This is a genomic window from Caballeronia sp. (assembly GCF_028292365.1).
GTDB lineage: Bacteria > Pseudomonadota > Gammaproteobacteria > Burkholderiales > Burkholderiaceae > Caballeronia.
The window spans coordinates 1-43,002 of sequence record NZ_JAQGMM010000141.1; the positions used below are offsets into that span (position 1 = coordinate 1).

The following is a 43,002-nucleotide window of genomic DNA, read 5'->3' on the forward strand; positions in this document are numbered from 1 at the left end:
CGGGTCATCGGCGTCTCCATTAAGATTGATGGAGACTTTAGGCAGTACAGCGATGCACGTAAATTTCAAACTGTGAATCGATTGATACGGGTTTTGGATTTGTTGGGGGTTTTGCGGATGGGTGCGCACGTCAGGTGAACTTCGGAACCGTCGAGTCTGGTGGTGGCCGGCGCGAGTCGGTCTTACAGACTATTTACTGTATTTGGCATTTACAGCCTATTTATTGTAATTGGCAAAAACAGCATATAGCTTGACGTGAGCCAACGCGGGAATCTCTGCTTTCGCCGCTGGATAGCTGCGCAGTTGTTCGGTCACGATCAGGATTCTTCAAATGATTGCACGTGGCGACGCTGTTCAGCCACAACGGCGGGTGCGCCATGCCACGTGCCAACCAGCACTATCCGGCCGCGACCTGCGGCTTCGCGATACGCACCGGGACCGATTTGTATGACGGTGTGCCGCTTTCCGGATCGAAGAAATCGATCGGAATCAGCACGTTGGCCTCCGGATAGTACGCACCGATTGAACCGCGCGCGATCTTGTAGGCGATCACTGTGAACCCCAGCAGGCGCAGCGGACCGTGTTGCGCCAGCGCTGTCTCGATGTCGACCACATCGCCGTGCTCCAGACGATGCTCGGCCATGTCATCCTGGTTCATAAAGATCACGTCGCGGCGCCCGAACACGCCTCGATAGCGATCGTCGAGTCCGTAGATGGTTGTGTTGTATTGATCGTGACTACGTAGCGTCGTAAGCGTCAGCACATCGCCCGACGTGGTCAGCGGATCTTCGTTGACGCCAGCGAACGGAATGAATTGCGCTCGCCCGGTCGGCGTCGGCCAGATACGCTCGGTGGGCGGCAGCGGCAGCCGGAATCCGCCGGGCTTGCGAATGCGTTCGTTGAAACGCTCGAATTCCGGAAACACCGCTTCGATGCTATCGCGAATCCTGTCGTAATCATCGATCCATTCCTGCCACGGCAGCTTGCTGTCCGGCAGCGTCGCACGCGCGATACCCGCGACGATCGCCGGTTCGGAGCGCAGCAACGCCGACGCGGGCGCGAGCTTGCCCCGCGACGCGTGAACCATGGACATCGAATCCTCCACCGTCACCGCCTGCAGACCATTGGTCTGCTCATCGAGCTCGGTGCGCCCGAGACAGGGCAGGATGATCGACTCCTTGCCGACCAGCAGATGATTGCGGTTGAGCTTCGTATTGATGTGCACCGCGAGATCGAGTTTGCGCATCGCCGCAAAGCAGGTACCCGAATCCGGAAGCGCAACGGAAAAATTTCCACCAAGACACACCAGAACCTTCGATCTTCCGTCCGCGATCGCCTGGATCGCTCGCACAGCGTCGTGACCGTGCCCTTTCGGCGGCACGAAGCCGAACGTCTGCTCAATGCGTTCGAGCATTCCGGCCGGTGGTTTCTCCGTGATACCGACCGTGCGGTTGCCTTGCACGTTCGAGTGGCCTCGCAGCGGGCAAATGCCCGCGCCAGCCTTGCCGAAATTGCCGCGCAGAAGCAGCAGATTGGCAATCTGCTGAACGTTCGCGGTTCCCTTGCTGTGTTGCGTGAGACCCATCCCGTAGGTCACGATCGTCGCGTTCGACGCGACATAGGCTCTCGCAACTGTTGTCAACGCGTCGCGCGACAGTCCGCACGACGCCTCGATGTCAGCCCACGACGTCGCATCGAGATCGTCGACGAGGGCTGCGTAGCCGTTCGTATGCATGGCGACGAAGTCGTGGGCGATCACCGAACCGTCGGCGCCTGCGGCTGCGTCGAGCGCGAGAATCGCCTTCTGGATGCCCTTCAATGCCGCGGCGTCGCCGCCCACTTTCACCTGATAGTACGAGGACGCGATATCAGTCGAACTGAACGTCACCATTTCCATCGCGTTCTGGGGGTCGGCGAAGCGTTCCAACGCGCGCTCCCGCAGCGGATTGAACACGATGATCGGCACGCCCCGGCGCGACAATTCATGCAACGTACCCATCATCCTTGGATGATTGGTGCCAGGATTGTGTCCCATCGCGATCAGCAGTTCGCAATGGTCGAAATCGTCGAGCGACACGGTGCCCTTTCCGATGCCGATCGATTGAGGCAACCCGACGCTGGTGGCCTCGTGGCACATGTTCGAGCAATCCGGGAAATTATTGGTGCCGAACTCGCGCGCGAACAACTGGTAGATGAACGCGGCCTCGTTCGACGCGCGGCCGGAGGTGTAAAACTCCGCCTGATCGGCGTGTGAGAGCGACCGCAACACGTGGCCGATGCGCGCGAACGCTGCATCCCACCCGATCGGCTCGTATTTGTCCGTGGCTGCGTTGTACGTCATTGGTTGCGTGAGACGGCCTTCATCTTCCAGTTGATGGTCGTTCCATTCGAGCAACGACGTGACCGTGTGCGCGGCGAAGAACTCGGGCGTCACGCGTTTCTTCGTGGCTTCCCACGTCACCGCTTTCGCGCCGTTCTCGCAGAACTGGAAGGTCGAGCGATGTTCCTTGTCGGGCCACGCGCAACCCGGGCAGTCGAAGCCATCGGGCTGATTCGTGCGCAACAACGTGATCGGCGCGACCATGGCATCCATCTGCTCGCGCACCGCTCTTGCCGTCGCGTTCAAGGCCCCCCATCCGCCGGCCGGGCTGTCGTAACGTTTAATCCCTTGGACCTCGCGCTGCTCGGCCATTTTCGCTCTCCCCAGTGAGTTGGAAACCAGCATGGAACCGTCGATAAGCGTCGTCTTTCACAATAGACGTGAAATATCGGGAACGCACGAAAAACTTTCCGCCCAGCCAATCCATGCAACGGACTCCAATGCCTTTCGAAGCGAGCGGCGCGCCGGTCAGGTTGAAGATGAAAGCCTGGAACAGGTTATGCCTGTCCAGATGACTTTCGGCGTCATGGGCGGTCATTACAGAAACCCCGCGCGAGCATGCTGATCGGTGCCTGACGCCTCGTGCTTATGGGGCGAGAGAAACGGTGTCAACGTCAGCATTCCGAACGAAACTATAAACAGAAGCCAGACAGGAGCCTGAAAAGCCCCGGTTATATCTCGCAGTAAGCCAACAAGCAAAGGTCCGGCCGCCGCGATCAGGTAACCGACAGTCATGGCAAATGCATTCCACGTGTTGGCTTCGTCCGCGTTATGTACGCTGTCGAGTGGCAAGGTCATCCCGAGAGTGAAGCCACCGCCCAAACCGAACGCAGCAACAGCGATCCAGACGTGGGGCATGAGTAACGGCTTCAACGCCAACCCGAGCGTCCCCGCCACTGCGAGCGCCCCACAAACCGCGAGCCACCCGCGACGGTCATGCGCCCGGCTTAACGATCCAAACACGGGAATCCCAACCGTGAACGCCATTGTGTACGTTGCAAGCACGATACCTGCCGACGCCGTGGACAATCCGTGCTCCAGATACATCGGTGCAGTCCAGGACAGCAACGCGAAGAACAAGAAATTGTCACAGGCGAAAAACAACGCGACCAGCCACGCTGTCCGGTTCGTCAGCGGTAATCGTGCAGCGGGTGGGGCCTTGACGGCGACAACCACGGTCCCCCTCCTTTCCCGTATAAGGATTGCGAGTCCCGCGAAATCCGCAATCAGCGCGACAGGCGTCCAGATACCTGTTCCAAGCCGCCATCCGTTTGCGCCAGCCCACGCGGCGATCGGGCCCGTAGCCGCAGCGGAGACCATGCTACTGAACGCAAGCGCGACCGCATAGATGCTCATCATCATCGCCACTCTCGTTGGGAACCGGGATTTGATCAGTCCTGCGAATAGTGTTCCCGCTATCGCGATCCCGGCTCCAACGCCTGCTGTAGTCAGCAAAAGGAACGGGACATTCGATGCGAACGTGCGCGCCGCCATTGAGACAAACAGCAACACCAGGGACGCAAGCAGTACGCTATTTCTTCCAAATCGCCGCGCCAACCACGGGCTCGGCAGCGCCAGCAGACCCATCAGCAGAATCGGGATGGTCGTCAACAACGACGCCATCGCGTGGGAGAGTGAAAACTCCTGACTGATGAGTGGCAATACCGGGCCAATTGAAGCGATGCCAGGCCGAAGCGCCATTGCGATGACGACCATGGCAACAACGAGCAATACCGCTTCTTTCGCATCAGCCGATCTCTCGTGGACAATCTCTATACGAAGCTCTTTCCCGTCATCCTTTCGCGCGATGGCGTTGTGGCCGCTGCGGGGTCCCATTGGTGGCGCTGCGGTATCTTTCATGGCAATACTCCTTCGAAGCATCGAAGCGTTCGGATCGTTCAGAGTGCGAGTCACCATGACACGATTCGTACTCCCTATAAATACTTTGAGAGCCGCGCAACCAGAGACAGCCCCCAAGTTTCCTCAGAAAGGCTTGGTCGGCAGATATTTTCCGTTGAGCGTGATAACAGCGCGCTTGCCGCCATCGGGATCGTCGATGGCCTGAATGTCGAGCTTGAAGTTGATTGCGCTAATGATGCCGTCGCCGAGCTTTTCATGGACCAGCGCTTTCAGCGTCGAACCGTAGATCTGCACCATTTCATAGAAACGGTAGATCGTTGGATCGGTTGGTACACCGCCCGGAATGCTGCCACGCACCGGGATGGTTTGCAGCAGGCGAACCGCGTGTTCGTCCAGCTCCAGCTTTTCAGCCACGACCTTCGCGGCGTCGGCGGGCAGCGGATGCTGGCCGAGCAACGCGGCGGTGACAAAGGCGATGCTCAAGCCCGTGCCTTCGTTGATCTGCTCGAATGTCAGATTCTTGCGGATCTTCGCGTCGATGATCGCGTCGGTCAGCGCCTGACGAGGGGCTTGGCTATGTTGAGATTGCGTCATGATGAGGCTCCTTGAGATGCAGTGAGGTTGAAAAGCAGTTGATCAGGCGGCGAGGTTGAGTCGAGCCGGTGTGGCACAAGCCCGCGGATGGTCCGCGAGGGAAACGAAACTGTTCGTCGCGCCGTCGAGCGTGTCGATCGAGCCTGTTTCGATGTCGTACACCCAGCCGTGCAAAGCCAGATGTCCTTGTTCAAGCGCAAGACGTACCGAGGGATGAGTCTTGATGTTGGCGAGTTGGGCGATGACGTTTTCGCGGACCATCGAGTCGACCCGGTCGCGTTCGCTGTGATGCTCGCGCGCCTCGTTGACGACTTTCGCGGAATCCGCATAATGCAGCCAGTTGCGCACGGCCGGCATATGGTCCAGGCACTGGCAGGTGGCGATGGCCGTCATCGCGCCGCAATCGGAATGACCGCAGATCACCACATCGGTGACGCCGAGTGCCGCGACCGCGTATTCGACCGTGGCGGTCACGCCGCCTGGTTCCGGGCCGTACGACGGTACAATGTTGCCTGCATTGCGGATGACAAACAGATCGCCCGGTTCGCGCTGCGTGACGAGTTCCGGCACAAGCCGGCTATCCGAACACGAGATGAACAAAGTACGCGGGTGCTGGTTCGTGGCCAATCGTTTGAAAAGCTCAGAGCGCTGCGGAAACGCGTCGCGTTGGAACTTCAGGAAGCCGTCAATGATGTCTCGCATGTTTCGCTCCATCCGGGTTGTGTGTTGGGAACCGATGGATGAAGAATGCGCGGATCAAGCTATAGCGTCCAAGACCCGTTTCTTATTGTGACTATAGGCAGCGCCAATAGTTTGGAGACGCCCCATGTTGCTCCGGCACATCCGCTACTTCCTGGCGGTCGCGGAATACCGCAATTTCACGCGCGCGGCCGAGGCGCTGCACGTGTCACAGCCGACGCTCTCGCAACAGATCAGGCAGCTCGAGGAAACCCTTCGCGTGCAATTGATTGACCGGTCCGGCCGGGCTATCCAGCTGACCGACGCCGGCGCGGCCTATTTGCGCTATGCGCAGCGCGCGCTGCAAGACCTGGAGGCAGGCAAGCGGGCGATCCACGACGTGGAGGAATTGAGTCGCGGCACGCTGCGCCTCGCCATGACGCCGACGTTCACCTCATACCTTATCGGTCCGCTGCTTGAGAAGTACCACGGCCGCTATCCGAACATCATGCTGAACATCGTCGAAATGCCGCAGGACCGGATGGAGGCCTTGTTGAACGAAGATGCGCTCGATGTCGGCATCGCATTCAACGAGACGCACTCCGCCGACATCGAAATCCAGGTGTTATTCGTCGAAGCTCTGGCGATGGTGGTCGGAAAGTCGCATCGGCACGCGAAGAAGCGCGCCGCGTTGACGCTTCACGAGTTCGAGAGCGAAACGCTCGTGCTGCTCAACGAAGAGTTTGCTACGCGCCGCTATATCGATCGATATTGCCAGCAGCATGGCGTTACACCGCGCATTGCAATGGAGGCCAATTCGATCAGTGCGATCATCGAGATCGTGCAGCGCAGCACGCTCGCAACACTGCTGCCGGCAGCGATCACTCGTGAGCATAACGAACTACATCTGGTGAATCTGAAGCCGGCGCTGCCGCAGCGAACCGCTGCGTTGCTACTGCGCAAAGGGGCTTTTCGAAGCGCTGCAACGCGGGCATTCATTGCGCTTGCGCTTGAGGAAAGCGCAGCTATTGGGACTTCCAGCACTCGTGACATTACTAGAGCGTAGCCCCAACGTGCTTCACAGAATGGCCGCCTGGAATCCCTCATTAAGAGGAAGCGCGGGCGTGTGCGATCGGCGCTCTCCGCGAACGGAGCTGCCTTCTTCACGATTTTCCCTGCCCACTCTTTGCACTCTCTCAGGAAGGCCGCGCTGGTAACGGATCGCAACCGTTTCGGGCCTCGCCGTAACGCGGACCATGACATGTGGAACTATACTACCGGCTGACCAACCGGCCGTTTTCCCGATATCGGCGCTCGCGCTATCGTTTTGAAAGAAACTGTATAGCCGCGTGTAAGTTACGCATGCACGGGGATCTGAAGCCATTGGCGATGCCGACGTTGCACATAAGCCAACCTTCCCTCCGGACGCGAGAGAAAGCCAATGACGCAGCAATCTGGAAGTGCTCCTGGCGGCCCCGATGACAAGGGACACATATCCAAGACACCCGCCGTTCAGCATGCCCTCGTGCAGGAGAAAGAACGATCACGCGGCATTTTCCTGCACACCGGCTGGAGAAGCGCGGGAACCTGGGTGTGGTCTCGCTTTCGGGCATTGCAGACCGTAACGGCGTTCTATGAGCCCCTTCATCCGATACTCGGCGATATAAGAGCGGCCGATATCCCAGCCTTGGAGCCGACCTGGACCTCCGGTCACCCGACGCTTACGGCGCCTTACTTCACCGAATATCGGCCATTCATCCAGGACAACTTGCACGGTGTGGCCGGGTATCGGAAGAGCTTTAGTACGGATCGCTTCGGGCTCGTGCCCGACGCTGGGTTTCCAGCATTGCAGGCGTACTTGAAAAACCTCTGTGACCAATCGAATCAGGACAAAACACCCGTCTTCAAATTTTGCCGTTCCCTCGGCCGGTTAACGTGGTTCAAGAGTGCGTTTCCTCAGGTAATGCATGCGGTCGTCCTGCGAAATCCCGCATCGCAGTTCGCCTCCGGATGGTTGCTCCATCAACAGTGGAGCAACCCATTTTTCGTTGCTGCTCCGTTTCGCGTGTTGGGCCTCAATCAGGCCGAGCCCATCGTCAAGGAGGTCATTGAGGCGTGCGGCGTTCGCTTGGTCCCTACTCGTGTTACCACGATCGATGAGTATGCGGCGGCCTGCGAGCAGTATGTGCGCACGGTCGAGGGCGAGATTGCCTATCGGGCATTTATAGCGCTGTGGATTCTCGGCGTATTGCGCTCGGCCGGCGACGCGGATCTGCTGGTCGATGTCGATCGGCTGGGACAGTCCCCCGAATACGCCTCGGCGTTGCGCGCGCAAGTTCGATCGCAGGTCGATATCACGCCGGGCTTTAACGGTGCGAGAGATCTTGTGGCGGAGACGAGGCGCAATGCCACGCGAATGAAGGGAATCGACGGGCGCTTGATTCGGCCTATTAACGCCTCTGCATTGAATTTCATGGTGTCGCAGAACGGTTCGATGGGATCGAGGACGGACGTCACCGAGATCATTAAAGAGAAGCTCGCGCTTGCCAGCGAGCTATCGGAACAGTGGCGCTACTAAAGTGCATGTCATGTGTAACGGCGCACATCGGCACGGAGGTTGATTGGACCTGTCAACCGATAAGCCAGCTCGCGCTTTGCAATCGGGACGAATGTACTGAGGGCGGAGGAATCAAAAATGTACTGCTGCCCAGCGAAAATGCTGGTGTCCAAAAATACTGCCGTTGGAATTGTCATCCACACTCCGATGCTGGTAGAAGAGTCAAGCTGACTTGGCCTCAATCCGCGGAGGGCTGGCGACCTTTCCCCACACTTGCGATAACGTTGGTTTGTGATTCAATCGCGCTCAGTCTACGGTGAACGGCTATCGCACATTACGCGGCTCAGCGCCTCGTCCGTTTTGACTCCATGCAACCCACGTCGACGATGCACGGCGAAATCACGAAGAAACACTTAAATGCCGGTTTTTAGGTTAACGGGTTCGTTCGAATGTCGAGCTTCCCATTCGTGACGCGCTTTTGCGAGTTCCTCTGCGAGCAGCTTCTCATCCGGCAAAACTGTGTGATATTCGGCGGCGAGCACCTTGTTTGGAAGTCCCTCCAGCGCGTACCGCGCGACGGCTGCATTCGTGCGAGCGCACAAGATCAATCCAACGGGCGGATTCTCGCCAGGTAAGGTCCAGTGCTCGCGTGCGTAGTTGCAGTACATGTGCATTTGTCCCACGTCAGCGTGATTCAGTTCGGTCAATTTCAGATCAATGATGACCAGGCATCGAAGGCGCCGGTGAAAAAATAATAGATCGACCCGAAACCAACTCTCACCGATGCGCAAGCGTCGCTGACGTCCAACGAACGCAAAGTCGCCGCCCAGCTCAAGCAGGAAATCTTCTAGCCGATGAACGAGCGCGTCCTCCAATTGGGACTCGGAGTATTCGTCCTTCAGATCAAGAAACTCCAGAACGTAGGGGTCCTTGATCGCTTCCTCTGGCGTGACGAAGTCACCCGGCTGTGCCTTGCTCCCTCTTTCCAGCATTGTCCGCTTGTTCTTGGACAGCATGGCTCGGGTGTGAAACTGGGAACTGATTTGCCGGTCGAGTTGGCGCACGCTCCATCCACCTCGAAGCGCTTCGGTCTCATAGAACGTGCGCTCGTCAGTCGAGCGAGTGCGACGCATCAGGTGTACGTAGTGCGTCCACGAGAGGGGGAAAACCGTCGCCAATTGCTCGAGGTCAAATTTCCGAATCACCAATTCGGAATTCGGAGGTGCGCCCGCATTTGCAGATTTCCGAATCAGTGATTCGGAAAATCGCCGCAGGTGGATACGTCTGGTAAAACAGCCGCATCAGTTCAAGGTTGTCTACCCCGAAACCGCGGCCGAACCGCCTGGTCAGATCGCCAGATAGTCGAACCAGCAGCGCTTGACCGTAAGCTGCCCGGCTCCCTCCGTCTTGTTCGAACTCCACGACACGCCGGCCGACTTCCCAATAAGTCGCGGTCATCAGCGCGTTTACGCTGCGGGCAGCAGCTCGGCGGCTACTCTCCAGGATGACGACGATATCGCCGTGAATGCCCTTGTAGTCCGTGCTGCTTAAAAAGATGTCAGTCATTGCTTGTCACGGAACGATATAAGAAGGATGTGTTGCAGCCCGCCCAGAGGAGCTCCTGGACACAAGCTTAGCTGATCCGGCGCAGTAACGACGCGCTACAGGCTCGAAGGCGTTACTTACTTGATCGCATCAGCTCATACCACGTGCATGATGGTCTAACTCCGAATCGTACGTCGCCAGCGCGGAATCTGCCCCAACAAACTCAGGCTTTGCGCGTCCACGGCGATTTATCCCCGGACCCAATGCTTGTTCGCGAGCCGGCTATCGCCGTCGAGGTTGAGCCCTTTCTTTTGCCGCTCGCCTTCGCCAGTGACAATGTCAGTTCCGCAAACAAGTGAGCCAGTGCCTCGGGCTCGGACTCCGGCTGCGACCTATTCGTGAGTGGTCCCGTGGCCTTGTCGAACGCCTTGCGCATAAGGCTGGTGCCAATGTCGGTAGACGCGAGGCCTTCTGCGTCCCTGACCGCCACCTCGACAGCCTTAAGGCTGCAAATACCACCTCGTCACGGTCGTCGCGTGCCAGACTCAACCAAACCCTATCGGCGAAGGCAGGATGCAGCAGCCCCTTCGGGAAAGCGATTGCTGCGCGGAACGTGTCGAACGCCTGGCAATCTCCCAACGCCTCTGCGCGTCGGCTAGCGACGAACCGGCCGCTGCGGCCGTTCGGCTCGCTAGCCTGCAAGATCAATTTGGTCACCTGCAGCCAGTTTCACGCCACTATTGCGCCGGAGTCCATGACGAGGAGACGGGTGGAATCGTCGTCGAAAACGAACGCCACCTGCCCACGAAGAGGATCAAATGCGACGACTCGCTCCGCATATGGCCTTCTTAACACCTCAACTCCGGACGGCCATGGCGGTTCGCCCTGAGCCGCCTTGCCCGCCGGGATTGAGCTGGCTAATTTTGCGAGGACCAATTAGACCCGACAAAGCAAGGCACTGAGCATCCGGGGCTTTTCGTACCGCGCCCCGCGAGCGCCTTGATCTGCGTTTCCTGTGAATGCCGGTTGCGCAAAGCGTTCCAATTTGAAACAGGTGATGCGGCCCGTGTTTGACAGTGTGACCGATTTTGCGACAGTGGAAAGCGTCCATCAGTGGACGATATGCGTTCGATACCTGACGTGACCTTAAGCGCCATACCGTTACAGTCCGGTGCGCAAAACGTTCAGCGACTGGCGCATAAGTTGCTTGATATGTCGCCGTAAAGAACACTAAGTAGCCTCAGCCCTGCACCATCCGGGCTCTGATCCAACACGAACCGAAAGTACCAGCACACCGCGCATCTGATGACGACGCCCGCTGCAAGGTGTTAGCGATTATTCGTTTTCCTCATCGCGCGTTTCTGCGCGACCGACATATGAACCTGACAAGTTCCTGCTGTTTCGACCGTACCGATCTCGCCAGGGCGTCGACCGTGGGCCACGACGCCACTCGGTTGCCTCAGTATGGTCTGGCTACGCCGGTGTGCAGAGTCCTTTGCTGGACGTCGTACGCAGCGCCAAGCCGCCCTCCCAGCCGGGCGATCCTGTGCTCGAAATCATCGGTTGCGGAACTGAAGCGGCCGCTCACGTTCACCGGCGTACGCATAAGAAGAGGAAGAGATTGTCTTCAAGCCCCGGTCTTCCGACTGACCGGGCCACAGCAAGGTTGCATTGCTACCTCGATGGCGTACTTGCGAAATCGCCACGCGGCCCGTTTGCGTATCAACCCTCTATAAATGGAAAATGCCATGCCCTCCATGATGAAAGCAGCTGTGTTCGTCGCACCTGGCCGTATCGAAGTTGCTGAAAAGCCGATTCCCGACGTCGGCCCCAACGACGCATTGATGCGCATCACCACCACCACCATCTGTGGCACCGATGTCCACATCCTCAAGGGCGAATATCCCGTCGCCAAGGGGCTCACGATTGGTCACGAACCAGTTGGCATTATCGAAAAGCTCGGAAGCGCAGTGGTCGGCTACCAGGAGGGCCAGCGCGTGATCGCCGGCGCGATCTGCCCCAACTTCAACTCCTACGCCGCGATGGACGGCTATCCGTCACAAGACGGCAGCTACCTCATCGCCAGCGGCTTGTGCGGATGCCACGGCTACAAGGCGACGGCAGGCTGGCGTTTCGGCAACCTTATCGATGGTACGCAGGCCGAATATGTATTGGTGCCCGATGCCCAGGCCAACCTCGCTCCAATCCCGGACGGCCTGACTGACGAGCAGGTGTTGATGTGCCCGGACATCATGTCGACCGGCTTCAAGGGGGCGGAGAACGCCAACATCAGGATTGGCGACACCGTAGCCGTGTTCGCGCAGGGCCCAATTGGCTTGTGCGCCACGGCAGGCGCGCGGTTGCTGGGCGCCAGCACCATCATCGTGGTGGATGGCAACGAGCAGCGGCTGGCCGTCTCCAAAAAAATGGGCGCTGACGTAACGCTGAATTTCAAGAACTGCGATGTGGTCGATGAAATCATGAAACTGACCAATGGCCGCGGCGTCGACTCGTCGATCGAGGCGCTAGGCACGCAAGGAACATTCGAATCAGCCCTTCGCATTTTGAAGCCGGGCGGCACGCTCTCTAGCCTTGGCGTGTACTCTTCCGATCTGAAAATCCCGTTGTCGGCATTTGCGGCTGGTCTGGGCGATCATAAGATCAACACGGCGCTATGCCCGGGAGGGAAGGAGCGCATGCGCCGCTTGTTAAACGTCGTCGCGTCTGGCCGTGTCGATTTGGGAGAGTTAGTGACTCACCACTACAAACTCGACGACATCGCCGCCGCTTACGACCTCTTTGCCAACCAGCGTGACGGAGTACTCAAGGTGGCAATCAAGCCACACTGAATGCCAGGCTTGAGGTCATGTTCGTAGTCAGACCGGCCGCCCGGCGCGGACGGTCTGGCGAGTTGTTGCATGCCGCAAACCATCTCGGGTAACGGGTGCTGGATCTCGCTCAATGCTTTCAGGAAGGTAAAGATGTTGGGGTACGGCTCAACTCCCCGGCATCATCCCGTTGCGCCGTTTAACCTCATCCGCCTCGGGCGAACCCAGAAATGTCAGCCACTTCTCCGCGATGTCCGCGTGTACCGTTTGGGCAGCGAGCGCGGCGCTGAACACCATGACAATCTGCACCGCGGCCGGCAACGGCCCGAGCACATCGATCCCTTGCAGATGAATCATTTCGCTCAGTTGCTGAAAGCCGAGTTCCGCGCGGCCGTCAGCCACGAGTGAACCGACAGCCACGCCGGGCGGCGCCAGGACCGTGCGCCCGGCGATCTCCTTCGCGATACCCCAGCGCTCGAACAGCTTTTGCAGGTGCGTACCGCTCGGACCAGTCGAATAGCTGATGCTGCCCGCCGTTTCGACTCCCTGCTTCAGCTCCGCTTCCGAGCCAATGCCAGGGCGTCGCGTTGTGCGGTTACGTTCGTCCTGCCCGACAGGCGACCCGGTAATGGCGTTGATCCTCGGCGCGCTGCTGATCCATGTCATCCAGCGGGGACCGCAATTGATCACCGAGCATGCGGATCTGTTCTGGGGATTGATAGCGAGCTTCTGGGTCGGCAACATCATGCTGGTCATATTGAACGTGCCGCTGATCGGCATCTGGGTGAAATTCCTGAAAGTGCCCTACCGGTATCTGTTTCCCTCGGCGCTTTTCTTTATCGCGGTGGGCGTCTACAGCACGAACAATAGTCTGTTCCAGGTGGGCGAAGTGCTCGTGTTCGGGGTAATCGGCGCGATCTTTCTCGCGCTCGACTTTCCAGTGGCGCCAATCCTGCTCGGCTTCGTGCTCGGACCTCTTGTGGAGGAGAACTTCCGTCGCTCGCTGCTTCTGTCGGACGGCCAGTTGCGCGTGTTTTTCGAGCATCCGATCAGCGCGGTGTTCATGGCGGCGTCGGCGCTGTTGATTCTGCTGCAGGTGTATTTCGCTGCACGCAAGGCCTGGCGAAAGCGCACGAACGGGGACGGCCAGACGGCCCTTGCCGGAGCGGGCCTGGACACGGCGACGAGTAGAGAAGTGAAGTTGACGGAAGGATCGCCGGCGTCATCAAAGACTTGATGACGGGGTTGTTTCAGAGAGAACAGAACGTTCTCATGGTCAATGTATCGACCAGGGATGAAGCCAATGAAGCCGGGGCCCATGACAGTTAGCTGTATTCTCAAGTGCTATTCGCGCTCACTCCATCAGGTGAAGACCTGAATCTTCGTCTTGTTCAACCGCCACCGCTTACTTTAAACGCCAACACATTCAGGCGATACCATCCAGCAGGTCCAGCAACGCGTCTCCGTCTACTGGCTTTCTGAAGAAACCTAGTGCGCCTCTGCGCAGATAGTAGTCTTCCGCATGCCCGCTCGGTTTTCCCGTGATCACTATGACCGGCGTGGCCGCGTCCGAATGAACCGTTCTATCGAGCACTTGAATGCCGTCAACCGGACGCATTCCCAAGTCGGTAATAACGCATACCAGACCCGCGTAACCGTCGGAGAAAAAGTCCAGCGCAGATTCGTAGACCCGTGTTCCATAGCCGCCCGAGGCCAACAGGTTCGCCAGCGACGCCAGCACGCGCCGGTCATCATCAATCACGGCAACGGTTCGAACTGGAGGCGTGGGAATTTTTTTTATTCCGGTCATCGCGTCTCACGAAGAATTAATTAACGTCAAACACCGAACGTGGTCATTGACGATGTTTCGAGCTGCAATTTGCTCGCCAGCCTGACCAGCGTGGCAAATGAACCGGCTTGCATTTTTCTCATGATGTGGCCGCGATGTACCTGCACGGTGTATTCGGTGATACCCAATACCGACGCCGCCTGCTTGTTGAGCAGGCCGCTTGCAAGCAACGGCAAAAGCTCCTGCTCACGAGGCGTCAACGATTGGTAAAGAGCCACGAGCGCCGCTGTATCTTCCGCTTCCTTGCGAAGAATGTGCGCGCGAGCGAGTGCCGCGTCAACCGCATGCATCAACGCATCTTCATCGAGGGGCTTGGTGAGGAAGTCAACAGCCCCACCCTTCATGGCAAGGACCGTGGACGGCACATCTCCACTTCCGGAGATGAAGATCACGGGAATCTGCGAGTCCCTGCTGACAAGCTTCTGGACTTCCAGCCCATTCATGCCTGGCATTCTCAAATCCAGGATCAGACATGCAACGGCGTCTTGACGCGGTGTGTCCAGAAATTCCCTGCCCGAGTTGAATGCGTGGACGTCTCTTCCGTTTGCGCGCAACAGAGCACAGAGTGCTTCTCGTACCCGTCTGTCGTCGTCGACCACATACACCAGTTCGCTTGGCGGTTCCATGGACCTCTCCGTTGCCAGGTGAAAATTTCTACTCATGCCGGTACAACCTGTCCACGATAATCTCGCTCAATGTCCCTCTTATCCGGTCGTGTCGACAAAAAATTATAGCCATCGGCATGGTCATGCGGAAGCGCGCCAACCGGGTAGCGCATTACATGAACATGCAATGGCGCCGCCCGATATGAAGTTGTAGGCTTGGGAGTTGTTGCGAAACGTCCCACATGGAATCTGTTAATGCAGGTCTGCAAAAGCCCTGGAATTGACGTGTGGGTGAACGATCCTGCGACGAGAGGAGCTAGTCATCGCGATGAGACCAGGCAGGCGCACACAACGTCAGCGTGCTGTTGTGTTCGACGTCTCTATCGGAAGGCTGAAGCTGAAGGTTACGCCGCGCGACATACTGCGCACTGCCCAAATCCGGCCAGTGTGTGCTTCGATGATGGACCGGCAGATTGCCAGTCCCATGCCCATCCCTGTTTCCTTTGTGGTGAAAAATGGCTCAAAAATCTTCTCGAAGTCCACATGCCCCGTACCGTGATCCTCTACGTCGATCACCACATCGTCCGCTTCGCGGCGCGAGCGAATCACTAGCAGTCTGGGCCGTTCCTCCGTTGCCGCTAAGGCTTCGATCGCGTTGCGCACGAGATTCACGAGCACCTGCTGAATCTGAACCGCGTCCGCACTGATCCTCGATACATTTTCGCCCAATATTGTCTCTAGCGAAACCGCGTTGCGCTGGATGTCGTCGGCCATCAGCGTGCATACCTGAAGAATCAGCTTGTTGATATCGAGGTCGATCTTTTGGAGGACCGTGTGCCTGAAGAGTGCCCGAATGCGGCCTACCACGTCTGCCGCGGAATTCGCGTCACGGAGAACCTGCTCGGCCGAGTATTTGGCCTCTTCGATCTTGGGCGGCGTTGCTGCAAGCCATCGCACACATGCGCGTCCATGCGCCACGATGGCCTGGAGTGGCTGGTTGAGTTCGTGGGCGATTGAGGCGGACAGTTCGGCGACAGCCGCGAGCCTCGACGCCTGCGCCAGCTTCTCCTGCGCATCGCGCAAGGCCTTCGACAATTCCTCGCCGTCATCGAGACCGACATCGAGGCCGAAGAACTTCATCACTTGCGCCCCGGCCGCTTCGGTACTGTGTTGCTCTCTATCGTGATCGATTTCGAGCCGTGAAAGCAGGTCCGGCTCGTCCGATAGCTGCTTGAGGAGCGCGACGAGATGGTGCCGCACGTTTTCGGACCGGCGCGCTCCTTCCTCGATTGCAATGGCCAATCCCGCCCACCGCGGCTGCCGATACTGGTCAGCCAGATAGGCCCGGACAATGATCTGCGCAATGAGGTTGAAGTGGTCCACGAGATACAGCGAGACATCGACCAGAAGTTCTTTCGCAATACGCTCGTCCAACTCTCCCAGCGCGATGTACGTGCTCCAGATTTCTCGCAGCCCCAACCGCAACGCCTGAAGCAGGCTCTGCAGCGGCACGCGTTGATGCTCTCGCCTTTGGCTGATTTCCCGAAAGACATCCATGTCCTGTGTGGATGGAGGCTCGCCCGACAACAGTGTCTCGAACCATACTTTGGCCGACAGCGTGACGGATTCCTGAACATCCCGTTTTGCAGCCGGTGCGAGTAATTTGTATCCGTCGAGCGGCGTCAGTGTCTCAAGCGTGCGTTCGACGACAAGCGTCAGATCGGCTGCGATAGAAGCGGTTTTTTCCCGCAAGTGATTGCTGATTCTTGGAGCTTTGGCGAACACGGATAGGTATCTGTCAGTAACGAGGCGCGATTTCGATTAACAAGGAGCGCCGGTGCAGCGAGTGTTAAAGCTGCGCACCGACCCGTTCCCGCCTGACACCCTGCAATAAGATTTGACGCGGCGTATTATGTGGCAAAAACGAGTCGTTCCCGGCGAAGCGCCTGTGAGCTGTCCGGCAGTGATCGACAAGCGCGCTACCCTTTTCCGGCCCCGCGCTTCGATCTCGATCCAGTGCACACATGATCTCCTGGCGCGGCGCGGTCCGCCATCCCCCGTACAGGGGATGCGCTTCAATAAATTGGGGGATGGTGGCAAGCACGGTCACCCCCACCCATAATGTGTGACTGAAAAATGCGTGTAGTTAAAGAAACGTCCGAGAGCGGGCTGCACCTTTTCCTTGCAACGAAGATCGTTTCGCCGCGGCCGCCGGTGGACTTGATCATTCGTCCGCGACTCGCCGGTCTGGCTGAGTACGCCTTGAGCAAACGTCTCACCGTGATCAAGGCGCCCGCCGGATTCGGTAAAACTTCACTGGCAGTCATCTGGCTCGACCAACTGCGCGCGAACGGTGCGAAGGTGGCATGGCTGTCGCTCGATGCAGAGGACGACGATCCGGCGCGCTTCCTCAATTATCTGGCGCATGCATTGCGACATGCTTGCGGCAATGTAGGCGCCGCCGCGATCAGCCTGACTGCCGATGCCGCATTCGTCCCTCCACACGCCATTGTCGCCACACTGATCAACGAGCTTGTTGCACTCGACAATGAAGTCGTCCTGTTTTTGGACGACTATCACCTGATCGGCCTTCCAGCAGTACACGACGCGATGTCGTTCTTTATAGAAAAGGCACCGCCACATGTGCATGTGGTCCTCTGCAGTCGCACAGATCCACCGCTGCCGCTCGCGAGACTCAGAGCAGGGGGCGGCCTGCTGGAAATCGATGCGTCAGCGTTGCGTTTCGACTTCGATGAAACGAGGCGCTTCGTCGAACACGCATTGCCCGGCATGCTGAACGCTTCCCACATCGAGACGCTATTTGCGAGCACGGAGGGTTGGGCTGCGGCATTGCGCATCTCCCTGTCCGTGCTGTCGCGCGAGGGACACCAACTGGTTCAACGGCGCAATGCGCCGTCAGGTAAGTCGCGGCCGTTCGCCGCCTATATCGAACACATGTTTGAGCGGCTGTCCGCCGAAATGATCGAGTTCATGCTGCGCACGTCGATACTCGACCGGTTGAACGCGCCGCTCTGCGAAGCGATAACGGGCCTGCGCACGAGCCAGCGCATGCTAGACGAAATCGCCGAGGGACATATGTTGTTGCAGGCGCTCGACGGCGACGGGCAATGGTTCCGCTATCACCATCTGATGGGCGAGTACTTGCGCACGAAGCTCGAGGCACAGCACGCCGACGAGGTGGCGGAACTGCATTGCCGTGCGTGCGAGTGGTACGGCACGCAGGAGTGGTGGACGGAGGCAGTCAAACATGCAATCGCCGCGGGCATCACAGATAACGCGATTTGCCTGATGGAGCGATGCGCGATGGCGCTAGTCAAGAAAGGCGATCTGCTGACGCTGCTTGCTTTGCAGCGCCGGTTTCCCGCGGGTCTGGCCGCTGCAAAGGTGAAAGTTACGCTGGCGATCGCTTGGGGAATGGCGCTTGCCATGCATTTCGAAGAGGCGCTCGCGATGCTCGATGCGCTCGAACATGAAATCCCATCCCACGCTAGCGGCGAACCCAAAGACATCTGGTGGGAATGCCAGGCGATCCGCTCGGTCGTCGCGGGACTGAAGGACGATCCCGAGCGGGCGCTCGCTATCGCTGAGCCATGCCTTGAGCGACCGTCTGCCGATATTTGGACAACTAATGTGGCATCCAACGTCGCGCGCTTCGGGCATTGGAAGCGCGGCAATCTCGAAGCGCTTTACGCCACCCCATGGATACCCTATTCAATCGAAGAACGTCAGCGCAACCTGTATTCTTCGGTCTACCGGCTGTGCCTGCTAGGACATGCCGAGATGCAACAGTTGCACTTTGGGCTTGCCGAACGGTATTTCACGGAATCGATGCAACTGGCGGAACGCCATGCCGGTCCGGATTCGATCCCGGTAGCGCTGTGCGCGCCGATGCTCGGACAGATCTGGTACGAACAAGGCCGGCTGAACGAGGCTGAAACGCTCGTTGGCCGGTTAATGCCGGTTATTGACGTTGCGGTCTTGCTCGATAGCGTGTTAATTGCTTATCGCCTCCTCGTCCGAATCGCAATCGCGCGTTCGGATGTGAGCCAGGCATACGGATTACTCGATCGGGCGCAGGCGCTGGGTACTGCACGTCAATGGGAGCGGATGACTGCCGCTGCCCTTGTCGAACGCATAGGGCTATATCTTGCGGAAGACAGGATGTTCGAGGCCACTGCGTGCCAGGCGCAACTCGATCAGCTGGCGCGCTCCAATGCCCATCCTTCACGTTCCATCTCTTTCGAAATCGAGAACTATCGTGCGCTCGGAGCGGCCTCTGTTGCCGCGGCCCAGTACCGGACCGAAGAGGCCATAGCAATGCTGAGCGCCGCGCTGCAGAACGCCGAGCGACGACATGGGGATGTCCTGGCGATACGTTTGCGAACCTTGCTTGCGCTAGTCTGGCTGGCAGCGAACGAACGCACGCGTGCGATCGAGGTCTTTCTCGACGTCCTGAAGGTCGCCGCGCCCGCAGGCGTGTACCAATCCATTCTCGAGGTAGGTCCGGACATTGGATCGTTGCTGCAGGCCGTTTGCGAAGACGCGCAGCACACGGCGCAAACGAACGGACTGATCCCCTACGCTAATCATCTGCTCGATGGCTGGCGGATGCTTTATCAGCCCGGCGGCAACCGTCCGCGCGACACTGAGCGCGGATCGCTTAGCTCAAGGGAGCGCGAAATTGTCGACTTGATTGCCCGAGGACAGTCAAACAAGGCAATCGCGAATACGCTTGGGATTGGCGCTGAAACCGTCAAGTCCCATGTAAAGAGCATCTTCATGAAACTAGGCGTCGATAAGCGAGCTCAAGCCGTTGCACGTGCGCGGGACCTCGGTCTTGTGGGTCCATAAAGACGACGTTGCCGATCGTGCCGACGGGAAATTATAGCCATCGGGATCGTCACCTGGAAGCAGGGGCAGCATTACATGAATATGTAATGGCATCACCGGATGTGAAGTTGCAAGCTTGTCCTCGCATGTTCATCGGCTCTACCGAAGATCGCTGATACGGCGCGCTCGGACAGGCACGACAACCATCAGCCCGACTATGCGTGTCATGGCGGTGTGCGCGACCAGAACCCGTCACTACTACACAGAATAACCGGCGACGCGCCCCACTCAAGTTGTAAGCAAGGCACCCTGGCGCCCGAAAAAAACCATTGGCGTGAGGCCGCAGAATAGTGCTATCCAACGCGCCGACGAACTCCGAGGTTGACATGCTTACTATGTTGATACCACGCTCGTCGCGGGCTGCCGCACTCAGCGTCGCCATAGCCGGTGCGTCAGGAGTGGCAGGGTTGCTCGAACCTGTTACGGGTTGCCTCAGCCTCATTTTGGTTGTCCTGTTCGCGCATTTTCTCGGCCGCAGCTTCGGGCGTCTCGCCGTGGGTTTCGCCTCGCTTGGGATCGTCGGAGCAATGTTCGCTTCCAGTCACCCTCCTCCAGCCTCCGACTCTGTCAGCCGTTGCGCTACCGCGATCGTCACCATCGCCGCAGCATGGCTTTGTGCGGAGCTGGTTTCCCGACGCCCCCGGCAGCCGGGCTCAACAACCCGACTCAAGGATGACCCGCTCGACCTGCCGATTGATCAGCTCAGCCGGAATATCTGGTCTCGATCCGGAGATGGCGAACTTGAATACGTCAGCCAATCGATCCTGGACTATTCGGGGCGAACGTTTGAAGAACTGCGCTGGCTTCATACGCTTACGCATCCGGACGACGCAGGGATCCCGGCGCAAGCATTTCAACGCGCAAAAGAAACGGGAGAAGCCCAGGAATTTCAGTGCCGCTACAGGTCAAGGGCCGGGACCTACGAGTGGTTTGCGGCAATGCTTCACACACAACGTGACCGGCACAACAAAGTCTCCCGCGTGTACGGTATGCACTGGAACATCAACCAACAAAAAAATGAGGAAGAGCGACTCCGCGAACAAAACCACACGCTTCACAGCATCAGCAATCTTTTTCCCGGCCACGCATGGACCGCGCTACCCGATGGCTCCGTTGAATACCTAAGTCCTGGCCTATGCGAATACACAGGCATGAAAGAAGTGCATAGCTACGACACTTTCCGGGCTGCAATCCACCCGGATGACAGCCAGGCAAATGACCGGTATTGGGACGCACTCGGGGCCGGCAACGAGCAGGGAGAGCTTGAGTTCCGACTCAGGCGGTCGGACGGCATCTACCGATGGTTCCTCTGCCGCGTCAAAGCCATCAGAAGCGACGGTGGCCGGCTCCTGCGATGGGTCGTTGTGAGCTGGGACATACACGACCGGAAGACCGCGGAATCTCTTCTTCGAACCGAAGAGGAAACCTGTCGGCGAATCGTGGATAGCGTGCCGGCATGCGTCTGTGTTGGCAGACCCACCGGCGAGCTTGTCTACGTGAATAAAGTGGGCGTAGCCGCGCTGGGAAGACCGCTGGAGGAAATAGTCGGAGACGGATGGATGACTTCCATTCACCCCGATGATGTACAGGCCGCGCGGCAACAATGGAAAACGCGCATTGCCGCGTGTGAACCGGTCGACCTTGCCGTGAGGATGTTGCAGCACGATGGCGTATACCGCTGGCAGCGTCTACTAGCCCGGCCAGCGCGCGCCACGAACGGGGACCTCATCAACTGGTACCTCGTCGGAATAGAAATCGAAGAAACCATCAAGGCTCAACAGGCTCTAGCGGCAAGTGAGAGAGAAGCCAAGGAGCTGCTTGACCGGTCACCGGGCCGCTTCGCTACCCGGACAGAGCAAGATTTCGACTACATCAATCAGGAGATTCTTGAGGAAGCGGGAACCACACTTGAGGGCATACAAAATCTCGGCTATCTGACTTTCATTCACCCCGATGACCGCGACAGGGTCAAGGAGGGTCATCTTCGCTCTGTTCAGGAAAAGTGCGCGCACGATACGACCTACCGATGGGCAGACTGCGACGGTAATTATCGATGGCGTCACTCGCGCTCCGTTCCTTATTTCAACGAAGACGGAAGTGTCTACAAGTGGTATTCGGTGACTATCGACATTGATGATCTTTACAAATCCAAAGAGGTCATCCGTGAACGTAAAGTTCAACTGAATTGGCTGACAGAGAATGTTCCGAGCCTGCTCTGGCGTACGGACGCCCGTGGCCGCCTGGAATATGTAAACAAGCGTGCTGAAGACTACACGGGACTACGGCTCGGTGATCTGATCGCGAGCGGCTGGCTCCGCCTGGTGCACCCAGATGACGCTGCGTCAACATTTAAAGCCTGGCAAGATTGCCTCGATGGCGGGAGACCTTACGACTCGGTCCATCGGTTTCGCGCGGCCGACAACACGTATCGCTGGTTTCAATGCAAAGGGTCTCCCGTGCGGGATGCCCACGGTGAGATTGTGAATCGGTATGGTCTTTCGACGGATATCCACGAGCGCCAGTTAGTGCAGGAGACCCTTCGCAAGGAAGAGCTTAGTTTGCGAAGGCTCGTCGATGCATTGCCCGCGATGATCTGGAGAGCCACACCGCAAGGACATGTCGACAGATGGAATCTGCAGATGCTGACGTTCATGGGACAGAGCGAGGAGGAATTCGACAAGGAAATGTTACTTCGCCGCATCCCGGAAGCTGACCGTCCCCGTGTCCGTTCGCGTTGGAAGCGAGCTGTCCAGGAAGGTGTGTCCTATCAGGACACGTACCAGGTTACTGGCGCCGATGGGAAACCGCACTGGTATCTCGCGCGTGGCGAGCCGTTTCGCGACGAAAGCGGACAGATCCTGCACTGGTACAGCGTGTGTACCGACATCAACGATCTGAAGCAGATGGAAGCAGTACTCGAGCAGCGGGAGTATCAGCTGCGTGAGTTTATCGAGACCATTCCGGGCATGCTCTGGTGCAATGACCCACAAGGCAAACCCACTTACATCAATCGAAAAACTTTCGAATTCCTTGGCCTGAGTGCTTCGCAGCTCGTGGACCGTGGCTATGAGAAAACCATTCATCCTGACGACCTGGACTGCCTGCTTCAGGCGTGGACACACGCGATCGAAACTGGCGAACCGTACTACCACGTTGCCCGGCTTCGCCGGAAAGACGGGATTTACCGGTGGTACCAGCACACCGCTGAAGCAATGAAAGACTCAGACGGCAACATTGTTCAATGGTATGGACTCAGTCTTGATATCGACGAACGCAAGCGTGCGGAGGACCGGCTCAGACAGACGCAGGCTGAACTCGCTCGGGCAACCCAGATTGCCACGGTTGCAGAACTCTCGGCGTCCATCGCACACGAACTCAATCAGCCTCTCACGTCCGTTATAGCTAATGCGCAGGCGTGCAAACGGTGGCTCGCAGCGTCTCCGCCCAACTTGATGGAAGCCAGGGCTTCCGTGGAGAGCGTGGTTCGGGATGCCCGTTCCGCTGACGAAACGATGCAATGCATTCGCGCACTGTTCAGGCGACAAACTTTCCAGAGGAGGGAATGGAATGTGAAGGACATGGTTCTCGAATCCGTCAGACTGCTACAGGAAGACGAAACCAGGCGCACCGCCGACATTGAGTTCGACTTGCCCGATGGTCTGCCTCCGGTGTTCGTCGACCAGATACAGATTCAGCAGGTCCTTCTCAACCTTGTTTCGAACGGGATAGAGGCCACGGAAAACTCAGGACGGACACCTAAGATTCTTATTAGCGCGAGCTCTATAGACGAGCGATCCGTGCTGCTCGAGGTTATCGACAACGGTTCGGGCATTGTTGGTGGAGACAGCATATTCGACGCATTCGTCACGACCAAGAGCAAGGGAATGGGCATCGGGCTTGCGGTGTCCCGCTCTGTTATTGAAGCTCACGAGGGTCGGCTTGCCGCCGCCAACAACGAAGGTTACGGAGCAACCTTCAGCGTTGTCCTACCCGTCTTACCTGTCTAGGTTTCCCAACAGGAGGCGGGAGCCAGGCGATTTTCGCCGGTGTCGAATCATGCCTTCACACGTAGAGCGGCGTTCGCCGCGACCAATAGACCCGCGTCATGCTCGCGAAGCGTTGCCTCTACCTCATCGAATGCCTCTTTCAGCTCGCGGCGCCCCGACTTCGTCGAGTTTCCGCTACCGCGGATGACTTCGGCCTCGTTCTTCAGTCGCTTCACGAGCTTCGTCGCGCACCGGCTGTCAAGGACCGCGTTTTGAACAAAGCCGTTGATCTGGCCTATCAGCGCGGACAGCGTCGGTTCGGTCGATTGATTCAGACGCTCGTCCGCGTCAAGAAGCGGTCGCTCTTTCATCTTGATTCTCCGGTTAGCACCACTTGACCACCACCACGCATTCGATTGCCCACCATGCCACACACGCCAAACGGCATCTTCGGAGGCGACGATGCGAGTCTTTGTGTCAGCTATTTTTGCGCTTTGATCAGGCGTTGGCAGAACCAACATATATCGTTGTGCCCGGCCGAGACATTACATGTTTATGTAGTCGCCAAGGCGCCCGTTCTCAATGATCAACAAGCGTCGAGCGCCAATAGCCTGGCTGGATTGATTCCAGATTCATGTAGTAGTCGTCCGTCGCTCCACCCATTATCATCAAATAATATGCACTCTTAACCGTCAAAATATAATCACCACGTGCCGATAGTGCTGATCTCTTCACCCTGGTGGAAGTCTCCTTGCTCTTTGCCGCACCCCTACAACGATCGCGGTTGGGGTCCACTCGTTTTCAGTGCATAGGGGCGCCAACGGGGATCTCATGATCTCGCAGCACACGGTCAGACAACCAGAGGTGTAAAGACATGAAACTATGGATCAGTAATCTGCCGCCGAACAAGAGCGACGAAGACGTCCGTGCATTTGTGCGGAAATATACGCAGGTTGAAATCGACGCAATGACCCGCATTGACGGCGATGGCTCACGCCCTGGTGTGCTGATTGATATCGATGGAGCCACTCAATTGATGCTATTGGCCATGCAACAGCGATTACACCAGCTGTATTGGGATCAACATGAGCTCGCCGTTCACATCATGTCCTTCTCGGACCAAGGCTAAGCGCCGGGCAAAACGCGGCCTTCGTGCAACATCGCCGCGAAAGCCGGCATGGCATGCCTTGACGGGTTCGAATTGAACGGCATTTTTAAAGGAAAACACGATGCTTATCTTGAAGATCACGCTGGCAACAACGCTGACCGTGGCCGGTCCGCCTCTCCTCGCGGCGGTGTGTTTGTGGAGCATCGGTGCGATTGGACGCATGGCGAAGGCCGTCAGGCAAACCTTTTGACAAGCGTCGCGTTGCGCAACGTTCACGGAAGCGCTCATCGAATTGGTTCTCACGATCGCCCTCACAGTCATGCGCCGTCTGCCTAATTGCCCGTATATTAATTAACTAGTAATACATCACAGCGGTGTCAGACCAGGTGGGCTGCCGGTGATATTCAGCGAAGACGCCACCGTGATACCGCCCCGATGGCACAACATAAACATGTAATAACGGTGTCGAACCCGGCTTGCTACCATTGGTCCGTCGAAGATCAATGCACGTCTCACATGGCCCCGTCCGATGTCAATATCTCGTTGGCTCGTAACGGAGAAAAGTGCGCGTGGATTCCAGTCAACCACGAGGGTAATCCGGGCAAACACTAAAAGGGCAATCGCGAGCGACAGGACCACTGAGGTTGCTTCAATCGAGAACCTTTCCGCTCAAAACCAGCATGTTCAGCAGCCAGAGAGAGACAACATGACCTCCACCATCAACCCTATCGTCAATCACACGCTCCGGACGAACGGCATTCGCCAGCATTATCCCGATTGGGGTAGCGGCCCAAAGGACGCACCATGACCTTGCCTCAAATTAGCGGAACACACGGTTGCGCGGACGCGTCCCGCTCTGGCCGATTGTTTTTCCTCGAACTGAGCGGCGGCCGCATTCACTCGATCAATCCAGACGGATCCGATCGCAAGACGATCGTCACGAATTGCCGCCTCCCCGACGGTATCGACGTGGAGCCGGATGCCGGTCATATCTATTGGACTAACATGGGTACGATCGGCCTCGATGATGGGTCGATCGAGCGCGCCAATCTCGACGGCAGCAACCGCGTGGTCATCGTCCCGCAAGGCGTCACGCACACACCAAAGCAGATTCATCTCGACACGGCTGGCGGCAAGCTCTATTGGTGCGACCGCGAGGGAATGCGCGTGATGCGCGCCAACCTTGACGGCTCTCAAGTCGAAACGCTGGTCGCGACGGGGCGCGGCGACCAGCACCGGCTCGACCAGACCCGGTGGTGCGTCGGAATCGCTGTCGATCCGAAGCTCGGGAAACTCTACTGGACCCAGAAAGGCCTGGACAATGCCGGCCTGGGCCGCATCTTCCGCGCCAACATCGACATCCCGCAGGGCGAAGACCCGGCAAACCGCTCCGACATCGAGGTGCTGATCGACCGGCTGCCAGAACCCATCGACCTCGAGCTCGACGTGGTGAACCGCGTCCTCTATTGGACTGACCGCGGTGATCCTCCACGCGGCAATACCGTCAATCGCGTGGCGATCAATGGAACGGCAGCGCCTGAGATCCTCGTTACGCATCTAATGGAGGGAATCGGCATTGCACTCGACGTTCCCGGTAATCGGATGTTCGTCACGGACCTGGCCGGTTCCGTCTATTCCGCTGATCTCGATGGAAAGAACCAGCGAAACTTCCTCTACGCCCAAGGCAATCTCGCCGGCATCGCCTATGCCGAAGTCTGACCAAACCATTGGAGAAGTGACATGACTGATACCACGCCCATCCGTCGCATCGCCGTCATTGGCACCGGCGTGATTGGCGCCAGTTGGACCGCGCTGTTTCTCGCCAAGGGACTGCAGGTCGTTGCGACGGACATCGCGCCGAACGCAGAAGCGCAACTCAGGACGTTCGTCGAGGCTGCCTGGCCGGCGCTCAAGAGATTGGGCCTTTCGCCCGGAGCAACGCAAGCGAACCTGACGTTCACGCCGGTGCTCGCGCAAGCGCTCATTGATGCGGACCTCGTCCAGGAAAACGGGCCCGAGCGGCTCGAATTCAAGCAGAAGCTCTATGGTCAACTCGATGAGCTGCTGCCACCCGACGTGATCATCGCGTCGAGCACGTCGACCCTCCCCATGAGCAGCATCCAGTTGGGCGCCGCGCTGCATCCCGGGCGCTGCGTCATCGGCCATCCGTTCAATCCGCCGCACTTGATCCCGCTGGTCGAGATCGTCGGCGGGGCAAAGACCTCCGAAGAGACAATCCTGCGCGCTGAGGCGTTTTACACATCAATCGGAAAGCGGACGGTGCGCCTGCACAAGGAACTGCAGGGCCACGTTGCCAACCGTCTGCAGGCCGCGTTGGCGCGTGAGGTCTATTACCTGGTGGCTGAGGGTGTCCTGAGCGCCGCCGACGTCGACACGGCCCTCTCCTGGGGGCCGGGCCTGCGCTGGGGCGTGATGGGCAACATGATGCTCAATCACCTCGGCGGCGGCCCGGGCGGCATCGAGCACTTCTTCCAGCAGTTCACCGGCCCGTTGACGGCATCGTGGAAGGACCTCGGTTCGCCGGTGCTGACGCCGGAGGTGCAGAAGAAGCTCATCGACGGTGTCCATGCCGAGGTCGGATCACGTTCCATTGAGGAGCTGGAGGCGGAACGCGACGAGATGCTGCTCGGACTCATCGAACTGCGCACTAAAGCTATGGACGCGGCCACGTCACGCAAGGCCGCGGCTCGCGCACGCTGATCGCGGGCAGCTAACACTCCCTAATCGAAATGGATTTTTGTAAATGAACAATTTGACCAAGCTTCGAATCCAAAAAGAATCCGATCGGCTCACCGAGACCATTCAATCGAAGCTCGCGAATCCGGAGCAGAGCTCGGATTTCGACCTGCACGGCGCGCTCAATGACGTACTGAAAGACGTCGGGTTAACGGCGGCGGACAGCGGTGGCAAGATCACTTTCTACGGCCGGGATCCCATCATTCCCAGCCTCTTCCGGTTCGGCTCCATGCCCGCGATCGCGCTGGCCGCCAAGGCCGTCGGCGTCGCTGCGCTGTGGCGGCTCCGGACCGGCGAGGAACAGGACATCGAAGTGGATGTTCGCAAGGCGTTGCGGCGCTTCGCCGGCTTCTTCGATCTGAAATGGGAAACGATCAATGGACGTCCTCCGGTCCTCGAAGTCGATACGAATCTCTTCCGCGAAACCCGCGACGGGCGGCACGTCGTGCCCCTGAACGTCTACCCCAGGCTGGCCACCCGCGAGCTCGGCTTGCTCAGGTGCGACGCCAGCCCGGAATCCGTGCGCAACGCTATTCTGCAGTGGCGCGCCGACGACCTGGAGAATGCGGCGGCGGAGGCCGGCATTGTCATCGCGAAGGTGCGCACTTTCGAGGAATTCCAGAGGGAGCTTCAGTACACGGAGGTGCTCTCGAGAATGTCGCTGATCACCGTGGAAAAGATCGGCGAAAGTGAGCCGATCCCCTTCAAGAAGGATGGCACCAGTCCGCTGGATGGCATTCGCGCGCTCGGAATGGGTCACGTGATTGCCGGAGCGGCCATCGGGAGGGACCTCGCTTTGTACGGGGCCGATGTCCTCAATATCTGGCGGCCGCACGATAGCGAGATCGAGGCGTTCGCGTGGGACGCACAGGTCGGAATGCGCTCAACGATCCTGGATTACTCGAAGGAGGACCGCGCGAGATTCGATCATCTGCTGAAAGATGCAGACGTCTTCTTCGCGAACAAGCGTCCGGGCTACCTGGAACGCCATGGTCTTGATGCGGAAGAGCTCAGCGCGAAAAAGCCGGGGTTGATCCACGCGAATGTCCTGCTTCACGGTGACAAGGGCCCCTGGAAGAATCGTCCGGGATTCGATGAAATCGGCGCAGCCGTCGCGGGGCTGTTCGCCGTCGAAGGTACGCTCACGCGCCCCAAATCGCCGCCGATCATCCCCATTGTCGACAACGTGGTGGGCTGGCTCGGGACGGTCGGTGTACTCGCGGCGCTGCGCCGGCGTGCGGTCGAGGGTGGTAGCTATCGAGTCACCGTTTCTTTGACCCGAACCGTGCTCTGGCTCTTCTCGCTCGGCATCTTCGACAGGCACTATGCCCGGGCAACCGCCGGATCTTCCGGCGAGCACACCAACGTCGCTCCCGACCTGTTTATGGCCGAGACCCCGCTGGGCACGTATCAAGGCATGACCGACCAAGTGGTCTTGTCGAAGACGCCTGGATCTTTCAGGACGGTGCTCGTGCCACGAGGATCGAGCAAGCCCGAATGGCTGACGCGGTAAAGTTTCGCGGCCTGCATTTTTGAGAAATTAGCCAGGAGTGCGATGCGTTACCGTTGATGTTAGTCAGCCTCGACTAGTCCGGACCGTGAAGGGTGGAACTCTTCAGCGGATACCGTAAGGTTGAAATAACTTCGCGATGCGCCGACCGCCTCGTGCGGAACGACGACGTTTTGCAAAGTACAGGTTGCTGGTTTTTAGTGGCCGGACATAATCACGGTGCCTTGCCCGCCGGCGAGACTCGCGCCACCGAGAACGACAGCGGCGAGGACATTCAGCTCGCGGCCAACCAGCACATTGGGCGTCACGGACTGAGCGAGTTGGGCCTGCACCAGCGACGCGACGCCGGCGGTAAAGTCGAGATACCCGAACGCGATCAGGCTCAGGCGAAGGGACCGAAAACCTACCCCCGCCTTGCGGCCTCCTGATTACCACCCAGCGCGGTAGTCAGGAAGCGCCGGTCAACAGCCGGTTCGCGGTCAACGACATGCGAGTGCTGGCGCAGGCTTGTGTAGCTGGACTGGGCATCGCGCTGCTGCCGCAGTTGATAGTTAAGCCAATCATCGCGCAAGGGAAACCGGTACGCGTGCTGCCAACGTACCGACGCGCCAGCACCGACCTCGGCCTGCAGCTCGTCTACACGAGCCGCCCACCGGTGCCACCTGCTGTAGCGGTCTTCGCTGAATTTCCCCTGGAGACACGGGGCGAAGCGGTGACAAACCCCTCACAGAATCATGCTTGAAAATGCTCGCCCGTACTCAAACTCAAACCACTCAAACGAGAAGCTTCAGGACAGATTCAAGTTCTGTTAGAAGGCGGCTTCCATTGTTCTCGCTAACACAAGCGGTGGACGGATTTTCAGTATGTTCGCGCTCGCGCCCGTAGCCGATATCAACACACCCCGTTCTCGCAGGCCATTGACAATCGCTCCCGCAATGGCTGCATCGACTGCTCTACTGCCACGGTCACGAACCATCTCGACGCCAATGTACACTCCAGCGCCTCGCTCCGGATCGGCGTCGTGACGCTGGTAACCCCGGAGGCGCTCTCCAGTTCGGGCAAATCCGGACTGCACGTTGTCGGCAATTAACACGTGGTCCTGCTCGACGGGATTCCGCAGGTATTTTGACTGGCCAACTTTGACTCGACGTTTCCACGCCGTCGTTTAAAAAAAAGCTGGCGACGCCCATTGCTTGCAAGGCATGCCGCGCTAATTTTCCTCTCATTCTGCCCGCTGATGATACGGCTATGGATCACGAACGGCATGGGCCGCAGTGTTCCACTGTCCCGCTACAAGAAGGCACCCGGAATGTTCACCAAGATTCTAGTTGCAGTTAGTGCAAGCTCGGTTGATACGGTATTGGAATCAGCCATCGACATTGCCAAAAAGTATGATTCACGCATTTTTGCGCTGCACGTGGTCGACCCCACGCCCTGCGTGATGGGGCCGTGCGACTACGACTTCGGACTGGTTCTGGAAGCGATGGAAGCACATGGACGCGAAATCGTCACCCAAACGACGGATGTGCTGAACGACCACTCGCGTCCCGCCGAAACCCGCATGGTCACGCTGCCGATATCGGGTTCCTCGGTGGGCCGAGCGATCGCCTCTGCGGCCAACACGTCCGGTGTCGACCTGATTCTTCTCGGCGAGCGAAAACCGGGCTGGTGGCGCTGGTTGAGCGAAGACGTTGCCTCGGAGGTACGGCGCCATACGAACACGCCAATTCAGATCGTCTCCGGCACAGTGATCGGCAGCTGGACGCGTCGTGCCGCTACACGCTGGACCAAGGCTCCGGCCGCTGATGCCCGATAAATTCGGGGTGCCGGTATCGATCGCGACATCAATGACTTCAGTCGCATCCCAACACTGCCGCATACATCAAAACCACGCACGCCGCTTCGGAAACAAGCGGCTTTGACCGAATAGCCCAGGCCGAGCCTCGCAGTGCGCTGACCCGGCTTCAGTGCCGCACGCCTGACAGTCGTCGGACCGAAATTCGCCGATGGCTGACAGGCGAGCCTGCCCTGTCGTTTGTCTGTCGTTTGTCTGTCGTTTGTCCCATCGCACCGGCCGCGTCCAGGCGATTGCTGTCCGACTACGGCACCGGTGGACTCGTCAGCAATATAAAAAAATGCCCGCGCTTAACCGCAACCGCTCGCTCAAAGGGCTCGATTACCGAACGGCGACAAGCCTCAAGTTCAAGTTATCGCCCTATGAACTTCAGCGCATCCAGCATGGGTGTCTTCGACACATTGACCATTCCCTGAAATGGCGTGTCGAGATCAATGACCACAAACACGGCAGTCGTGGCCGATAAGGCGCAAAGAAGAAATACCACGCACATGCTCCAGTTTCTTGGCGCACTGAAGCCGAATATGCCGAATATGACCGTCAGCCAGCCAACCAGGACTGCAATGAGCGGAGTTGGAATCGAACCCCTCCTGTGCTCGAGTGCAAGCCATCGACCCGCAAATATGTTGTCCCACAGTTCCATCGCATGATCACGGAGTTTTTCCTGCGAAGGGCCGAGAGTCTGTAAAGCGAAAATGCGTCCCTGGATGTCATAGGTACTCTGGAGGATTCCTCGCGACGCAGTCTCTGCGGTCGTTCCCGTTTTGTTGGAAAACAGGAAGGAGATCCATCGGGCATAGTCGTTCTTTATGTCGACGCGCAGGCTCTCCGCCGATGGGCCAAACTGGGACAGAGTTCGATCCAGCTGGATCATGGCGACACTATTATGCTGGAGCGCGGTGTTGACCAGGTCGAGCGAGGACTTTCCGGACGAAATCAGCAGGCTAAGCACCAACGCCGACAGCGTCGCCACCAGACCCACGGCAATGCGCATCGCGGCAAGCGAGTCTTCCGAGAAATGGTGATCTGCCAGGCTTGCGCGCACATGCGACCCAAGCGCTGCACTCGCAAGAATGAGCACAAGCACAACGACAGAAAAAACATAGTGATTCATGTGGAAACGGCCTCGTTCGATCGCCCGGGTTATGACACCTGCGTCGAGCCATCTTGGCAGCTATGCTGCAGATTATATGACCGGAGGCGCAAAGGCTATGCGTTACGGGCGCTCGACCTGGCGGGTCCCACGGACGGCGAACCGAGTGTTCCAAGGGCCAATCAGGCGTGGCAATGTGAAAAAGCGAAGCCGCCCAGCATGTGGGCGGCGCTGACCGCAAGTACGGTGATTGGTCGTAAGCACGCGTTGCCTCGCTGGGCTGACATGGACCGTTGCATTGCAGGAACGCCGGAATATGACGCTCCCGCGCGTGCGGGTAGCGGACAGCTACCCGTCGCGACACACTTACGAATCCAGATCGGCGACGAAACCACCACAAGGCGTGTCCGATGCCGGCTTGTGATGGAATCTACGCTTTCCCAGCGTGCTGTCCGTATGGAACGCATCGGGACATTCCGCCTTCAATTTTTCGATTATCATCTCAACGTGCTCGATGCCGATCTTTGACGCATTAATCAATTCAATTTGATAAGGATGGCTGATCTTCATGGCCTATCGTCCTAACGGAAATGACACAGTAAAATATAAGCGGTGAAAAATTAAGTGTGGGGACGATCAGCTGTGTTTGAACAGCGCAATTCGACCGCTCTTGTACAGGTCTCGGACTTTACTCGCCAACGGTGCCTTCGGCGTCTGCGTGCACTCGCCAACGATCGCGGCTACCGGAGTGGCGACATCGACGACCGTTGTCACGGTTTCGCTTACGCCCAGCTTGTCGACACCTGATACCCAGTAGACAAGCGCCGGCTTGTAGGCGTCGTCGACGGCGAGGAAATCTCCGCAGCTCATTTGTGCGGGGGTGACGGGCTTTGCGGTTTGCGCAAGAGCAAAGGGAGATACACAAAGACCGGCCAAAACAGCGATCGCAGTTGCAAGGCGTTTCATAACATTCTCCAGATGGTGTCGCGGCTCTTGCCACCTTCGCGGCGGTAGAGTCCCGCTTGTTGATAACTCAATACTCCCGGTTTCGAGGATGACTGCCCGGGGCTGATAGTGGGCACCCTCTCGAATCCGGCACAGGTACTACGCAATGAATCTTGTCAGGGCTTGTTCGACGCAAGTGCCGGTGCACGTTGACTGGATACATCGTAGAGGCGGTAAGTTAGGGGAGAATTACGTCGCCGCCTTCGACCGCATACAACGGACTTCGCGTCGGTATTACCAGTAGCCGAAAGGTTGCGGATAACCATAAACAGGCTGCGCGGGCACAAGGACAGGCGGCGGTGCGTACATTGGCGCGGTTGCATAGGCGGCCGGGTGGGTGATCTGATTACCCTTGGACGCCATGCATTGCGAATACGCGGCGTCGTAGCGCGCTTGCAGACTGGCCGATGTGGCCTGAGCGCCGTTGGCGCCCACGGCGCTGCCAAGCAGCAAGCCAGCGCCAGCGCCGATCGCAGCGCCTATACCGGCATCGCCAGCTGCCGCGCCGAAAAGCGCGCCTGCTGCCGCGCCGCCTACCGTGCCGATTGCTCCGGTGCGTAGACCGTCATTGGCCGCTGCCGCCGAAGGTTGAGAGGCATTGTCAGAGCGGAATGCATAATCCCTGCACGCGTAATCTTCCTGCTGGAATTTGCTCAGCGATTCTCCTCTTGGCGGCAACGCGACCACGGTAGGGCCTGAGGGAGGAATAACGGCGCACCCGGTCAAGGCCAGGGCGACCAGGCACAAAGGAGTTGCCACGCACACAAGTTGTAAACGTTTCATGATGGTGATATCCGGTGAGTACATAGATGGGATAGTGACGTCGAAGAATTAGCGCTGAATTACTTCACGGTGATTGAGGATCCCTTGGTGCCGGAAACTGCCCGGTCAATCGCTAACCAGTTCCATTCATTGATGAAACTCGCGCTCGACGACGCAAATCAAAGAGACGCGTCCACCACGTTTTCCTGTCTACGTGATTCCGGATCGAATTCGATATGGTCCGTTCCATTGCGCGGCCCATCCTGGAGAACGGCTTCGATCGCCGCCCGGTCCACTTTGCCTTGTTCGGTTTGTGGCACGCAATCTACCGCGACGATGCGCACCCGGTTCGAAATGGACATGCCAAACACGGATTCAAGAATGCTTGCGCACCGCGTAGCCTCCACTCGTCTTCCCGCCCATGGCTCAACCAACGCGTTCCATGTATGGCCCGCCGACCCGTTCCCTGGCGCATACGCCGCGGCATAGCGCACGTCAGGCAGCCAGCAGAGGATTTCCTCGATCTTGGTCGGGCTGATACAAACACCATCGATCACTGCCACATCGGAGGCACGCCCGAGGACATGCAAATTGCCTTGCTCGTCAATAAAGCCGGTGTCGCCCATCAGGCACCAGCCGTCGCGAAACTTTTGCAACTCCGCTTCCGGTTGCCTGTAGTATCCCTGCGCCACAGAACACGATTTAACCTCGATGTTGCCAATTTCTCCGGCACCCGCGTGCCGTCCATCTGCGCGGCGAATGCATACCTCGACGCCATTGATAATGCGTCCCGCGCTGAATGGCAGATTGCCGGTCGCCTCATACCTGGGCGGAGCAAGCACGCTCACCAGGCCTGCCTCGCTCGCGCCGTACATATGCTTGAGCACTGGGCCGAAACGCTTGATTGCACGATGCCGCAGAACCGCAGGCGCCGAGCCCCCGACATGAGCAATCGAGCGCAACGACGACAGGTCGCGCCAGCGTGCGTCCGGATGATCCATCGTTTCGAAAAGTTGCGGTTCGACGAGCAGCAAGTCGGTGATGCGTTCCGACTCGATCGTCGAGAGCGTCGCGGCAGGGTCGTAGTGGCGGTCGAGCACGATCGTGCCTCCTCCCATCAAGGTCGAGTCCACAAGTACTTGTGAAATGTAGGCAAGCGCGCCATTGATGAGTTGCCGCTTATCTTCTGCCCTCTCTGCTCTGACCATTGCCGAATACGCCGCAAACGACCGCCGGCTGCATTTCGGCACGCCGGTCGTGCCACCGGACGATACGAGTCCCGCGAGCTCATCAGGCATGGCACGGCTGTGCAAGGGCAGATCCGACTGCGCTGCAGCAAGCCGATCGAGCCGCAAAGTATCAGCGCCGAAATCCACTGGCACGACGCGCGTAGCCACGCCTTCAGGGACGAAGTAAACGGTTTGTTCGAACACGACCAGGAGCGTAGGCTGGATTCTGGCAAGCAGGGCCTTCTGCTGATCGCGATTCGCCAGCGCAGGCGTGAACATCGTCGCGGCACCAAGAAGATTCGCCGCGTAGCGGATAGCGAGTGCATCGGGACAGTTAGGTGCAAGCAATGCGACCAGACAACCCCGGCCAATACCGAGCGCCCTGAGCGCACGTGCGTAGCGAAAGATCGAGCGACGCAGCGCACCGCCAGTCACGTCGGTACGAAGATAACGCAGCACGGGTTTATCAGACCGCATGCCCAGCTCGTCGAGTAATGCATCAAGATAGAGCCGCTCTGTTGTTTCGCTGTAATTTGTCATGATCGATCCATTTTCCTGAGTCATATTTCCTGAGTCGGTGGGGGCCTTCGCTGCGCATTCGGCCGTCAGCCTGTGCGCTCTCGCGACCCAATCCGCCCTTGCGTTGAACGCATGATGCGAGCGGAGAATGAGCGCAAAATTAGCTGATCCGTGCGGTCGCGAAATCTCGATATCCGGAGCCGTTAATTCCCGTTTAATATTCGACACCACTCTCCTCTTCATCCATTCATCGACGTGCATGAATGCAAGAGAGAGAAAAATGAGTGATCTAATTGATGAACGTCTCGTCAACCTGAACGAGATAGCGACGGATTGTTTCAACGTTGAACCCTTCGCTCTCGACGCGAAGCGGCCGGAAATTCACATTGCGGTGAAGCCTGCCAATATTGTCCGTGCGCTTGAAAGTGCTTACGACCTTGGACTCATCGCCGGTTATCAATTGACATGGGCTGGAATGTCCCGTCCCTGATCTCCAGGCATCACCGTCCAGCCGAGGCCGCGTATATTTCGGATCAGTGATTGCCCGAACTTCTTGCGCATCGAGTGAATCAGCACGTCGACCACATTGCTTTCCACCTCTTTATCCCATCCGTATAACCTGTCCTCGAGTTGATCGCGCAACAGGATTGCACCGGGCCTTTCAAGGAACGCGTGCATCAGCGCGAATTCACGCGCGGAGAGCGTTGACGCGGCGCCATTGCAATACAACTGGCGCGTCGCCAGATCAAGACCTAACGTTTCGCCTCCAATGCGAGACGTGGCGTATCCCGCCTTACGCCGTAATATTGCTCGAATGCGCGCGAGTTCTTCTCGCACTTCCAGTGGCTTGAGCAGACAGTCGTCGGCGCCAACGTCGAGACTGCACACGCGAGTTTCAAGATCCTCGCGCGCAGCAAGAATCAGAACCGGCACGTCGTCGCCAGCGGCACGAATCATACGCAGCACGTCAATGCCGCCCGCATCCGGCAAGCCGATCCCAAGCATGACGAACGTGTAGTAAGCAGCGCTGATTGCGCGGCGTCCTGCCTCGCCGTCACGAACCCAGTCGACGCTATAGCCGGCGTCTTTCAGTGCACGAAGCAAGCTTTGACCGGTGTGCAAATCGTCTTCAATCAACAGTACTCGCATGATTAACCCGACATTCATTGATCGAGGCCGCTTACTGCAGCGGACTGATCGAAAGGATGATGTTGTCGGTTGGTGCCGTTCAGCATGATCTTGTAGAGCGCGCCGGCATCCTCGTTCAGGTCATCGTCCGAAACATAGATGTTGTTGGCCGAGTGGAAAACGCGGGAGCGGCTAAGCTGAATCACAAAGCCAAACCAGCGCGCCGCTCATTCATTGAAGAAGGACTACGTAGGGTTCACGGTGACGCGAATCTGGCGAGAGTGAATTCTGCTGGACACCAACGCGATTTCCATCACCAAAACTGGGATAAAACGGCATTGAAACGTGGCGGGAAGTATGTCTGCCGGGTTCCTGCCGCTCATCCCCAAAATTGGTGATATCGGCACCGGCGGCGCGGGTGAAACAAGCGCCATTCCTGGTTCAGCCACTGAGGAAAAGGAGGGAGAGTCCGACACTGTCATATTTTTATTTGAGCGAATACACCGGACGGAACCAGAGGTCTGCCACACGATAAAACAGGCTATCCGCCTCGGATTCGAGTATTGCTGCGTGAGCCGGCCGTAGCGCGCAAGCATCGGCGCGAACCCGCATGTCGCCTCGGACGCCGTCATGTGGCTTGCGAACATGCACCGCGATACGCCAATGGTTTCTATGGCGGTGGTAATCCATGTGGCTGCAAGCTCAAAGGACCAGCGCACGCCAAACACCTGCTCCAGCGCGGAGACATCCACTCGCACGTTGTCGCAATCGGCCAGGTCAGCGACCCCGCGTTTCCATCGGACGTAGTTTTCCGCATCGCCATTCAGAGGCCAGCCCATCGGTTCGATCGTGAAGCCGATCCCCGGACATTTCCGAACGACGGAGACAATATCCGGCAACTGATAGGCAAGGACTTCGATACCAAACCTGAGGTCATGGCGTTTCAACAGTTCAAGCCGTTTTCGCCAGAATGGATCGGCCAGCAGGTTGATGCTTCCTGGACGGTACGGCTGGCGCACTCGATCCCAGGCCATCAGTTGGCGCACGCCCGTGATCCGTTCAATACCAGCGTAGTAATCCAGAGTTTTTTCAATGTCCGGATCGAGAAGATCGACTTGAACGACGAAGGCATGGCGTAACCCGTGCGCTTGCTCCCATTGCCGTATTTGCGCGCTTGACCCATCGTGAGCTAGAGGAATGTTCCCGGTACAGACCAAGCCGTCGAGATGATATTCCCGCCTCTCTGCAGAAGTATCCTCCGCACAATTTCCGCTTACCCATTCGCCCGAAAAACCTTGCGTCAACAGAGGCGTTTCGACGGATTCAGGCGTCGTCGGCGTGCCCCTCTCCAGGCGCAAATGGGCATCGATAAACTTCTTTTGTAGAGGCATGGAACACACGTGACTGTTGGCTTTGATGGATTGCATCGGACGGCGCGCTGATCCGGTCCGCATCCAGTACGCTGCCCGCCAGCACACCCATTGTTCCCCCGCAGAATTAGATTCCCATTAAGCGCAGATGCATGCGCCGCATGGTCTATTTGATCTGTCGTCGCTCGACTGAATCGCCTCTGACGATATCCGTTGAATTGACTAAACTAGTCTCTCTACCGGGGATATCATTTCCCGTCGACATTCCCACTCCCGTCTGTCGGAGGCCAAGGTGCCGCAGTCCGAGCTTGCGGATCTTATTGACCTTATCTATGCGGCTGCCCTGGCTGAGGGCACAACCTGGCCCGAGGTCGCTCGCCACATTTTCACGCTGACGGGAGCCCAGCAAGCCAGCCTGATTCTTCCCGCTGCGAACGGGACAGAACGCAATGTCTTCCTCGAGCCCGGCACATACGACGAGCGGGTTCGCCATTACTATCGGGACATCTTTCCTTGGCGCGTGGCAGCTGGAAGCTCGATTCGTGAGGACCGAGCGCCCGTCGGGCGGGTTGTGCGCGGGGAAGATATCGTGCCCGATCGTGAGTTTCTGGACAGTGAGTTTTATAACGACTACGGACGTCACGCCGGTTTCCGGCACATGATTGGCGGATTGCTGAGCACGGAAACGGCTGTATCGATCGCATTTACACGCGACGCCGCGGCAGGACCGTTCGAAGAGCACGACAGGCATGTGTTGCAGTTGCTCATGCCACACTTGCAACGCGCGATTCAGTTGCGGAACCGGTTCGAGCCTGATGCATCCAGGCTTGGCGCCGGCGCGCTGGATGCCCTTTCGATTGCCGTGATTGTTGTGGACGGGACCCTGCGCGTCAAACACGCGAACGCGGCAGCGGTCGCGTTGACAAACGGGCACTGCGGCATGACCGTGAGCCGGACCGGGCCGGACCGGGCCCGACCGGAGCCCGGGAAACACGCTACTTTCGGCACGCCACCCCGACGATCATTCAAGATTGAGCCAACTCGTTGCCGCAGTGGCAAAAGGCGGTTCCGGATGTGCGCTAAGGATGCGCAACACGCGCGACGAACCTGCGAGCCGAGCCTCGCTCGCCGTCCTCGTCTCTCCAGCGATGACGCATTTCCTTTCCGGCCCCGGGACCGGCTGTCGCATCCAGCCAGGCACCGCAATGATCGTTGCGCGCCATTTGAACCACCCTTCGTTGCCACACCCTGGCCTGATGTGCGACTTGTATGGGCTCACAAAAGCCGAGACGGCAGTTGCGCTTTCGTTTGGCGGAGGCGCGACCACCGAGGACGTTGCAAGGATCAGGCGTGTATCGCCCGAGACAGTCCGAAGCCGGGTCAAGGCCATTTTGCGCAAGACCAACACAAGCAACCTGCGTGACCTGGAGCGAATCATCGCAATCAGTTCCGCGATGCTACCTGCTCCGTTGTGATGTTGCCGCAGTGGCTGCGATCTGAAATCCTGTCTCGTTCAATCAATAAGTTATCCATAACTATAGAAAACTTAAGAACCGTTGTCATGTGAAGTCGTCGGGCCCAGTTGTGAACCCGACCTACTCCTGCGAAAGGCGAAAGCGGCGCGGTGAGGCCGCCGCCAATGCTTCTTCGCGCACGTACCCCAACCGGCGCCCGGGCCTTGATCAGTTCTTCAGCAGGCTCAGGTAGTTGCCGCTCGGATACGCGGTGTTCAGCCACGTCGCCAGTCGATTCACCTGGGTTTTATCGATTCCCTCGCCCTGCATCAGCGGAATCTGGTTCCACGTCCAGGTGGGGAAATTCTCGACAGTACCGCCGGACACGGTCCCGTGAACATAGTTGATCGCACATAAGCTCCTCATGCTCCAGAAGCAGGTCGTCTCGCCAGCCACAGCGTTCACCTGACCTTCGCGCTGCCACGAGTTGATGTTGAAGCTTGTTGTGGTGTCCATCCAGTTCGACAGGAATGCGCCGACAACCGCTTGCTCCGTCGAGAGGCTTGTGCCTTTCCAAACGCCGGTCTGGCCGCCGTTCCACACGTCGAGCGGACTGGAATCGCGAATCGTCCAGCCACGGGAGACGTTGGTGACGCCCACGCCGTTGTCCATTTCCTGGGCGCCCTTCAAGACGTACAGGAAGTTCCGGATGGGCTCAGGCCTGCCGCTGCTCTGATACAGGTTGTTGAGCAAGCCATACGCGTATTGCCAGTCTGTCGGCAAATGGACGTTGTGCGCGCCGGACCCGGGGTTCAGCAAGATCTGCAGGTAATACCACTGATTGGCCTTCACATAGTGCCCAACAGCGCTGCCGAACATGCTGTTGGTGGGCGGAAATCCTTGTATATGCGGGGAGACATTGAATATGAATCGCCAATAACCACACCAGCCTCGCGACTCGGCTTTCGGAGCCTGCTCTTCATTAACCCATGCTGCCGGACAATTGGTTTCCAGCGAGTATTCCTGGGCGAGTTCCCATGACTTCAGAAGCTGCCATTGCACGGTCCCATAGAGGTTTTCCTGTTGTGGAATCGTATAACTCCCCGACACGCCCGCATTCGGCGGAGCGAAGTCCTCGCCAAGCGCGACTCCCCAGTAATAAAGATCATTAAATATATTGCCCGTCTTGCCTTGAGCGTAGGGTGTACCGCCTGTAGCAAGCTGGTTTTTCATATTGTATGTTCCCGTCCCTGTGCCCTCTCCCGCGTATAACTTGTTTAAATTGCTGTTGGTGAAATAATCACCCCACGCATCTTTCGGATGGATGTGCGGAACCCAGTGATTCCAGTCGGGCAACTGAAAACCGATGGGTATTTCCCTGAGATTGATTTGTCCTTTGGTTGCTATAGCGGCTTTATTTACGCCGCCAGGGAAGATCGCGGCGAGCGTGTCCATGTCGTTCTCGGACACGGCGTCTACGCCGGCCCCGCATGTCCAGTCGCTGACTGGCGCACTGTCCAGGCCCGGTCCGGGCTGATACGGAGGATTCCACGGTCTGCAATTAACGCCCGGCGTTGGGTATTTGCTCGCCAGGCTGCGGATATAACTGGCAATTTGCACGCCCTGGTTTTGAGTCAAACCGTGGTATTCGCTTCGAACAACAATGGAGTTGTTCGAATAATTGAATTTGAACAGGTCACTTCCGCTGGCAGCGTGACAGTCCATGCAGTGAGCCTTGATCTGGCTGGCGTTGATGGGCGAATCGGTCAATGTAGCGCTTTGCCACAAAGCCTGCCCTGCACTGATATCACTCGCTCCGGGAAGCGGTGCGGTCCATTTGGTTGGATCGTCTTGAGTGAAACTGGTGCTCGCGATTAAGTTTTGCCCGGAGACATCCTGCAAATTAAACGATAAAACTCTATAACCGGAACTGACGCCATCGGTTGTGTTGAATCGAAAATTAATAACGTTGCTGCCATTGACCGCGCCGGAGATAGGCACATTCAAGCTGATCGTGTCGTAGCCGCCTCCTATGCCGCCATACAATTTCGCATTACCGAGCACCGTAACACTTGCGTTGGTCAAGTCAATCCAGGCTCCGCCATTTATCTGAACGGAACCTTTAGCGTCGTACGATAAATTGTTAACCTTCATGGTCAGGACTTTAGCCGACGCACCGCTTGGGACAGTGAGCGTCGCGCTAACAATCTTGCCCGTGGCTGCGCTCATCACTTCCAGCGGCATCACGATAGCGCCTGACGTTGATGTGCCGGCATTGGTAGGAGAGGTCTGTGCAAGGCCGGATTGCCCCCCGGCGCCGCCCGAAGATGATAACGAAGATGACGACCCCGAGGCTGGGTTACCCGAGCTGGCGGAGCCTGATGAAGCGCCCGATGAAGCGCCGGCCGGCGCACTGGCAGAAGCGGGGTTGCTTGCAGAGCCGGATACGCCGTCGGACTGTCCCGCGCCGCCTCCACCGCCTCCGCACGCACTTAGGATGACACTGCTGACTACGAGAAACATCGAAACTTTATCGAGTGTTATCATTTTTTATTCGGAGCGGAAAAGATAAAACCCCCAGCCTGGAAAGGCGAGAGTTGAGCATTTTTAGAGTCAGCGCGTGTTTCCGCAGAAGACCGCGCCTTGCATGACATAGCCTTGTGTTGCGGGAATAAGCCTGGACAGAGGACACCTGACACGCAGGGCAAACCCGTCAGGCTGGCAACGGTTTTCGCCCGTGCTGCCCATGCGACCAAGCCTTGTGGTTTTCATCAAATCGGGCAATGTCGCTAAGCCGGATGCCAGAAAGCACCAAGCCCACTAAGTCCACTAAGTCCATTACGCTGTTGTTGAAGAGTGCGTAAAGAGTGTTGGATATATTGTCTGAAGAATTAAAAGAGGCGCGTGCAATTATGGATTTAGGCTCGTATTGCGCCGAGCACATTTGCTGATTGTTTGATTGGCGCAGCTCGATTAGTTGTCCCACAGGAGCAATGGTCTTCGGGTCACCGAGCTTAGGCATTCGCTTTCGTCTCCACGGGTCGCATTGTTTAGGTTGGGTCCACGACTGCAGCATGCTTACGCATTAACGTGTGAAACATGTGAAAACGCAGAACTTAAACGTCGCGTTTGTGCGATCGCCATGCGCATGGTATGGCGATGCCGACAATCAGCACTAGCTGATTGCTTCCACTGAGGAAGTTTTTCAGTGCACCGCGGACGCGCGATGCGGGCTGACGGAATGATAGATGGTATTAGCGCGTTATGAAACAAATCATAATATTTATCGAAGAAAATAATAGCGCTGCCGCTCAAGCTTAGCGCTAGGACGCGGGCTGGTGAAGGTAAGCCATGCCTGTTCATATGCTGGTCCGTCGCGACATGCGATGTCGCTAAGCCTGGAAAGAATGGATCGCTGG

At 57.9% G+C, this 43,002-nt stretch carries 34 protein-coding genes and 2 pseudogenes; 15 read left to right on the forward strand and 21 right to left on the reverse strand.

What is annotated here, in order from left to right; all coding sequences use genetic code 11:
* Window positions 1-397: 397 nt before the first annotated feature.
* From JWR14_RS08680 to JWR14_RS08695, 4 genes are all read right to left on the reverse strand, one after another.
* Window positions 398-2,692, reverse strand: a complete 2,295-nt coding sequence (locus tag JWR14_RS08680) for an FdhF/YdeP family oxidoreductase (RefSeq protein WP_299704546.1) — start codon at window positions 2,690-2,692, stop codon at window positions 398-400.
* Between the two features lie 225 nt (window positions 2,693-2,917).
* Window positions 2,918-4,240 carry an MFS transporter gene (locus tag JWR14_RS08685; RefSeq protein WP_299704549.1) on the reverse strand — a complete coding sequence of 441 codons (1,323 nt, stop codon included), beginning with the start codon at window positions 4,238-4,240 and terminating at the stop codon, window positions 2,918-2,920.
* A gap of 123 nt (window positions 4,241-4,363) precedes the next feature.
* Window positions 4,364-4,834, reverse strand: coding sequence for a cyanase (gene cynS, locus JWR14_RS08690; protein WP_299704551.1), 471 nt, complete (start codon window positions 4,832-4,834; stop codon window positions 4,364-4,366).
* Between the two features lie 42 nt (window positions 4,835-4,876).
* Window positions 4,877-5,536 carry a carbonic anhydrase gene (locus JWR14_RS08695; RefSeq protein WP_299704554.1) on the reverse strand — a complete coding sequence of 220 codons (660 nt, stop codon included), beginning with the start codon at window positions 5,534-5,536 and terminating at the stop codon, window positions 4,877-4,879.
* A 124-nt stretch (window positions 5,537-5,660) separates the two neighbouring features.
* On the opposite strand from JWR14_RS08695, the gene cynR reads away from it, so the two are divergent.
* Both cynR and JWR14_RS08705 read left to right on the forward strand, forming a co-directional pair.
* Window positions 5,661-6,578 (forward strand): transcriptional regulator CynR, encoded by a 918-nt coding sequence (gene cynR / locus JWR14_RS08700; protein WP_299704557.1) that lies wholly within the window; start codon window positions 5,661-5,663, stop codon window positions 6,576-6,578.
* A 702-nt stretch (window positions 6,579-7,280) separates the two neighbouring features.
* A complete protein-coding gene (locus JWR14_RS08705; RefSeq protein WP_366144516.1) occupies window positions 7,281-8,090 on the forward strand; it encodes a hypothetical protein in 810 nt (269 codons plus the stop codon).
* Between the two features lie 392 nt (window positions 8,091-8,482).
* Here JWR14_RS08705 and JWR14_RS08710 read toward each other — a convergent pair.
* Window positions 8,483-9,635, reverse strand: a pseudogene (locus JWR14_RS08710) (PDDEXK nuclease domain-containing protein).
* Between the two features lie 1,727 nt (window positions 9,636-11,362).
* Here JWR14_RS08710 and JWR14_RS08715 point away from each other — a divergent pair.
* Window positions 11,363-12,463, forward strand: coding sequence for an NAD(P)-dependent alcohol dehydrogenase (locus tag JWR14_RS08715; RefSeq protein ID WP_299704560.1), 1,101 nt, complete (start codon window positions 11,363-11,365; stop codon window positions 12,461-12,463).
* A 147-nt stretch (window positions 12,464-12,610) separates the two neighbouring features.
* Here JWR14_RS08715 and JWR14_RS08720 read toward each other — a convergent pair whose 3' ends face one another.
* A complete protein-coding gene (locus JWR14_RS08720) occupies window positions 12,611-13,108 on the reverse strand; it encodes a substrate-binding domain-containing protein (RefSeq protein WP_299704562.1) in 498 nt (165 codons plus the stop codon).
* Here JWR14_RS08720 and JWR14_RS08725 point away from each other — a divergent pair.
* Window positions 13,059-13,679, forward strand: a pseudogene (locus JWR14_RS08725) (tripartite tricarboxylate transporter permease); the annotation flags it as partial. The gene JWR14_RS08720 and the pseudogene JWR14_RS08725 overlap by 50 nt on opposite strands.
* 189 nt (window positions 13,680-13,868) lie before the next feature.
* Here the strand turns inward: JWR14_RS08725 and JWR14_RS08730 are convergent.
* The 3 genes from JWR14_RS08730 to JWR14_RS08740 form a co-directional block, all read right to left on the reverse strand.
* Complete coding sequence (locus tag JWR14_RS08730; protein ID WP_299704565.1) at window positions 13,869-14,204, reverse strand: response regulator; 336 nt, start codon at window positions 14,202-14,204, stop codon at window positions 13,869-13,871.
* 74 nt (window positions 14,205-14,278) lie between these two features.
* On the reverse strand, window positions 14,279-14,917 hold the full coding sequence (locus JWR14_RS08735; RefSeq protein ID WP_299704568.1) for a response regulator: 639 nt from the start codon (window positions 14,915-14,917) through the stop codon (window positions 14,279-14,281).
* A gap of 333 nt (window positions 14,918-15,250) precedes the next feature.
* Window positions 15,251-16,681 (reverse strand): ATP-binding protein, encoded by a 1,431-nt coding sequence (locus JWR14_RS08740; RefSeq protein ID WP_299704571.1) that lies wholly within the window; start codon window positions 16,679-16,681, stop codon window positions 15,251-15,253.
* A 351-nt stretch (window positions 16,682-17,032) separates the two neighbouring features.
* Between JWR14_RS08740 and JWR14_RS08745 the strand changes: the two genes are divergently transcribed.
* Together JWR14_RS08745 and JWR14_RS08750 are read left to right on the forward strand one after the other, a co-directional pair.
* Window positions 17,033-19,768, forward strand: coding sequence for a LuxR C-terminal-related transcriptional regulator (locus JWR14_RS08745; RefSeq protein WP_299704573.1), 2,736 nt, complete (start codon window positions 17,033-17,035; stop codon window positions 19,766-19,768).
* Window positions 19,769-20,214: 446 nt separating this feature from the next.
* Window positions 20,215-23,814: a PAS domain-containing protein gene (locus JWR14_RS08750; RefSeq protein WP_299704575.1), complete on the forward strand. Its 3,600-nt coding sequence runs from the start codon at window positions 20,215-20,217 to the stop codon at window positions 23,812-23,814.
* 47 nt (window positions 23,815-23,861) lie between these two features.
* Here JWR14_RS08750 and JWR14_RS08755 read toward each other — a convergent pair whose 3' ends face one another.
* Window positions 23,862-24,164 (reverse strand): hypothetical protein, encoded by a 303-nt coding sequence (locus JWR14_RS08755; RefSeq protein WP_299704578.1) that lies wholly within the window; start codon window positions 24,162-24,164, stop codon window positions 23,862-23,864.
* Window positions 24,165-24,667: 503 nt separating this feature from the next.
* Here JWR14_RS08755 and JWR14_RS08760 point away from each other — a divergent pair.
* The 8 genes from JWR14_RS08760 to JWR14_RS08795 all read left to right on the forward strand — a co-directional run bounded on the left by JWR14_RS08760 (window position 24,668) and on the right by JWR14_RS08795 (window position 30,984).
* Window positions 24,668-24,922 carry an RNA-binding protein gene (locus JWR14_RS08760; RefSeq protein ID WP_299704581.1) on the forward strand — a complete coding sequence of 85 codons (255 nt, stop codon included), beginning with the start codon at window positions 24,668-24,670 and terminating at the stop codon, window positions 24,920-24,922.
* Between the two features lie 100 nt (window positions 24,923-25,022).
* Window positions 25,023-25,151 carry a hypothetical protein gene (locus tag JWR14_RS08765; protein WP_299704584.1) on the forward strand — a complete coding sequence of 43 codons (129 nt, stop codon included), beginning with the start codon at window positions 25,023-25,025 and terminating at the stop codon, window positions 25,149-25,151.
* Window positions 25,152-25,765: 614 nt separating this feature from the next.
* The gene (locus tag JWR14_RS08770; protein ID WP_299704587.1) at window positions 25,766-26,620 is read left to right on the forward strand and encodes a 3-hydroxyacyl-CoA dehydrogenase; all 855 of its coding nucleotides are present in this window, start codon (window positions 25,766-25,768) and stop codon (window positions 26,618-26,620) included.
* A gap of 21 nt (window positions 26,621-26,641) precedes the next feature.
* The gene (locus tag JWR14_RS08775; RefSeq protein WP_299704590.1) at window positions 26,642-27,622 is read left to right on the forward strand and encodes a 3-hydroxyacyl-CoA dehydrogenase NAD-binding domain-containing protein; all 981 of its coding nucleotides are present in this window, start codon (window positions 26,642-26,644) and stop codon (window positions 27,620-27,622) included.
* Window positions 27,623-27,665: 43 nt separating this feature from the next.
* Window positions 27,666-29,171: a CoA transferase gene (locus JWR14_RS08780; RefSeq protein ID WP_299704593.1), complete on the forward strand. Its 1,506-nt coding sequence runs from the start codon at window positions 27,666-27,668 to the stop codon at window positions 29,169-29,171.
* Between the two features lie 92 nt (window positions 29,172-29,263).
* Complete coding sequence (locus JWR14_RS08785; protein WP_299704596.1) at window positions 29,264-29,596, forward strand: hypothetical protein; 333 nt, start codon at window positions 29,264-29,266, stop codon at window positions 29,594-29,596.
* Window positions 29,596-29,910, forward strand: coding sequence for a LysR substrate-binding domain-containing protein (locus tag JWR14_RS08790; RefSeq protein ID WP_299704639.1), 315 nt, complete (start codon window positions 29,596-29,598; stop codon window positions 29,908-29,910). Before JWR14_RS08785 ends, JWR14_RS08790 begins: the two co-directional genes overlap by 1 nt.
* A 522-nt stretch (window positions 29,911-30,432) precedes the next feature.
* Window positions 30,433-30,984, forward strand: coding sequence for a universal stress protein (locus JWR14_RS08795; protein ID WP_299704599.1), 552 nt, complete (start codon window positions 30,433-30,435; stop codon window positions 30,982-30,984).
* A gap of 391 nt (window positions 30,985-31,375) precedes the next feature.
* Here the strand turns inward: JWR14_RS08795 and JWR14_RS08800 are convergent, their stop codons facing one another.
* The 5 genes from JWR14_RS08800 to JWR14_RS08820 all read right to left on the reverse strand — a co-directional run bounded on the left by JWR14_RS08800 (window position 31,376) and on the right by JWR14_RS08820 (window position 35,652).
* Window positions 31,376-32,068 carry a hypothetical protein gene (locus JWR14_RS08800; RefSeq protein WP_299704602.1) on the reverse strand — a complete coding sequence of 231 codons (693 nt, stop codon included), beginning with the start codon at window positions 32,066-32,068 and terminating at the stop codon, window positions 31,376-31,378.
* A gap of 414 nt (window positions 32,069-32,482) precedes the next feature.
* Window positions 32,483-32,686, reverse strand: a complete 204-nt coding sequence (locus tag JWR14_RS08805) for a hypothetical protein (RefSeq protein ID WP_299704605.1) — start codon at window positions 32,684-32,686, stop codon at window positions 32,483-32,485.
* Window positions 32,687-32,752: 66 nt separating this feature from the next.
* Window positions 32,753-33,082, reverse strand: coding sequence for an HdeA/HdeB family chaperone (locus JWR14_RS08810; protein WP_299704608.1), 330 nt, complete (start codon window positions 33,080-33,082; stop codon window positions 32,753-32,755).
* 273 nt (window positions 33,083-33,355) lie between these two features.
* Complete coding sequence (locus JWR14_RS08815) at window positions 33,356-33,904, reverse strand: glycine zipper family protein (RefSeq protein WP_299704610.1); 549 nt, start codon at window positions 33,902-33,904, stop codon at window positions 33,356-33,358.
* A 158-nt stretch (window positions 33,905-34,062) separates the two neighbouring features.
* Window positions 34,063-35,652, reverse strand: coding sequence for an AMP-binding protein (locus tag JWR14_RS08820; RefSeq protein ID WP_299704612.1), 1,590 nt, complete (start codon window positions 35,650-35,652; stop codon window positions 34,063-34,065).
* Window positions 35,653-35,911: 259 nt separating this feature from the next.
* Between JWR14_RS08820 and JWR14_RS08825 the strand changes: the two genes are divergently transcribed.
* Window positions 35,912-36,121: a hypothetical protein gene (locus JWR14_RS08825; RefSeq protein ID WP_299704615.1), complete on the forward strand. Its 210-nt coding sequence runs from the start codon at window positions 35,912-35,914 to the stop codon at window positions 36,119-36,121.
* Here JWR14_RS08825 and JWR14_RS08830 read toward each other — a convergent pair.
* From JWR14_RS08830 to JWR14_RS08855, 6 genes are all read right to left on the reverse strand, one after another.
* Entirely contained in the window at window positions 36,088-36,780 is a 693-nt protein-coding gene (locus JWR14_RS08830; RefSeq protein ID WP_299704618.1) for a response regulator transcription factor, read from the reverse strand. The genes JWR14_RS08825 and JWR14_RS08830 overlap by 34 nt on opposite strands.
* Before the next feature lie 14 nt (window positions 36,781-36,794).
* Entirely contained in the window at window positions 36,795-36,965 is a 171-nt protein-coding gene (locus JWR14_RS08835) for a hypothetical protein (RefSeq protein WP_299704621.1), read from the reverse strand.
* Window positions 36,966-37,004: 39 nt separating this feature from the next.
* Window positions 37,005-38,186 carry an amidohydrolase family protein gene (locus JWR14_RS08840; protein WP_299704624.1) on the reverse strand — a complete coding sequence of 394 codons (1,182 nt, stop codon included), beginning with the start codon at window positions 38,184-38,186 and terminating at the stop codon, window positions 37,005-37,007.
* Between the two features lie 1,625 nt (window positions 38,187-39,811).
* Entirely contained in the window at window positions 39,812-41,827 is a 2,016-nt protein-coding gene (locus tag JWR14_RS08845) for a hypothetical protein (protein WP_299704627.1), read from the reverse strand.
* A gap of 469 nt (window positions 41,828-42,296) precedes the next feature.
* On the reverse strand, window positions 42,297-42,605 hold the full coding sequence (locus tag JWR14_RS08850) for a hypothetical protein (protein WP_299704630.1): 309 nt from the start codon (window positions 42,603-42,605) through the stop codon (window positions 42,297-42,299).
* A 56-nt stretch (window positions 42,606-42,661) separates the two neighbouring features.
* A partial coding sequence (locus JWR14_RS08855) for a hypothetical protein (protein WP_299704633.1) occupies window positions 42,662-43,002 on the reverse strand: 341 nt, incomplete at its 5' end.

What these genes read in the sequence shown, in the direction of transcription:
- JWR14_RS08715 (WP_299704560.1), top strand. Translation starts at nt 11,363, where the DNA reads ATGCCCTCCATGATGAAAGCAGCTGTGTTCGTCGCACCTGGCCGTATC.
- JWR14_RS08745 (WP_299704573.1), top strand. Translation starts at nt 17,033, where the DNA reads ATGCGTGTAGTTAAAGAAACGTCCGAGAGCGGGCTGCACCTTTTCCTT.
- cynS (WP_299704551.1), bottom strand. Translation starts at nt 4,834, where the DNA reads ATGACGCAATCTCAACATAGCCAAGCCCCTCGTCAGGCGCTGACCGAC.
- JWR14_RS08805 (WP_299704605.1), bottom strand. Translation starts at nt 32,686, where the DNA reads ATGAAGATCAGCCATCCTTATCAAATTGAATTGATTAATGCGTCAAAG.
- JWR14_RS08765 (WP_299704584.1), top strand. Translation starts at nt 25,023, where the DNA reads ATGCTTATCTTGAAGATCACGCTGGCAACAACGCTGACCGTGGCCGGT.
- JWR14_RS08755 (WP_299704578.1), bottom strand. Translation starts at nt 24,164, where the DNA reads ATGAAAGAGCGACCGCTTCTTGACGCGGACGAGCGTCTGAATCAATCG.
- JWR14_RS08735 (WP_299704568.1), bottom strand. Translation starts at nt 14,917, where the DNA reads ATGGAACCGCCAAGCGAACTGGTGTATGTGGTCGACGACGACAGACGG.
- JWR14_RS08850 (WP_299704630.1), bottom strand. Translation starts at nt 42,605, where the DNA reads ATGCCTAAGCTCGGTGACCCGAAGACCATTGCTCCTGTGGGACAACTA.
- JWR14_RS08685 (WP_299704549.1), bottom strand. Translation starts at nt 4,240, where the DNA reads ATGAAAGATACCGCAGCGCCACCAATGGGACCCCGCAGCGGCCACAAC.
- JWR14_RS08825 (WP_299704615.1), top strand. Translation starts at nt 35,912, where the DNA reads ATGAGTGATCTAATTGATGAACGTCTCGTCAACCTGAACGAGATAGCG.
- JWR14_RS08815 (WP_299704610.1), bottom strand. Translation starts at nt 33,904, where the DNA reads ATGAAACGTTTACAACTTGTGTGCGTGGCAACTCCTTTGTGCCTGGTC.
- JWR14_RS08695 (WP_299704554.1), bottom strand. Translation starts at nt 5,536, where the DNA reads ATGCGAGACATCATTGACGGCTTCCTGAAGTTCCAACGCGACGCGTTT.
- JWR14_RS08780 (WP_299704593.1), top strand. Translation starts at nt 27,666, where the DNA reads ATGAACAATTTGACCAAGCTTCGAATCCAAAAAGAATCCGATCGGCTC.
- JWR14_RS08845 (WP_299704627.1), bottom strand. Translation starts at nt 41,827, where the DNA reads ATGCCGCTGGAAGTGATGAGCGCAGCCACGGGCAAGATTGTTAGCGCG.
- JWR14_RS08775 (WP_299704590.1), top strand. Translation starts at nt 26,642, where the DNA reads ATGACTGATACCACGCCCATCCGTCGCATCGCCGTCATTGGCACCGGC.
- JWR14_RS08820 (WP_299704612.1), bottom strand. Translation starts at nt 35,652, where the DNA reads ATGACAAATTACAGCGAAACAACAGAGCGGCTCTATCTTGATGCATTA.
- JWR14_RS08720 (WP_299704562.1), bottom strand. Translation starts at nt 13,108, where the DNA reads ATGACATGGATCAGCAGCGCGCCGAGGATCAACGCCATTACCGGGTCG.
- cynR (WP_299704557.1), top strand. Translation starts at nt 5,661, where the DNA reads ATGTTGCTCCGGCACATCCGCTACTTCCTGGCGGTCGCGGAATACCGC.
- JWR14_RS08795 (WP_299704599.1), top strand. Translation starts at nt 30,433, where the DNA reads ATGGGCCGCAGTGTTCCACTGTCCCGCTACAAGAAGGCACCCGGAATG.
- JWR14_RS08830 (WP_299704618.1), bottom strand. Translation starts at nt 36,780, where the DNA reads ATGCGAGTACTGTTGATTGAAGACGATTTGCACACCGGTCAAAGCTTG.
- JWR14_RS08680 (WP_299704546.1), bottom strand. Translation starts at nt 2,692, where the DNA reads ATGGCCGAGCAGCGCGAGGTCCAAGGGATTAAACGTTACGACAGCCCG.
- JWR14_RS08840 (WP_299704624.1), bottom strand. Translation starts at nt 38,186, where the DNA reads ATGCAATCCATCAAAGCCAACAGTCACGTGTGTTCCATGCCTCTACAA.
- JWR14_RS08810 (WP_299704608.1), bottom strand. Translation starts at nt 33,082, where the DNA reads ATGAAACGCCTTGCAACTGCGATCGCTGTTTTGGCCGGTCTTTGTGTA.
- JWR14_RS08760 (WP_299704581.1), top strand. Translation starts at nt 24,668, where the DNA reads ATGAAACTATGGATCAGTAATCTGCCGCCGAACAAGAGCGACGAAGAC.